The sequence below is a fragment of the Anoxybacillus sp. LAT27 genome, from assembly GCF_022030075.1.
GTDB classification, from domain to species: Bacteria; Bacillota; Bacilli; order Bacillales; family Anoxybacillaceae; genus Anoxybacillus; species Anoxybacillus kestanbolensis.
Window position 1 is genome coordinate 57672 of the sequence record NZ_JAIWYK010000061.1, and the last position, 56881, is coordinate 114552.

Annotated in this window: 68 protein-coding genes (1 of these 68 running past the window's edge); 9 read left to right on the forward strand and 59 right to left on the reverse strand. The window is 42.8% G+C overall.

Features of this window, described 5'->3' with window-relative positions:
- The 3 genes from LD028_RS02775 to LD028_RS02785 all read left to right on the forward strand — a co-directional run.
- Positions 1-129, forward strand: the final stretch of a protein-coding gene (locus tag LD028_RS02775) for a hypothetical protein (protein WP_237810866.1). The gene continues 132 nt to the left of window position 1, outside the view; the window shows 129 of its 261 coding nt (coding positions 133-261); its start codon lies off the left edge, out of view; its stop codon occupies positions 127-129.
- A 73-nt stretch (positions 130-202) separates the two neighbouring features.
- A complete protein-coding gene (locus LD028_RS02780) occupies positions 203-628 on the forward strand; it encodes an Hsp20/alpha crystallin family protein (RefSeq protein WP_006319540.1) in 426 nt (141 codons plus the stop codon).
- Positions 629-701: 73 nt separating this feature from the next.
- Positions 702-1490, forward strand: coding sequence for an EcsC family protein (locus LD028_RS02785; protein WP_237810948.1), 789 nt, complete (start codon positions 702-704; stop codon positions 1488-1490).
- A gap of 2 nt (positions 1491-1492) precedes the next feature.
- Here LD028_RS02785 and LD028_RS02790 read toward each other — a convergent pair whose 3' ends face one another.
- Both LD028_RS02790 and LD028_RS02795 read right to left on the reverse strand, forming a co-directional pair.
- On the reverse strand, positions 1493-3139 hold the full coding sequence (locus LD028_RS02790; protein WP_275125270.1) for a glycerol-3-phosphate dehydrogenase/oxidase: 1647 nt from the start codon (positions 3137-3139) through the stop codon (positions 1493-1495).
- A gap of 114 nt (positions 3140-3253) precedes the next feature.
- The gene (locus LD028_RS02795) at positions 3254-3406 is read right to left on the reverse strand and encodes a hypothetical protein (protein WP_237810868.1); all 153 of its coding nucleotides are present in this window, start codon (positions 3404-3406) and stop codon (positions 3254-3256) included.
- Positions 3407-3528: 122 nt separating this feature from the next.
- Between LD028_RS02795 and LD028_RS02800 the strand changes: the two genes are divergently transcribed.
- Positions 3529-3951: an Hsp20/alpha crystallin family protein gene (locus tag LD028_RS02800; protein WP_237810869.1), complete on the forward strand. Its 423-nt coding sequence runs from the start codon at positions 3529-3531 to the stop codon at positions 3949-3951.
- 21 nt (positions 3952-3972) lie between these two features.
- Here the strand turns inward: LD028_RS02800 and LD028_RS02805 are convergent, their stop codons facing one another.
- Positions 3973-4308, reverse strand: coding sequence for a YppG family protein (locus tag LD028_RS02805; protein WP_035019824.1), 336 nt, complete (start codon positions 4306-4308; stop codon positions 3973-3975).
- A gap of 153 nt (positions 4309-4461) precedes the next feature.
- Here LD028_RS02805 and LD028_RS02810 point away from each other — a divergent pair, with 153 nt between their 5' ends.
- Together LD028_RS02810 and LD028_RS02815 are read left to right on the forward strand one after the other, a co-directional pair.
- Entirely contained in the window at positions 4462-4674 is a 213-nt protein-coding gene (locus tag LD028_RS02810; RefSeq protein ID WP_012574773.1) for a YppF family protein, read from the forward strand.
- 60 nt (positions 4675-4734) lie between these two features.
- Positions 4735-4902, forward strand: coding sequence for a hypothetical protein (locus LD028_RS02815; protein WP_171700327.1), 168 nt, complete (start codon positions 4735-4737; stop codon positions 4900-4902).
- Between the two features lie 24 nt (positions 4903-4926).
- Here LD028_RS02815 and LD028_RS02820 read toward each other — a convergent pair whose 3' ends face one another.
- Positions 4927-5130, reverse strand: a complete 204-nt coding sequence (locus LD028_RS02820) for a hypothetical protein (RefSeq protein ID WP_006319523.1) — start codon at positions 5128-5130, stop codon at positions 4927-4929.
- 384 nt (positions 5131-5514) lie between these two features.
- Here LD028_RS02820 and recU point away from each other — a divergent pair, with 384 nt between their 5' ends.
- Positions 5515-6114, forward strand: coding sequence for a Holliday junction resolvase RecU (gene recU, locus LD028_RS02830; protein WP_035019820.1), 600 nt, complete (start codon positions 5515-5517; stop codon positions 6112-6114).
- A gap of 15 nt (positions 6115-6129) precedes the next feature.
- Entirely contained in the window at positions 6130-8733 is a 2604-nt protein-coding gene (locus LD028_RS02835) for a PBP1A family penicillin-binding protein (protein WP_237810871.1), read from the forward strand.
- Positions 8734-8758: 25 nt separating this feature from the next.
- Here LD028_RS02835 and LD028_RS02840 read toward each other — a convergent pair whose 3' ends face one another.
- The 19 genes from LD028_RS02840 to LD028_RS02930 all read right to left on the reverse strand — a co-directional run bounded on the left by LD028_RS02840 (position 8759) and on the right by LD028_RS02930 (position 25398).
- On the reverse strand, positions 8759-9250 hold the full coding sequence (locus LD028_RS02840) for a YpoC family protein (RefSeq protein WP_237810872.1): 492 nt from the start codon (positions 9248-9250) through the stop codon (positions 8759-8761).
- Complete coding sequence (nth, locus tag LD028_RS02845; protein ID WP_237810873.1) at positions 9251-9901, reverse strand: endonuclease III; 651 nt, start codon at positions 9899-9901, stop codon at positions 9251-9253. It lies immediately after the preceding gene.
- 13 nt (positions 9902-9914) lie between these two features.
- Positions 9915-10586 carry a DnaD domain-containing protein gene (locus LD028_RS02850; protein WP_237810874.1) on the reverse strand — a complete coding sequence of 224 codons (672 nt, stop codon included), beginning with the start codon at positions 10584-10586 and terminating at the stop codon, positions 9915-9917.
- 67 nt (positions 10587-10653) lie between these two features.
- A complete protein-coding gene (gene asnS / locus LD028_RS02855) occupies positions 10654-11946 on the reverse strand; it encodes an asparagine--tRNA ligase (protein WP_237810875.1) in 1293 nt (430 codons plus the stop codon).
- Between the two features lie 114 nt (positions 11947-12060).
- Complete coding sequence (locus LD028_RS02860) at positions 12061-13248, reverse strand: pyridoxal phosphate-dependent aminotransferase (protein WP_237810876.1); 1188 nt, start codon at positions 13246-13248, stop codon at positions 12061-12063.
- Positions 13245-13733, reverse strand: coding sequence for a cell wall elongation regulator TseB-like domain-containing protein (locus LD028_RS02865; RefSeq protein ID WP_481736486.1), 489 nt, complete (start codon positions 13731-13733; stop codon positions 13245-13247). Before LD028_RS02865 ends, LD028_RS02860 begins: the two co-directional genes overlap by 4 nt.
- A 6-nt stretch (positions 13734-13739) precedes the next feature.
- The gene (locus tag LD028_RS02870) at positions 13740-13910 is read right to left on the reverse strand and encodes a YpmA family protein (RefSeq protein ID WP_006319505.1); all 171 of its coding nucleotides are present in this window, start codon (positions 13908-13910) and stop codon (positions 13740-13742) included.
- A gap of 184 nt (positions 13911-14094) precedes the next feature.
- Positions 14095-14853, reverse strand: a complete 759-nt coding sequence (locus LD028_RS02875; RefSeq protein WP_309240411.1) for a ComEC/Rec2 family competence protein — start codon at positions 14851-14853, stop codon at positions 14095-14097.
- Between the two features lie 34 nt (positions 14854-14887).
- A complete protein-coding gene (dinG, locus tag LD028_RS02880; protein ID WP_237810879.1) occupies positions 14888-17530 on the reverse strand; it encodes an ATP-dependent DNA helicase DinG in 2643 nt (880 codons plus the stop codon).
- Positions 17531-17584: 54 nt separating this feature from the next.
- Positions 17585-17968 (reverse strand): aspartate 1-decarboxylase, encoded by a 384-nt coding sequence (gene panD / locus LD028_RS02885; RefSeq protein ID WP_012574757.1) that lies wholly within the window; start codon positions 17966-17968, stop codon positions 17585-17587.
- Between the two features lie 12 nt (positions 17969-17980).
- Entirely contained in the window at positions 17981-18829 is an 849-nt protein-coding gene (gene panC, locus LD028_RS02890) for a pantoate--beta-alanine ligase (RefSeq protein ID WP_237810880.1), read from the reverse strand.
- 2 nt (positions 18830-18831) lie between these two features.
- Positions 18832-19662, reverse strand: a complete 831-nt coding sequence (gene panB / locus LD028_RS02895) for a 3-methyl-2-oxobutanoate hydroxymethyltransferase (RefSeq protein WP_237810881.1) — start codon at positions 19660-19662, stop codon at positions 18832-18834.
- Positions 19663-19891: 229 nt separating this feature from the next.
- A complete protein-coding gene (locus LD028_RS02900) occupies positions 19892-20872 on the reverse strand; it encodes a biotin--[acetyl-CoA-carboxylase] ligase (protein ID WP_164970118.1) in 981 nt (326 codons plus the stop codon).
- Entirely contained in the window at positions 20842-22035 is a 1194-nt protein-coding gene (locus LD028_RS02905) for a CCA tRNA nucleotidyltransferase (protein WP_237810882.1), read from the reverse strand. Before LD028_RS02905 ends, LD028_RS02900 begins: the two co-directional genes overlap by 31 nt.
- Positions 22032-23165 carry an N-acetyl-alpha-D-glucosaminyl L-malate synthase BshA gene (gene bshA / locus LD028_RS02910; protein WP_237810883.1) on the reverse strand — a complete coding sequence of 378 codons (1134 nt, stop codon included), beginning with the start codon at positions 23163-23165 and terminating at the stop codon, positions 22032-22034. Before bshA ends, LD028_RS02905 begins: the two co-directional genes overlap by 4 nt.
- On the reverse strand, positions 23162-23854 hold the full coding sequence (bshB1, locus tag LD028_RS02915; protein WP_006319483.1) for a bacillithiol biosynthesis deacetylase BshB1: 693 nt from the start codon (positions 23852-23854) through the stop codon (positions 23162-23164). The genes bshA and bshB1 overlap by 4 nt, the downstream gene beginning before the upstream one ends.
- A complete protein-coding gene (gene mgsA / locus LD028_RS02920) occupies positions 23854-24261 on the reverse strand; it encodes a methylglyoxal synthase (RefSeq protein WP_006319482.1) in 408 nt (135 codons plus the stop codon). The genes bshB1 and mgsA overlap by 1 nt, the downstream gene beginning before the upstream one ends.
- A gap of 13 nt (positions 24262-24274) precedes the next feature.
- Positions 24275-25069: a 4-hydroxy-tetrahydrodipicolinate reductase gene (gene dapB, locus LD028_RS02925; protein WP_237810884.1), complete on the reverse strand. Its 795-nt coding sequence runs from the start codon at positions 25067-25069 to the stop codon at positions 24275-24277.
- Positions 25066-25398, reverse strand: coding sequence for a nucleotide pyrophosphohydrolase (locus LD028_RS02930; RefSeq protein WP_026011653.1), 333 nt, complete (start codon positions 25396-25398; stop codon positions 25066-25068). Before LD028_RS02930 ends, dapB begins: the two co-directional genes overlap by 4 nt.
- A 118-nt stretch (positions 25399-25516) precedes the next feature.
- Between LD028_RS02930 and LD028_RS02935 the strand changes: the two genes are divergently transcribed.
- Positions 25517-26377, forward strand: a complete 861-nt coding sequence (locus LD028_RS02935; RefSeq protein WP_035018584.1) for a YitT family protein — start codon at positions 25517-25519, stop codon at positions 26375-26377.
- A gap of 22 nt (positions 26378-26399) precedes the next feature.
- Here LD028_RS02935 and ypjB read toward each other — a convergent pair whose 3' ends face one another.
- The 36 genes from ypjB to LD028_RS03115 form a co-directional block, all read right to left on the reverse strand.
- Positions 26400-27173 (reverse strand): sporulation protein YpjB, encoded by a 774-nt coding sequence (gene ypjB / locus LD028_RS02940; RefSeq protein ID WP_237810886.1) that lies wholly within the window; start codon positions 27171-27173, stop codon positions 26400-26402.
- 66 nt (positions 27174-27239) lie between these two features.
- Complete coding sequence (lhaT, locus tag LD028_RS02945; protein ID WP_237810887.1) at positions 27240-27809, reverse strand: lipoprotein heptaprenylglyceryl N-acetyltransferase LhaT; 570 nt, start codon at positions 27807-27809, stop codon at positions 27240-27242.
- 57 nt (positions 27810-27866) lie between these two features.
- On the reverse strand, positions 27867-28634 hold the full coding sequence (locus tag LD028_RS02950; RefSeq protein WP_237810888.1) for a menaquinol-cytochrome c reductase cytochrome b/c subunit: 768 nt from the start codon (positions 28632-28634) through the stop codon (positions 27867-27869).
- Between the two features lie 25 nt (positions 28635-28659).
- The gene (qcrB, locus tag LD028_RS02955; protein WP_237810889.1) at positions 28660-29334 is read right to left on the reverse strand and encodes a menaquinol-cytochrome c reductase cytochrome b subunit; all 675 of its coding nucleotides are present in this window, start codon (positions 29332-29334) and stop codon (positions 28660-28662) included.
- A 3-nt stretch (positions 29335-29337) separates the two neighbouring features.
- Positions 29338-29847 carry a Rieske (2Fe-2S) protein gene (locus tag LD028_RS02960; RefSeq protein ID WP_003394568.1) on the reverse strand — a complete coding sequence of 170 codons (510 nt, stop codon included), beginning with the start codon at positions 29845-29847 and terminating at the stop codon, positions 29338-29340.
- Between the two features lie 129 nt (positions 29848-29976).
- Positions 29977-30411 carry a YpiF family protein gene (locus LD028_RS02965; RefSeq protein ID WP_237810890.1) on the reverse strand — a complete coding sequence of 145 codons (435 nt, stop codon included), beginning with the start codon at positions 30409-30411 and terminating at the stop codon, positions 29977-29979.
- Positions 30412-30516: 105 nt separating this feature from the next.
- Positions 30517-31041, reverse strand: coding sequence for a ReoY family proteolytic degradation factor (locus tag LD028_RS02970; protein ID WP_004889884.1), 525 nt, complete (start codon positions 31039-31041; stop codon positions 30517-30519).
- A 31-nt stretch (positions 31042-31072) separates the two neighbouring features.
- The gene (locus LD028_RS02975; RefSeq protein WP_237810891.1) at positions 31073-32326 is read right to left on the reverse strand and encodes a tetratricopeptide repeat protein; all 1254 of its coding nucleotides are present in this window, start codon (positions 32324-32326) and stop codon (positions 31073-31075) included.
- 89 nt (positions 32327-32415) lie between these two features.
- Positions 32416-33702, reverse strand: a complete 1287-nt coding sequence (gene aroA, locus LD028_RS02980) for a 3-phosphoshikimate 1-carboxyvinyltransferase (protein WP_237810892.1) — start codon at positions 33700-33702, stop codon at positions 32416-32418.
- Positions 33703-33716: 14 nt separating this feature from the next.
- Complete coding sequence (locus LD028_RS02985; RefSeq protein WP_006319460.1) at positions 33717-34820, reverse strand: prephenate dehydrogenase; 1104 nt, start codon at positions 34818-34820, stop codon at positions 33717-33719.
- Positions 34802-35917, reverse strand: a complete 1116-nt coding sequence (gene hisC / locus LD028_RS02990; protein ID WP_237810893.1) for a histidinol-phosphate transaminase — start codon at positions 35915-35917, stop codon at positions 34802-34804. Before hisC ends, LD028_RS02985 begins: the two co-directional genes overlap by 19 nt.
- The gene (gene trpA, locus LD028_RS02995) at positions 35859-36698 is read right to left on the reverse strand and encodes a tryptophan synthase subunit alpha (RefSeq protein ID WP_006319458.1); all 840 of its coding nucleotides are present in this window, start codon (positions 36696-36698) and stop codon (positions 35859-35861) included. The genes hisC and trpA overlap by 59 nt, the downstream gene beginning before the upstream one ends.
- Entirely contained in the window at positions 36695-37891 is a 1197-nt protein-coding gene (gene trpB / locus LD028_RS03000; protein ID WP_237810894.1) for a tryptophan synthase subunit beta, read from the reverse strand. Before trpB ends, trpA begins: the two co-directional genes overlap by 4 nt.
- A complete protein-coding gene (locus LD028_RS03005) occupies positions 37885-38520 on the reverse strand; it encodes a phosphoribosylanthranilate isomerase (protein ID WP_237810895.1) in 636 nt (211 codons plus the stop codon). The genes trpB and LD028_RS03005 overlap by 7 nt, the downstream gene beginning before the upstream one ends.
- Complete coding sequence (gene trpC / locus LD028_RS03010) at positions 38517-39278, reverse strand: indole-3-glycerol phosphate synthase TrpC (protein ID WP_237810896.1); 762 nt, start codon at positions 39276-39278, stop codon at positions 38517-38519. The genes LD028_RS03005 and trpC overlap by 4 nt, the downstream gene beginning before the upstream one ends.
- Positions 39271-40281 (reverse strand): anthranilate phosphoribosyltransferase, encoded by a 1011-nt coding sequence (trpD, locus tag LD028_RS03015; protein ID WP_237810897.1) that lies wholly within the window; start codon positions 40279-40281, stop codon positions 39271-39273. The genes trpC and trpD overlap by 8 nt, the downstream gene beginning before the upstream one ends.
- Positions 40274-41779 carry an anthranilate synthase component I gene (gene trpE / locus LD028_RS03020; RefSeq protein WP_237810898.1) on the reverse strand — a complete coding sequence of 502 codons (1506 nt, stop codon included), beginning with the start codon at positions 41777-41779 and terminating at the stop codon, positions 40274-40276. Before trpE ends, trpD begins: the two co-directional genes overlap by 8 nt.
- 169 nt (positions 41780-41948) lie before the next feature.
- A complete protein-coding gene (aroH, locus tag LD028_RS03025; RefSeq protein ID WP_004889854.1) occupies positions 41949-42329 on the reverse strand; it encodes a chorismate mutase in 381 nt (126 codons plus the stop codon).
- Entirely contained in the window at positions 42292-43428 is a 1137-nt protein-coding gene (gene aroB / locus LD028_RS03030; protein ID WP_006319446.1) for a 3-dehydroquinate synthase, read from the reverse strand. The genes aroH and aroB overlap by 38 nt, the downstream gene beginning before the upstream one ends.
- Positions 43428-44597, reverse strand: coding sequence for a chorismate synthase (gene aroC, locus LD028_RS03035; RefSeq protein WP_237810899.1), 1170 nt, complete (start codon positions 44595-44597; stop codon positions 43428-43430). Before aroC ends, aroB begins: the two co-directional genes overlap by 1 nt.
- A gap of 108 nt (positions 44598-44705) precedes the next feature.
- Positions 44706-45476: a CheR family methyltransferase gene (locus LD028_RS03040; protein ID WP_035019801.1), complete on the reverse strand. Its 771-nt coding sequence runs from the start codon at positions 45474-45476 to the stop codon at positions 44706-44708.
- A 97-nt stretch (positions 45477-45573) separates the two neighbouring features.
- Positions 45574-46020, reverse strand: a complete 447-nt coding sequence (gene ndk / locus LD028_RS03045) for a nucleoside-diphosphate kinase (RefSeq protein ID WP_004889845.1) — start codon at positions 46018-46020, stop codon at positions 45574-45576.
- A gap of 107 nt (positions 46021-46127) precedes the next feature.
- A complete protein-coding gene (gene hepT, locus LD028_RS03050; protein ID WP_237810901.1) occupies positions 46128-47090 on the reverse strand; it encodes a heptaprenyl diphosphate synthase component II in 963 nt (320 codons plus the stop codon).
- Positions 47091-47101: 11 nt separating this feature from the next.
- On the reverse strand, positions 47102-47815 hold the full coding sequence (locus LD028_RS03055) for a demethylmenaquinone methyltransferase (protein WP_077428615.1): 714 nt from the start codon (positions 47813-47815) through the stop codon (positions 47102-47104).
- 24 nt (positions 47816-47839) lie between these two features.
- Positions 47840-48487, reverse strand: a complete 648-nt coding sequence (locus LD028_RS03060) for a heptaprenyl diphosphate synthase component 1 (RefSeq protein ID WP_237810902.1) — start codon at positions 48485-48487, stop codon at positions 47840-47842.
- Positions 48488-48547: 60 nt separating this feature from the next.
- Entirely contained in the window at positions 48548-48775 is a 228-nt protein-coding gene (mtrB, locus tag LD028_RS03065) for a trp RNA-binding attenuation protein MtrB (RefSeq protein ID WP_004889838.1), read from the reverse strand.
- A gap of 10 nt (positions 48776-48785) precedes the next feature.
- Positions 48786-49349, reverse strand: coding sequence for a GTP cyclohydrolase I FolE (gene folE, locus LD028_RS03070; protein ID WP_237810903.1), 564 nt, complete (start codon positions 49347-49349; stop codon positions 48786-48788).
- Positions 49350-49460: 111 nt separating this feature from the next.
- A complete protein-coding gene (locus LD028_RS03075) occupies positions 49461-49733 on the reverse strand; it encodes an HU family DNA-binding protein (protein ID WP_003394524.1) in 273 nt (90 codons plus the stop codon).
- Positions 49734-49992: 259 nt separating this feature from the next.
- The gene (gene spoIVA / locus LD028_RS03080) at positions 49993-51471 is read right to left on the reverse strand and encodes a stage IV sporulation protein A (protein ID WP_006319427.1); all 1479 of its coding nucleotides are present in this window, start codon (positions 51469-51471) and stop codon (positions 49993-49995) included.
- 124 nt (positions 51472-51595) lie between these two features.
- The gene (locus LD028_RS03085) at positions 51596-52318 is read right to left on the reverse strand and encodes a hypothetical protein (RefSeq protein WP_237810904.1); all 723 of its coding nucleotides are present in this window, start codon (positions 52316-52318) and stop codon (positions 51596-51598) included.
- Between the two features lie 15 nt (positions 52319-52333).
- The gene (locus LD028_RS03090) at positions 52334-52537 is read right to left on the reverse strand and encodes a DUF2768 domain-containing protein (protein ID WP_004889822.1); all 204 of its coding nucleotides are present in this window, start codon (positions 52535-52537) and stop codon (positions 52334-52336) included.
- 178 nt (positions 52538-52715) lie between these two features.
- Complete coding sequence (locus tag LD028_RS03095; protein WP_237810905.1) at positions 52716-53735, reverse strand: NAD(P)H-dependent glycerol-3-phosphate dehydrogenase; 1020 nt, start codon at positions 53733-53735, stop codon at positions 52716-52718.
- 12 nt (positions 53736-53747) lie between these two features.
- Positions 53748-55058, reverse strand: coding sequence for a ribosome biogenesis GTPase Der (der, locus tag LD028_RS03100; protein WP_006319424.1), 1311 nt, complete (start codon positions 55056-55058; stop codon positions 53748-53750).
- 90 nt (positions 55059-55148) lie between these two features.
- Positions 55149-55331 carry a capping complex subunit for YIEGIA gene (locus tag LD028_RS03105; RefSeq protein WP_004889819.1) on the reverse strand — a complete coding sequence of 61 codons (183 nt, stop codon included), beginning with the start codon at positions 55329-55331 and terminating at the stop codon, positions 55149-55151.
- Positions 55328-56224 carry a YIEGIA family protein gene (locus LD028_RS03110; protein ID WP_237810906.1) on the reverse strand — a complete coding sequence of 299 codons (897 nt, stop codon included), beginning with the start codon at positions 56222-56224 and terminating at the stop codon, positions 55328-55330. Before LD028_RS03110 ends, LD028_RS03105 begins: the two co-directional genes overlap by 4 nt.
- On the reverse strand, positions 56221-56820 hold the full coding sequence (locus tag LD028_RS03115; RefSeq protein ID WP_432264437.1) for a YphA family membrane protein: 600 nt from the start codon (positions 56818-56820) through the stop codon (positions 56221-56223). Before LD028_RS03115 ends, LD028_RS03110 begins: the two co-directional genes overlap by 4 nt.
- Positions 56821-56881: the final 61 nt, after the last annotated feature.

Sequence of the window (56881 nt, forward strand, 5' to 3'; positions counted from 1 at the left end):
CGAAAATCGCCTTATGAAAAATTTTCATTGGCGCTCAAGCGCATTGCGTCATCATCGCTCGATGCGAAACAACAATACGAACTCGTCCGTTTATACGTACAACAGCTTGAAAACTTGCCTTCCCGCTAAGGCAAGTTTTTTTGTATAACATCTCGTCATTTGCACAAAATACGTAGCGAATATAATACGAGGAGGTTTTTCGATGGATCCGTTTCGTTCATTAGATGTGATGCGACGAGATGTAGAACGTATGTTTTCTAGCTTTCCTTCCCTTTTTTCGCACGTAGATGATGTGTTTCGTATGCCTCGCGTCGATGTGCATGAAAACGAAAAAGAAATGATTGTGACGTGCGACATTCCGGGGCTAGAGCGAAAAGAAGACGTCGATATTCATATTGATCATCAAACGTTATCGATTAGCGGACACGTGCGCCGACAACACGACGTACACGATGAACATATGCATCGGCAAGAGCGGTTTTATGGGCGGTTTCATCGTACCATTCCTCTTCCCTCCCCTGCCGCACATGAACATGTGCAAGCATCATATAAAAATGGTGTACTTGAAATTCGTATTCCGAAAGCGCAGGCTGATGGAAAAAAACGAATTGACGTACAATTTCATTGACACCGGCACGATCGCCGGTGTTTTTTTGAAACTTTTATGCGGTTCACACGTATGTATGCATGAGGTGGAAGAAATGGATGACAAATCGTTTTTAATCGAGCAACTTCATCTTATTGAACAATGGGAAAAAGAACAAAAGCGCATTTGGTTTTGGGAAAAAATAAGCCGTTTGCCTTTTGTTTTACTTGATCGATTGACCCCGGCGTGGATACATAAAAAAATGGCGCAATTGCTTGATGAGCTTGGCCAATATATTCAAACAGGTGGACAATATTTAGTAAATAAAGAAGCCGTTTTATCAACGTTTTATGGAGTGCCAACGCTACACACTGTTCGTTCGATTCCTTTACAACGGATGAATGAAGCGTGTGAAACATTAATTGCGAAACGTAAAACGTTTGCGATGTATCAAGGGGCAACGACAGGATTAGGTGGGGCGTTTACGTTGCTTCTCGATGTTGCTGTCGTTTTAGGCACCGCTTTAAAAACGTTGCAAGAAATTGCGATCGTATACGGATTTGATCCACATGAGAAAGAAGAACGATTGTTTATCGTCAAATGTTTACAATTTGCGCTTGCTGACGTCGTTGGCAAGCAAGCGATATTAAATGAATGGACAGCAAAAAATGAACGACAAACGATGTCACAATTACAAGGATGGCGCGAAATCGTTTGGGCGTTTCGCGACCAGTACGGTTGGAAAAAGTTGTTTCAATCCGTTCCGATTGTAGGAATGTTATTTGGAGCATGGACAAATCAAATGATGATTCACGACATTGCTGAAGCAGGTGCAATGTTTTATCGTAAACGACGCATTATAGAAAGGTTGGAAGAAATAGAAAAGGCGGGAGCCCCCGCCTAACGTTACGCTTCATCGCAAGGAATGACGGCATCATGAAGCGCCATGTTTACTTGTTGTTCATATCGGTTTCGTTCTTCTTCTGTCCAATGAAAATATGCCTGCATAAGTGCAATGACGGCATCTTTTATTTCGCGAACCGTATGAATGCCAAAAAAGAGCGCCCCGGTACGTCGAATGAAAAAGTCAAGCGGCGTAACGGTCATTTCGTGTTCGAGCGCATAGACGCACATCACATACCAATCGAGCGGTAGCGATACGTTATTAGGATCATACGTACGAGCTAATGCAAATAAACGATCGGCATTCGTACCGTATCGCTGCACGAGCTGTTTTGCTTCTTTTTCTGTAAAACCGTAAGCAAGCCCTTCAGCTACTTTTTCGGATAGAAACGTATGCCATCGGCTCGCACCACCGACGTCTCCACCAGAGATCGGTAAATGTTTCGTTTGGCAAGGCGGATACGCCCCATCTAACTGTTTAGCAATAAGGTCAACAACCGTTTCCGCCATTTTGCGATAGCCAGTTAACTTTCCTCCCGCAATCGTAATGAGACCAGTCGGGGATTGCCAAACTTCGTCTTTGCGGGAAATTTCAGACGGATCTTTCCCTTCTTCATAAATGAGCGGACGAATCCCAGCCCAGCTTGATTCAATTTGTTGTTCCGTCAAATGAACGGACGGAAACATGTAATGAATGGCACGTAATAAATAGTCGCGATCTTCACGCGTCATTTTCGGATGAGCGCGGTCTCCTTCGTAAAACGTATCTGTTGTTCCCACGTACGTTTTTCCTTCACGCGGAATGGCAAATACCATCCGACCGTCAGGCGTATCAAAATATACCGCTTGCTTAAGCGGAAAATGTGCTTGGTCGATGACGATGTGTACGCCTTTTGTTAAACGCAATTTTTTTCCGACATGTGAGCCGTCTTTTTCACGCAGTACATCGACCCATGGACCTGCTGCATTCACTATTTTTTTCGCATAGATCGTAAATGTTTTTCCTGTCGTTTGCTCGCGACACATCACGCCATGGATGCACCCGTTTTTATCGTACAAAAACGACTCCGCCTTCACGTAGTTGACAGCATGCGCCCCGCATTCTACTGCTTTTTTAATAACTTCAATCGTCAAACGTGCATCATCTGTGCGATACTCAACATAATACCCGCCACCGAGCAGTCCATCTTGTTTAATTAATGGTTCTTTTTGTAACGTTTCATGCGCCGATAACGTCGTTCGCCGCTCTTCTTTTTTAACGCGTGCTAAATGATCATATACCCATAATCCAATCGACGTGCTCCATTTCCCGAACGTGCCGCCGCGATGAATCGGCAATAACATCCATTCCGGCGTCGTCACATGAGGGCCGTTTTCATATACGATGGCTCGCTCTTTCCCGACTTCTGCAACCATTTTCACTTCAAACTGTTTTAAGTAACGTAAGCCCCCGTGAACGAGCTTCGTTGAACGACTCGATGTTCCAGCGGCGAAATCTTGCATCTCAATCAATGCTGTTTTCATGCCGCGCGTCGCTGCATCGAGCGCAATGCCACAGCCGGTAATTCCCCCGCCAATAATCAGCACATCGTACGTCGTTTGGCTCATTTCTTCTATCATTTGCAGTCGTCTTTTTGCTGAAAACATCATCATTCCCCCTTGTAAAAACAAAAAGAGACCAAAACAAGCACAATAAGTTTTACTTATTATGCATGTATGGTCTCTCTTCGTCTCTTGACATGTATGAACTTTAGTTTCATTGTATCATATGTGTGGAAAAAGGCAACTGTTTTGCACAAAAATCCATTTGATGGCTGAACGCGGTTTACATAAGCTAATATTCATTCCTCTTTCTTTATATTTGTTGACGATTTTTTTCACATTTGGTCGTTCATTTTTCTCTCGTTTTCTTTGCACACGCTCTCTTCCTTTCTCATCTCTTTTACATATTTACGAACCACAACATAAAAGGTTTCGCGAACAATTTATTTTTTCCTGCATATATTACGAACAAACGTATGTCATAAGGAGTGATATTGATGAAAAAAGATTTGTCTCATATACTTGATTCATTTTTTGATGATCGGTCATTAAAAAAACTGTTATACACGCTTGATGAATATGTGCATCGTACATTTTCACCGATCTATATCCCGATCGATGTACGTGAAACGAATGAAGAATACGTCATTATCGCCCATCTTCCGAATGCGACACGCGATAGCGTCCATCTGCAGTTTATAGACAATACACGTCTATTGTTGTCGGTTATTTATGATGAGCAAATAGAAACGATTGATGACGAAAAGAAATTCGTTCAGCGCAAACGCACGTATGAACGAGCGACAAAATCGATTTTTCTTCCTTATCCTGTAAGTGAATCAGACATTCAAGCATCATTTCAAGACGGCAAACTGATCATTCGTCTTCCGCAACGAAAAACATTTATTCCCATCGAATAAATGCAAGAAAAAACGCAAACGTTACAGTTTAAACGTTTGCGTTAATCCTTTTACAAGACCGCTCATCTGGTTCATCACTTGCACCGCCTGCCCCATCGTATTCATCATTTTTGTGATGTCATACGTTCCCTCTTTTGTTTTAAACTGCTCAAGCAAGCTTGGCGGTTTCGGGGCAGGAATGAATGGAGACATCGGCGGTACAAAAGGAGAAGCCGCTGGCGGAGCGAATGGAGACATCGATGGTGCAACAGGCGGAACGACTGGCTGAGCTGGAAACGACACCGGTTGAGAATAGTATGGATAATAGTTCACTGGTGGAATATGTGGCATTTGCATCGTAGGCCACGATTGATACATATGTTTTCATCTCCTTTCATTACATCGTATTCGCTTGAAGTAAAATGGTTCGTGACTAATCATGTCAATCGATGTCGGAATTCTCAATTTTTTGAATTTAACATGTCGTCTTTTTTTATGTTATGATAAGTGGAAAAGGGGGAGGGAATAATTATGACAATAATTGAATTAAAAAACAAATTTATTGCGACAAAGCAATATGAACCGATCGATGCGAACGAACTGCTTGATTTTGCGCGTCAACTTTACTTGCGCAACGAATTGCCGCTCGGCGCATACCGCCATCTTGTTCGCGATTTAGAGGCGCTTGGGGCATACAAACCCGATGACGAACGAGTCGAGCAATATTCAGGAAGCATTGAATGATTAGTTCCCTTTTGTGCCATGCTAAGTAAGACGTTAGCATGACAAAGGAGGCATCTGAAAATGGGTCGAGGTGTTCATTTTCATCATAAGAAAAAAGGGCATGAAAGCGAGAAGCCAAAACATGGCGAATCGGCACCATCGAAGCAACGTGAAGTAGTCGACTATGCCATTGACACCGTAGGAAATGGAGAGCATCGTCCAGTTACAATTGAGCGTGTGAAAGAATAAAGGTGGCACAATTTGCCACCTCTTTTATATTGCCGGAGCGAACGTATACGTTTCTTTTTTTTCAATTTGCTGTTCGATGTTGTCGAGTTGGCGTTCGATATGTTGTAAACGATCTTGTTGCATATCGTAATGCGTAGCCATTTGTTCTGCCGTACGCTCTTTTAATTTATTTTCTAACTGTTCAATTTCATCAAACAACTGTTGTAGTTGCATTTGAATATGTTCCATCCTCCAACTCCCCTTTCGTCCTTTGCCATACACATTCTCCATCCACTAGCTCTTCCCTTCTCACTTGACAAAACTAGAAGAAATTCGGCAAACAAAGTGTTGTGTGTACAAAATTCGACAAATCGATGCGCATGTTTTTGACATGAGCGGTCAAAATAAAAGAGCGAAAGGAGGCATGGCGATGGCGAAAAAAGAGAAAAAGAAAAAGCAAAAACCGAAGCAAGAAGAAACGACAGGCTTCGGCGACAAAAAGCTAGAAGGTCCGGACCGTCCTTCTACATAAGGAAAAGAAGCGAGCGAATATGCTCGCTTTTTCTAATTTTCATGAAAATGACGAACGGACGAAACATATGGTATAATGTTGAACATTCAAGGGGGGATGATATGTTTAAATATCCGAATGGGCGAGCGTATGAAAAAAAAGAAAATGAACAGACGTTGCGCGCCTCTGCTTCTGATACGTATGGGAATCGCGGAATGACGCTAGAGGCGGATTTAAATGAAACAAACGCCTACTACTTAGCTCAAGGTATTGCCGTCATTCATAAAAAGCCAACGCCAATACAAATTGTACGCGTCGATTATCCGAAACGGAGCGCTGCTGTCATTAAAGAAGCGTACTTTAAACAACCGTCCACGACAGACTATAATGGCATATACCGTGGGAAATACATTGATTTTGAAGCGAAGGAAACACGAAATCGTACATCGTTTCCGCTTCAAAATTTTCATGAACATCAAATCGAACATATGAAACAAGTGTTAGCCCACGGAGCGATTTGCTTCGTGATTTTGCGTTTCACGACATTCGATGAAACATATTTGTTCGATGCACATCACCTTCTTGAATATTGGGAGCGCAAGCAACAAGGGGGGCGCAAGTCGATGACAAAAGCAGAAGTGGAACGACATGGGCATCTCATTCCGCTTGGCTATCACCCACGAATCGATTATATTCAAATTGTAGACAAACTATATTTTTAGAATAGGAGGAACGATATGGCGAATTATCGTTCACGAACAGAACGAAAACAAGCGGAACAAAAGAAACAACGTCCGCGTGAACGAGGGCGTTCGATGATGAAAAAAATTGTGCTCATTATGTTGCTCATAATGACAATCGGAATGTTTTCAGGCGTCGTTACATTTGCATGGATGATTAAAGATGCACCACCACTTGATGAAACGTTGTTGCGAGATCCTTTGGCTTCGATTGTTTACGACGTCAACGGGCAAAAAGTAGTAGAACTTGGTCAACAAAAGCGCATTTATATATCGTATAACGATATTCCAAAAGTGCTCGAGGAAGCGGTGCTTGCAACAGAAGACGCCCGCTTTTATGAACATCACGGGTTTGATGTTGTGCGCTTTTTCGGTGCAGTGTTAGCGAACATTCGTGAAGGATTTGGCGCTGAAGGTGGAAGTACAATTACGCAACAAGTTGTCAAACTTTCCTTTTTAACACCTGAAAAAACGTTAAAACGGAAAGTACAAGAATTATGGCTTGCGATTCGGTTAGAGCAAAAATATTCAAAGCATGAAATTTTAGAAATGTATTTAAATAAAATTTATTACTCAAATCGGGCATACGGTGTTGCAAAAGCGGCAGAAACGTACTTTGGGAAAAGCGATTTATCGCAATTGACGCTGCCAGAAGCGGCATTGCTCGCTGGCATTCCGCAAAGCCCGAACAATTATAACCCGTTTACGCATCCAGAAGCGGCAGAAAAACGTCGCAATACGGTGCTATCGCTAATGGCGAAACATGGGTTTATTTCGAAAGAAGAAGCAGAAGAAGCAAAAAAAGTGCCTGTACAATCGCTATTAACAGAAAATAAACAACAAAGCGATATTCCGTATGACTCTTTTATTGATCAAGTGATCGATGAAGTAACCGAAAAAACAGGGCTTGATGTGTTTACGGCTGGATTGCACATTTATACAACGTTAGATCCGAACGCCCAGTCGTATGTTGAGGAATTGCTCAATTCTGACGAAGTCATTCGCACAAACAAGACCGATTTCCAAGCTGGCATTGCGGTTTTAGATACGAAAACAGGCGAAATTCGGGCGCTTGGCGGCGGTCGGAAAAAAGAAGAAGGTGTCACGTTCGGATTTAACTATGCGACAGATACACGAAAACAGCCCGGTTCGACAATTAAACCAATTGTTGACTACGGTCCTGCAATCGAATATTTAAAATGGTCGACGTATCATCAACTAAAAGATGAACCGTATCAATATTCTGATGGAACACCGATTAAAAACTGGGACGGCAAATATGAAGGACAAATGTCGATGCGCACAGCGCTTGCTCGTTCTCGCAACATTCCAGCGTTAAAAGCGCTTCAAGAAGTCGGCTTAGAGCGGGCAAAACAATTTGCGAACAAGCTTGGCATGGGCTTTGAAGAAATGCATGAAGCATATGCGGTTGGTGGCGTCGGCAAAGGCGTCTCTCCACTCCAAATGGCCGGTGCATATAGCGCATTCGGAAACGGTGGCATTTACATTGAACCACATGCCGTAAAAAAAGTTGTGTTTCCAGACGGAACGGAGATGGATCTTCGTCCAGAGCCAAAGGTGGCGATGAAAGATTATACAGCGTTTATGATTACCGATATGTTAAAAACGGTCGTTCAATCTGGAACAGGAACAGCAGCGAACGTACCAGGGCTTCATATTGCCGGAAAAACAGGAACAACGAACTACGATGAAAAAGACCGACGCAAGTATGGTCTACAAAGAGGCGCTGTACCTGATAGCTGGTTTGTTGGCTATACGCCAAACTATACGGCTGCCATTTGGACAGGATTTAGTAAAAAAAGTAGCGAAGCATATTTATCTAGACCTGAACAACAATATGCGAAGCAGTTGTTTAAACGCGTCATTTCCCACGTCGATGACGGCAGTGGCGGTGATTTTAAACAACCGAAAAGCGTCGTGAAACTGGCGGTGAAAAAAGGAACGAATCCGCCGAAACTAGCAAATGAATATACGCCAGAAAATGAAATTACGTACGAATATTTCGTGCGCGGTTATGAAGAACCGACAGAAGTAGCTGAAGATAAGCCAGAAGTCGTCGAACCGGTAAAAGACTTACGAGCACAATACGATCCAGCAACACAAACGATTTCGTTATCGTGGTCATACACGATCGATCCTGAAAAAGATGTGTCGTTTGAAGTAAGGCAGACAGTAGATGGTCGTAAACCGACCGTTATTGCAACAACAAAAGATTCACAACTAACCGTTGAGGCAAAAGAAGGTTCGGTGTACTTATTTGAAGTATACGTCGTCACAGCAGATGGCACACAAAGCGCACCTGCTACAGCACTTGTGCAAATTCCGAAAGAAGAACCGGAACAACCGAGTGAAAATGAATCACCGGAACAACCGGGAAACGGAGAAAGCCCGGAGACGCCAACAAACCCGAGCGAGCCAAACCCAAGCAATCCAGAGACGCCAACAAATCCGAGCGATCCGGGAACACCAACAAGCCCGACAAATCCAACAAATCCGAATAACAATTCATCAACAAACTCGTCGGGAACGAACAATCAACAACGAAATGGAAATAGCGGTGGAACAACGAATAATCAATAAGTAAGAAAAGAGACTGAGAACACGCTCAGTCTCTTTTTTGTTGAGCCAGTTGTTTATAAAATAGCTTCATAAGCTCGGTAAATAGTTCATCTAATTGGACGAAAGAATGGTGAAGAGTAGGACGGACGAAAATAAACGAAAGCCGATCCACAACATTTAACGGACGAAGCGGGAGCGACTGAACTTCCTTTTCCCATTCGTATACGTTGCTTACTGCTCGTTCATTGAGCCAATGTAACGCACATAAAAAGTAGCTTATTCCCCGAACGATCCCCTCTTTTGCTTCGTTCGCTTGACGCGCTGCAAACAATGGGGCAAGTTCACGCTTTTCTTCTTCCCAAAGTTGAAATATGGCAGGAAGCGACTGCTCTTTTTGTTGCCAAGGCTCTTCTTTTTGCGTTATATCGTAATAAAATGGCACATGCTTCATCATCATCGGGAACGGTTGAAACGTATGGGTATCAATGAAATCGGCCGAAAAAAAGAGCGGATGTTGAAACGTTTTTGGAACGATCATTTACCTCTTCCCTTTCATCCGTTTTTTTCCTTCGCGACAAAGATGAAGCAATGGACAAACGTCACATTTTGGTGATTGCGCTTTACAATGATAGCGCCCAAAAAAAATAAGGCGATGATGGGTCACCGACCATTCTTCTTTCGGAATTTTTTTCATTAGCGTTTCTTCTACTTCTAGCACAGAATCTTTCCAACGACAAATGCCAAGTCGTTTGCTGACACGTTCGACATGCGTATCAACAGCAATCGCAGGAACACCGAATGCAACAGATACGACGACGTTCGCTGTTTTCCGTCCGACACCCGGAAGCTTCATTAATTCATCGCGATTTTTTGGCACTTCTCCGTTATATTGCTCTAGTAGTATACGACATAGTTGCTGAATGTTTTTTGCTTTATTGCGATATAGTCCGATCGAACGTATGTCTTGTTGAAGCTCTTCTAACGGAACAGACACGTAATCTTCTGGTGTTTTATATTTTTCAAATAGTTGCTTCGTCACTTTATTGACGAGCGCATCGGTACATTGTGCCGATAAAACAACAGCAATTAATAGCTCAAACGGATTGCGGTGAACGAGCTCACAATGCGCGTTTGGGAACATGTTTGCAATCTCATCTAAACAGTAGCGAATTTGTTGCTTCGTTAACATGTAACCATCCTTTCTACGACTGTTCAAGCCAATTATAAATCGGAACGGTTGGTTTATACGGTTGATCTTGTTTCACCTGGTTTTTTCGAAACTTTTTCGCATGTTGTTGCGCTTGCTCGATCGTTTTAATTCCGTTCTTTTTCCATTCGAATAAAATGCGATCAATGTAACGGAAATTTAGTTTTCCTGATAGTACAGCTTCACGTAACGCCGCTTTAATGATGATCGGATCGTGTTCATCTTGATCCATCCACATCGCTAACGTCTCGCATTCCATCGGGGAAAGCGGACGGCCAAATTCATGTTCAAAAACGGTGTACAATTGTTCTTCTTGCTCTTCTTCTTGTTTTTGTTCTTGAAAAACAGCACGAATAAGTTTTTCCCAAAGCGGATCGAGTGAATAGCATTCACCACGAATGTTATCATCCATTCGTTCTTCAATGGCTAAAAATCCTTTTTGCACAAGCTTTCGCAATTGTTGCATGCACATTTCAGATGAAATGGTCATTCGAGCCGCAATTTCATCTGGGGTTGGAAATGAAATGCCTTGTTCAAGAAACGAATGAATGTGTAACAGTAACATAAACTCTGTTTCATTTAACCCAAGCGTTTTATAGCTCGTTAACAATAACCTTGGAATTGCCACACTTCCTTCACGAAAAAAACGAATCATTTCATTATCCATGTCAAACACCTCACGCCCTATTATATCATAAAACAAATCCCCCATGTGAGCACGGGGGATTTCATCATTATGGGTATAAACGATTGAGTAAACGCGGAAACGGAATCGTTTCACGAACATGTTCAACGCCACAAATCCAAGCAATTGTTCGTTCAAGTCCTAGTCCGAAACCTGAATGTGGCACAGAGCCGTATTGACGAAGTTCTAAATACCATTTATATGCATCGAGCGATAACTGATGTTCTTCTAACCGTTGTTTTAATAAATCATAGTCGTGAATACGCTCTGAACCGCCAATAATTTCTCCGTATCCTTCTGGAGCGATTAAATCCGCGCAAAGAACAACTTCTGGACGGTTTGGATCCGGCTGCATATAAAACGGCTTTAATGTCGTTGGATAATGGGTAATAAATACTGGTTTGTCAAAGCTTTCCGCAATGGCTGTTTCATGTGGCGCACCGAAGTCATCGCCCCATTGAATGTCGTCAAATCCTTTCTCATGAAGAAGTTGGATCGCCTCATCGTATGTGATGCGCGCAAATGGCGGTTTTACGTTTTCTAATTTAGACGTATCGCGTCCGAGCGTTTTCAGCTCGAGCTGACAATTTTTTAATACCGATTGCACAATATGGGATACGTATTGTTCTTGGACTTGTAAGTTATCTTCAAATTGATAAAACGCCATTTCCGGCTCGATCATCCAAAACTCGATTAAGTGACGGCGCGTTTTTGACTTTTCAGCACGAAACGTTGGACCGAATGAAAATACTTTCCCGAGCGCCATCGCTGCCGCTTCCATATATAGCTGGCCGCTTTGAGAAAGGTATGCATCTTCATCAAAATATTTTGTATGGAATAATTCCGTCGTTCCTTCTGGCGCACTTCCTGTTAAAATTGGTGGATCGACTTTGACAAAGCCGTTTTCATTGAAAAATTCATACGTCGCGCGAATGACTTCGTTGCGGATTTTCATAATCGCATGCTGGCGCTTCGAACGCAACCATAAATGACGATGATCCATTAAAAATTCAACGCCATGTTCTTTTGGTGTAATCGGATAGTCAACAGCCATATGAATGAGTTCAATGTTTGTGACAGATAGCTCGTATCCAAACGGTGAACGTGCATCTTCACGCACAACGCCCGTGACATAGAGCGAACTTTCTTGCGTTATGCTTTTTGCCGCTTGAAAGACGTCTTCGCTCACTTGCGCCTTTTCAACAACGCCTTGAATAAAGCCTGTGCCATCGCGCAATTGTAAAAAGGCAATTTTTCCGCTTGACCGTTTGTTCGCAAGCCAAGCGCCAATCGTTACTTCTTGTCCTACATATTTATGTACTTCTGCAATCGTCGTTTTCACAAAAATTCCCTCCAAAGACGTTCAACTATTATGTACATCATCAATATTATACATTTCGACAAAAAAACGCAAGACGATCGTTTTCGTCATGAAAGAAAAGGCTAGCCATATCGACTAGCCACGCGTTTTTTCATTTATAAATGTTTCGATACGATCGAGCGCCTCATGAAGTAAATCAAGCGATGTTGCATAGGATAAACGCACATTGTTTGGCGCACCAAATCCTGAACCTGGAACGAGTGCCACTTTCGCTTCTTCAAGCAACGCTTCGACAAACGCATCAACGTTTTCGTATCCAGTCATTGTTGCCGCTTCTTTTGCATTTGGGAACAAATAAAACGCACCTTGTGGTTTCACGCATGAAAACCCTGGAATTTGAATTAAACGCTCGTAAATAATATTTAAACGCTGTTCAAACGCTTGACGCATTTGTTCAACTGGCTCTTGCGGCCCGCTATATGCGGCAATCGCTGCATATTGAGCAATCGATGTTGGATTCGATGTGCTATGGCTTGCCAAATCGGTCATAGCGCCAATAATCTCGGCATCTCCTGCTGCGTAACCAATGCGCCATCCCGTCATCGAATGCGATTTCGACACGCCGTTAATAATGATCGTTTGTTTTTTCAATTCCGGTGAAAGTTGGGCAATCGAAACGTGCTCATGTCCGCCATAAACGAGCTTTTCATAAATTTCATCAGAAACGATAAGAACATCGTGGGCTACACATACTTCACCGAGCGCCTGCAACTCTTCTTTCGTATAAATGACGCCCGTCGGATTGCTTGGTGAGTTAATAATGACCGCTTTCGTTCGATTTGTAATCGCCTGTTTTAATTGCTCCGGCGTGATTTTGAATTCGTTTTCTTCGAGCCCTTCCACGTAAACAGGGATGCCACCTGCTAGTTTTACTTGTTCAGGATAACTCACCCAATATGGCGTTGGGATAATGACTTCATCACCTTCGTCTAAAATGACTTGAAATAGCGTATAAAGCGCATGTTTCGCTCCGACACATACAATAATTTCTGACGGTTTATAGTCGAGTTGCTGGTCTTGTTGAAATTTTTTAATAATTTCTTGCTTGAGTGTCGCTAATCCACCAGATGGCGTATATTTCGTATGCCCATCATACATCGCTTTCACAGCCGCTTCCATAATATGTTGCGGCGTATTAAAATCTGGTTCGCCAGCGCCAAGCCCGATGACATCGTACCCTGCTGCTTTTAATTCTTTCGCTTTCGCTGTAATGGCAAGCGTTGATGATGGCGTTAATGATGCGACGCGCTTCGCTAACTTCATGAATCCTTCCCCCTCGCAAAATGATATCTTTTCAAAAAGGCCCCGTCTTCAAAACGAACGTAATAAAACGAATAACGGTCTCGTTCGTCAATATATGTAATTTCCCATAGCGGGATCCCTTTTTCCATTCCTAATTTCACTGATACGACTTCTTTCGGATGATACGTTTTAATGGACGATTGCGCTTGTTGTTTCGTAATACCTTCCGAAGCCTTTCGAACATCGACAACTTCCCCTTTTTCTGTCACCCACGCAATCATTTGTTCACCTTCGTCATTTTTTCCTATGACGATCACGTATACATCGCTACCTCGGTACGTATATACGTCATCGATATGGATGATCCCTTGTTTCTCTGCCTGTTTCATCGCACGTTGTTCACTTTCGTTTTTAGATGATACCGCATCACTATATGCGTCGATATATAGAAATAACGCCGTAAACAACAAGCATACGAAGGCAATCAAAACCTTCTTCATTTTCATCCCTTCTTACGTTCGATAAATCGTAAATACAGCCTTTTCTTTATTTTCTTCATCAAGCGCTAGTCCAAACATTAAGTCTTTTTCTTTTAACGTCCGGTTTAAACAATCAACAATTTTATATAAGTCTGATGAGTATTCAACTTTTACAGTTGCTAATACTTCGATTTTACTTTCCACGACCCGATCCTCCATGTGCACAAATTTTGTTACTTATATCGTTTATTGCGAACGGAAACAATACAATTACACACCAATTTCGGTGTATAAACATCTTCATTGTAGCAACGATTTCCTACATTGGTCAATTTGAATTAAAAAAATTCCTATCGTACACACCGCGGGCCGAACGTTGGCCCCTTTTTTAAAATGTCATGACGTCGTATTCTTCTAAGTTGCATTTCACTACAATGACACCAAAACGATTTGTCTCATAACAATCAATCCAGGCAGCGTACAGCCGCTCAAGCAACCGTTCATTCGGCCAGCTGCCATGTTTCTTAAAAATGATTGCTACTTGTGGATCGACATGTTTTAAAAACGATGTACGCGGGTAGTCATTAACGCCGAAATGGGCAATTTTTAATATGTTTACATCACTAAGCGGCATCGTCATCAACTTTTGTTCCACATCGTCGCTCGCATGCGCCATATATAAAAGGCGAAGACGCCCGTACTGAATCGACATTGTTACATCTCCATTGTCAATATAGAGCGGCTGCATCCGAAAATGGGGAAACGGTTCATACACCTTTTGTTCTTTCCATTCGCTCACCACTTTCGGACCGTACGTTTGTTCAATCCATTTCACATTGCCGATATATTCCCGATCATCGCTCGTTAACAAAAGTTCATCGATTTCGGTAATACGGAAATGTTCAAACCATCTTTTTAGTTCGCGTTCTGTATGCGGCGCCCCTGTATTTAACAATACCGTTTTTCCGCTTGCGTGTTTGAATAACGTCGCTTCCCCATCGCTAAGCGGCAAAAAAATAATCGCCATTTCTTCTTCTTCGAGCATCATATCAATTTTTTGAATATGCTCCGCTGATGTTGAAGGATGCATTAAACTATTGCATATCAAAAATAATAACACCCATTGCAAAACGTCCACTCCCTTCATCTACATCTTTTATCTTTTACCGATGAAGGGAATTTTATAGCCATTCGTTTACATGTTGTAAAAGCTCCGAAAGCGGCGCATGATATACATGAATAGGTGGCAACGACTGTAAAAAATATTTGCTATATGATGCTGTTAACAATCGTTGGTCGAAGACGAAAATAATTCCACGATCTTCTTTTGTCCGAATTAATCGTCCAAATCCTTGCTTAAAGCGTAAAATTGCTTGCGGCAACGATAAATCGTAAAATGGATTGCCTCCTTTTGCGCGAATATAATCGCTTTTCGCTTCCATGACCGGATCATCTGGCGGCGCAAATGGCAATCGAACAATGACAACGCATGTCACTTCGCTTCCTGGAAGATCGATTCCTTCCCAAAAACTACTTGTGCCAAATAAAATCGCTTGCTCAAACTGTTGAAAATGGCGTGTTAATTTTGCTGCATTGCCTCCGCTCACTCCTTGAGCAAGCAATACAAACTGATCATCGTTAAATTGTTTCGCATACGCATACGTTTGTTTTAACAATTCATACGATGTGAATAATACGAGCATTCGTCCCTTTGTATGTCGGGCGATGCGTATCACTTGTTGGGCTACATGCTCCGCATATTGCTCAACTGTAACCGAAGGAAACGTCGGTAAGTCTGTTGGCACCATAAGGGCAGCTTGTTTTTCATACGAAAACGGAGACGGAATGATGCGTGTGAATGGATAAAAATCGTCAAGACCAAGACGCGAAATGATAAATGAAAAACGAGCATTTGTCGTTAACGTAGCCGAAGTTAAAATGACGCTCCGCTTCCGTGAAAATAATTGATCAGCAAAAAAATGAGCTAAATCGAGCGGTTGTGAAATAACTGTGACTGCATTCACTGCGGCTTTTGCATCTACTTCGAGCCAACGAACAATATCATCATCATCACTCGTTAATAAATGTTGCAACGTACATAAAGTATCAATAAACGTCGTAAAAGGCTTCACATCTTCTTTTGGAATATCGTTTATCATTTGTGATAACTGTTGCACGTCATTCATTATGCGCATAAGCAACTCGATCGTTCCGCTCCACTCTTTTCCGTATTCTTTCCACGGGACGAAACGGTAACGCATACGTCCATCTCCTTTTTGACGACGCAACACATAATGACGCAGAGATTGAAATAGTTGATTGAGTTCGTATTCAAGATCTCCTAAAAGCGAGCGAAGCGCCCCCATTTTGTGTATCATAGCGATGTCGTTCATTCGTGTCCACAATAAACGAATGTATTCGTATGAAACGTGCCTTCCGAAAAAGTGGGCAGCTACATCTTCTAAATGATGCGCTTCATCAATAATGAGTTGTTCATACGGTGGCAAAAATTTTTCATCCGCTGTTAAATCGTGCATAACAAATGAATGGTTTGTAATAATGACATGTGCATGTTTCGCTTTTTCTTTCGCGCGAACGAAAAAATCGTATTCTTCATTCGTATCATCGCTATGTACATCTTCCCAAAATAGCGCGCCACCTGCCGTTAAGTTTAGTTCATCAACGTCTCCTGTCTCTGTTTCTGTTAACCAGACGAGCAACTGACATTTTGTTAAAGCGATATCGTAGTTTGTATCGATATGTTTTAACGTGCGAGCGAATTTTCGCACGCTCATATAGTTTCGCTTCCCTTTTAAAACAGCGGTCGTAAATGGGAAAGGGACGAGCTGTGCAACGCGCGGCAACTCTTTTTCAATCATTTGTTTTTGTAGCTGGAGCGTATAGGTGCTAACGACGATTGGTTGCTGTTGCTTCACCGCATAAAAGACGGCCGGAAGCAAGTACGCCATCGTCTTTCCGACGCCCGTTCCCGCTTCAATTAACGCATGCTGGCACGTTTGTAGCGCATAGTTAACGTCGTCCATCATTTGTTTTTGTCCTTCTCGATATTCAAACGGCGCAACAAATGGACTTGTTGCAAGCCATTGTAAAAAAGATGGAAGATGCTCATGACGATCAACTCGTTTTGGCGAATCCCATGCTTTTAAAGCAATGCCTTCATATTCAAGGACGGATTCATTCGTTTGAAGCGAGCGTTCTTTTTTGGCAATGAATTGATCTAATAGAGCGGTCAAATCGCTTTTTAACGGTTGACTATGGCGGCGTAATTGTTTTAATGTCACAAGCGGTAAACGAGATAGCTTGTGCAGTAAAAAAAGAAGCAGTTGTGCCGTTGCTTCTGCGTCGTGATCTGCTTGGTGCGGGCGATCATGCGCAAGCGACAACGCTTCGGCTAAGTGATTCAGTTTATAGCTTGATTGTGTCGGCATAAGAAAACGAGCGAGTTCTACCGTATCTAAAAGCCGACATGTCGGTGGTTGTATTCCGCTACGAATAAATTCCTCTTGTAAAAATGCCCAGTCGAACTGAACGTTATGCGCGACAAAATAAGCTCCTTCCCATTGTTCAACAAGCATCGCAGCAATATGTTGGAACGGCGGCGCATCATGAACCATTGTATGATCAATGCCTGTTAGTTGTTGAATAAATGGCGGAATATCCCGCTCTGGCTGAACAAATGTTGAAAAACGTTCTTTAACTTTGTCGCCCTCGATGACGACAAAACCGATTTGGATGATGCGATCTTCTTTTTTCGGGGCATTTCCTGTCGTTTCAATATCGACGACGACAAAGCGATCATTCATCTATTTTCCACCTCGCATGTATGTGACAAATAAAAAGAGGCGGCATGGCGCCCGTTATAAAACGGTCGCCGCCGGCTCTTGGACAATGAGTTCTTTAATGCGGTTATGCTCGTCCATAATCGCAATTTTCGGACGGTGTGATGTTAATTTTTCTTCTGGTACGAGTACGTATGAAATGACGATGATAATATCATCTTTTTGCACGAGACGGGCTGCTGCTCCGTTTAAACAAAACACACCGCTTCCTCTTTCACCAGGAATAATATACGTTTCAAATCGTGCTCCATTGTTATTATTTACAATTTGTACTTTCTCATTTGGAACCATGCCGACTGCATCTAAAATATCTTCATCGATCGTAATGCTACCGACATAATTTAAATTCGCTTCCGTCACGCGAGCACGATGAATTTTAGCGTTCATTAATGTGCGAAACATCATGTTTCCCCCTTATTGTACGTTCATAACGATATTATCAATCAAACGCGCATTTGTAAACCGCACAGCGAGCGCAAGGATGATCTTTCCTTGTAACGTCTCGAGTGGCTTTAACTCTGGATACGAATAAACTTCAACGTAATCGATGACACCGGTTGTATGTTGCTCAATATGGTGCACAATCGCTTTTCGTACGGTCTCCACGTCACGTTCTCCTGCTTCAACAAGCGCTTTTCCTTTTTGTAAAGCAGCATATAACGCCGGAGCTTCTTGCCGTTCTTGCTCGCTTAAATACACGTTGCGTGAGCTTTTTGCAAGGCCATCGTCTTCACGTACTGTCGGAACAGCAACGAGTTCGATCGGAAAATGGAAATCGCGGATAAGTCCGTCGATGACCGCCACTTGTTGCGCATCTTTCAGCCCGAAATATGCGCGATGTGGCATGACGATATGAAACAGCTTCGTCACAACCGTTGCGACACCGTCAAAATGACCAGGGCGGGACTTTCCACAAAGCACATCCACTCGTTCATGCACTTTCACTGTGACCGACGGTTCATGCGGATACATTTCTGGCACAGAAGGGTAAAATATAATGTCCACACCTGCTCGTTCAGCTATTTTATAATCGCGCTCAAAATCACGTGGATAACGATCGAAATCTTCGTTTGGTCCAAATTGAAGCGGGTTAACAAAAATGCTTAAAACAACGATGTCATTTTCCTTGCGTGCCCGTTCCAACAACGCCACATGACCTTCATGCAAGTATCCCATCGTTGGCACAAAACCGATCGTTTTTCCTTTTTGACGCTCAGCCATTATACAAGCTTGCATCTGTTCGATTTTTTCGATTGTAATCACAATTACTTCCCTCCGTATAACGCTAGCCATTGTTGTTCGTTCATCGTAAATGATTGCTCATCGCTTGGGAATTGACGTGTTTTGACGTCAGCTACATACTCGGCTAGCGCTTGCTGCATCGTTCGCTGAACGTTCGCATATTGTTTAACAAATTTCGGTACACGTTCTACACCATATCCGAGTACATCGTGATAAACAAGCACTTGCCCATCCGTACCAACTCCCGCTCCAATACCAATTGTCGGGATGGCTAGTTGTTTCGTAATCGCTTCGCCAAGTTGCTTCGGCACACATTCTAAAACGAGCGCGATCGCCCCCGCTTGCTCGCACGCTTTTGCTTCCTCTAGAAGACGTCGAGCACTTTCAGCATCTTTTCCTTGTACTTTATATCCACCTAACACCCCGACCGATTGTGGCGTTAAGCCGAGGTGAGCAACAACAGGTACACCTGATTGTGTTAAAGAAGAAATGACTTGCAATACAGAACCTGCTCCTTCAACTTTGACAGCGTTAGCCCCTGATTGTTGCATGATCGCTTTTGCATGTTGTAACGCATCGTTCACCGTACTGTAAGACATAAAAGGCATATCTGTCACGATAAACGTATGTGGCGCGCCACGGCGAACGGCTTTCGTATGATGAATCATATCTGCAACCGTCACAGGAATCGTTGAGTCGTATCCTAATACGACCATGCCGAGTGAATCGCCAACTAAAATCATGTCAACACCGGCCGCCTCAGCTAGTTTTGCTGACGGGTAATCGTAGGCTGTCAGCATAACGATTGGCTCACGATTTTTTTTCATGTTGAGAAAATCTAATTTTGTTTTCATTAATATCCTCCTCTCATATGCAGAGGAAATGGATAAAAAAAGCCTTCTTTCTGCCAAAATGAGAAAGAAGGACTTTTGTTCTACTCCATCCCTCTGTCCCCGTCCGTTTCATCGGATCAAGGCAGAAATGATCATAAATACGTTGTATGCGTGCGCGCGTGGTGCAGTTCTTACAAAGATACTGCCCAATATCAACCGCTTTCATTTTAACAAATATTTCGGAATTTTCCTACTGTTTTTTTATTTCAATATCTGCAGAATAAATGTAATGAACGGCTCCGTCTTCTGTTTGCACTTTTAACGTGCCCGAATCTGTAATGCCAAGTGCTACACCACGAATGGCTCCGTTTAATGTACGCGCTACAATTTGTTGACCGATCGTTACCGAATAGCCTTCCCACAACAGTTTAATCGGTAAAAAACCATGTTGTAAATATTGTTCGTATAACTGTTCTAATTTTTGCAATAACGTTTGAACAATTTTCGGCCGATGGAACGTTCGTCCCGTTTCAATCGCGAGTGATGTCGCAATTGGAGCAATATCGTTTGGAAACTGTTTTTGATTGACGTTCATGCCGATGCCGACGATGACTGCTCGCACTTGATCGGGATCGGCTTGTAATTCCGTTAAAATGCCAACGACTTTTTTACCATTGATTAATATATCGTTTGGCCATTTAATGTCCGGTACGATATTTGTTATTTCTTGGATTGTTTGAGCGACCGCAACAGCCACTAAAAGAGTTAATTGAGGAGCTTGCTGTAGCGGAATGGACGGACGTAAAATGATGCTCATCCAAATTCCTGTTCCTTTCGGTGAATGCCATGACCGATTTAAACGGCCTCTTCCTGCCGTTTGTTCTTCGGCAATGACAACCGTCCCTTCTTCAGCACCTTCATGGGCAAGTTGATGAGCCAATTGTTGTGTTGACGGCACGCTTTCTTGATCGTATACACTCCAGCCAAAACGTTTCGTTTTTAATCCGAGTTGTAGTTCATTAGCGTTTAGTTTATCTGGCATTTTTTTTAAGCGATAGCCGAGCTTGCGAACCGCTTCAACTTCAAATCCTTCTTTTCTTAAGTCTTCGATATGTTTCCAAATAGCTGTTCGTGAGCAACCGAGCTGCTCGCTAATTTTTTGCCCGGACAAAAATGTTTCGCCTGCTTCTGTAAATAGTTTTAACAATTGTTTTCTCGTTTCTGATTGCACATCGCCCACTCCTTTAACTTCTCTTTCTCATTTTCTACTTGACGATGCAATACGGCACGCTCGATGTTTTCAATCATTTCCGATAACCAAGGACCGCCTTTTTTCTTAAATAAAACGAGCAAATCATGACCGTTGATCGCCAACTCTTTTCGATTGCGAATTGGCAGCATTTCCCATTGTTTCAATAACGAGTGAACAGACGGTTTGTCGTCATAAACAGCTGCACGTATACGTTCAATGTGCGGAATGTACGGTCCATACTCGTATAATGCATCGATTGTCCAGTCCGTAAGTGAGCGAATATGTTCAAGCGCCTTTAAACAAATCAAAATGTCACGAATGAGATGATTCGACAATTTCCAATTTTTTAATTGTTCACGATGAAAGTGAACGACAAATGCAAATCGTGCCCACGCTTCAATGCGATCGACTGGTACTAAAGAATAACTACTTAGCTTGATCAGCTCCTGTTTTTTTGTTGCAAGCTCAGGCAAGTAAGCAAATAAATTCGTTTCAACGAGAAGTGCGATCGCTTTCGATACAAATGGACCGAGTAGCAATTTCTCAAATTCAACAGCAATGCGCTCAACGGCGATATGCTGTAATAAATGGCCGTATTGTATGATCGCTTGTTTCGTCTTTGGTGATAAAGAAAAACCGAGTTGACTGACAAATCGAAGCGCTCGCATCATCCGCAACGCATCTTCGTTAAAGCGTTCAGCAGCATCTCCAACTGTTTCAATGATGCGCTGCTTTAATGCTTCCACTCCTCCAAACGGATCGATGATCTCGCCGTACTCGTTCATTGCGATCGCATTCATCGTAAAATCGCGCCGTTGCAAATCTTCGTTAAGAGAACGAACGAACGTGACATCTTTCGGTCTTCGGTAATCTTCATACCGCCCTTCTTTTCGAAATGTCGTCACTTCATAAGAAATGCCACGTTCAATGACCATTACTGTGCCATGCGCAATGCCAACAGGAACCGTTCTAGGAAAAATGGCCATCACTTCTTGCGGGTGGGCCGATGTCGCAATATCAATGTCTCCAATCGGTCTTTGTAACAAATAGTCGCGAACCGCACCACCGACAAAATACGCTTCATGTCCATGGCGTTTTAACGTTTCAATGACAGAGAGCGCCTGCCGAAACTGTTCGTTCATCGTTCTTCCCCTTTAAGTTGAAAATAAATATGTTCATATTGTGCCACAATTCGCTCAGAATAAAATTTTTCGTATACCGTTTCATATGCGTTTTTCCCCATTGTCTCGCGAAGTGTTTCATCCGTCAGTAAACAAAGCGTTTGACGCGCCGCATCGTTTATATCACCGAGCGCACATAAAAAGCCGTTTTTGCCATCTTCAATTACTTCAGGAATGCCACCGATCGCTGTTCCGACGCATGGAACTCGACACGCCATCGCTTCCAGTAAAACGAGACCGAAACTTTCTTTTTCTGACAATAATAATTTCACGTCACTAATGGAATACAATTCCGCTAAATTTTCTTGCTTTCCTAGAAAACGAACGTGATCGCATAAATTTAATTCTTTTACAAGGCGACAAACGACCGTCATTTCTGGCCCATCACCGACAAGAAGCAATTTTGCAGGTACTTGTTTGACGACGAGCGCAAACGTACGAACGACATCGCATACCCGCTTCACTTTCCGAAAGTTCGACACGTGAATAACTACTTTTTCGTGCGGTGCGATACCGTATTGACGACGGAGCTCATCATTTCGTCGTCTGCTGTATATACGTTCATCAACAAAGTTGTATACCGTTTGAATCGGCTTTTGCACGTCAAGCAATTCATATGTTTGAACCGCTAACGCATTCGATACTGCTGTGACGACATCGGATTGCTCGATGCCAAATTTAATTAAATCGCTTAATGACGGGTCGTATCCGAGGACGGTAATGTCTGTACCGTGCAACGTCGTCACAATTTTCAAATGGTCACCAACCATTTGTTTCGCTAAAAAGGCGCAAAGAGCGTGCGGAACAGCATAGTGCGCATGAATGATGTCGAGCTCTTCTCGCTTCGCAACTTCTGCAATTTTACTCGCCAACGCTAAGTCGTATGGCGGATATTGAAATACAGAATACGGGTTGACCGTTACCTCATGATAGTAAATATTTGGATATACTTTGTTTAGTCGAAATGGAATGCTTGACGAAATAAAATGAATGTCATGCCCGCGTTCAGCAAGCATTTTCCCTAATTCCGTCGCAACCACTCCAGATCCGCCAACTGACGGATAGCAAACGATTCCTATTTTTAGTTTCATCTTTCTTCCCCTAACAAATCATGTGCAAGTATCACTGGTTTTTTTGATATAAATCCTTCCGCAAACGAAACACCGACTTCTTTTCCGAACAATCGCTCGCGGCTTTCAACGGTTTCAATATATCCGTTCGTTAACGGCGTGTCAACTGAACCGCTCGTTCGCTCGAATTGACTTTCGTACGCCCGCAAACTTGCTAATTTTTTATCGATCGTATCGCTAATGTCAACGACAAAATGAGGGCGATGAAAACCGTTGATCATATAAAAATAAACGGCATGTACGCGATGAGGAGGGAGTTCTCCGTAACGGCGAATGGCAGCGGAAAATACCGCTTCTTCCACTAATCTCGCGCATTGCCCATGATCCGGATGGCGATCTTCCCAGTACGGTGCAAATACAATTTTCGGTCGATATGTTCGAATGACTGTCACGATCGGATCAATATGCTCTTTTTGTACGACAAGTCCACGATCAGGAAGTTTGAGCTGTATGCGTGTGCGAACACCGAGAATGTCAGCTGCCCGCTTCGCTTCCTGTTGTCGAGTATGTACCGTTCCGTTTGATGATAATTCTGCTAACGTCAAATCGCATATGCCGATGTCGTACCCTTGTTGCGCGTATTTCGCAATCGTTCCGCCCATGCCAATTTCGACATCATCTGGATGAGCCCCAAATGCTAATATATGCATCATTCTTTTCCTCGCTTCACAATATTTCGCCATGCAAAATCGCCACGTTCTAAACCGTGTATAAGCACTTCAGCTGTTCCCATGTTTGTCGCTAACGGAATGGCATATACGTCACAAAGACGAATAAGGGCACTAACATCCGGCTCGTGTGGTTGAGCGGTTAATGGATCTCGGAAAAAAATGACCATATCCATATCGTTATTTGCGATCATCGCACCAATTTGTTGATCGCCTCCAAGTGGACCAGATTGAAAACGGTGCACAGAAAGACCGGTTGCCTCTTGAATGCGCAATCCTGTCGTCCCTGTTGCATATAGTTCGTGTTCAGCTAAAATATGTTGATAAGCTGTAACAAACTGAACCATATCTTCCTTCTTTTTATCGTGTGCAATTAATGCAATTTTCAAATTTCTCGCCCCCTTATTCAATTAAATGTTCTAATCCGTATACGAGCGTTTCTAACTTCATCACCGTTTCAACAGAAAAGCGAACACCGGACATAAATGATGCACGGTTAAACGAATCGTGCCGAATCGTCAATGTTTGTCCATCGCCACCAAAAATGACTTCTTGATGCGCGACAAGCCCCGGCAGTCGAACGCTATGAATGCGCATGCCGTCATATAATGCCCCACGTGCCCCTTCCATCGTTTCTTTTTCAGCTTCATGCCCTTGGGTAAAGGAAGGGCGCACTTGTTGAATGAGCTGAGCTGTTTTTAACGCTGTACCAGACGGCGCATCAAGCTTTTGATCGTGATGAAGCTCAATGATTTCTACATGTGGAAAATATTTAGCCGCCATTTGCGCAAATTTCATCATTAAAATGGCACCAATCGCAAAGTTCGGTGCAATAATCGCACCAATTTTTTTCTCTTCCGCTATTTGTGTTAAACGTGCCAAATCGTCTTCTGTAAATCCTGTCGTACCAACGACCGGTCGAACACCGTATTGCAACGCAATCTCTGTATGCCGTTTTCCAACTTCTGGCGTTGTTAAATCGATCAATACGTCCGCTTGGACTGTTTGCAAGCAACGCTCCAAATCTGTAAAAATTGGAGCTTCAATGGCTGGAAAACCATCGAGTTCCGCCAACGTTTTTCCTTCGTTCATTCGGTCGACGACAGCTACAAGCTCAAAATGTTTTGTTTGATGAACGAGGGAAACAGCTTCTCGTCCCATTCTTCCACGTGGTCCTGCAATGACAATTCGAATCATCGTTCCTCTTCCTTTCTCGTCCAACGATCACGATCTCGTGTTTGAAATTTATGCATGACTGCATCATGCGCTTCTTGTAAATCGATATGTAACGAATTCGCCATACATATAAGCACAAATAATAAATCGCCTAATTCTTCTTGAATCGTTTTTTCTTGTTCCGTTTTCTTTTTCGGTTTTTCACCATAATAATGATTTACTTCACGAGCGAGCTCACCTAATTCTTCTGTTAAACGGGCCAGCATGGCAAGCGGACTGAAATATCCTTCCTTAAACTGCCCGATGTATTCGTCGACTTCTTGTTGCAGTTGCCGCATCGTTTTTTCCATGACTTTCACCTCTTACATTCATGTTAGCTAAAAGTGGGGCGTTTGACAAATGTTTTTGACGGGTATGATGACGTTCCTCTATAATAAAAAACGCAGTCATACTCAAGGGGTGAAGACGATGAAACTTAAAAATGTCGCATTTATTTTACTAGGATCGGCAATTTTTGCGTTTGGACTTGTCCATTTTAATATGGAAAATAAACTCGCAGAAGGCGGTTTTACGGGGATTACACTTCTTTTATACTTTTTGTTCGGTATCGATCCTTCTATTTCAAACTTAGTACTGAACATTCCGCTCTTTTTTATCGGCTGGAAGTTGCTCGGGCGGACGACGTTTGTTTATACGATTGTCGGGACGGTTAGTTTATCTATATTTCTTTGGATTTTTCAACGGTACGGGTTTCACATTCCGCTCAATAACGATCTTACGTTAGCTGCTTTGTTTGCCGGCGTTTTCATCGGGGTCGGCCTCGGTATTATTTTCCGTTACGGCGGAACGACGGGCGGTGTCGATATTATTGCGCGGCTTGTATATAAATATAAAGGTATTAGTATGGGAAAAACGATGTTTCTGTTTGACTCATGCGTTATTGTTCTTTCGTTGTTGACGTATTTACCGTACCGTGAAGGGATGTATACACTCGTCGCCGTATTCGTCGGGGCACGCGTCATCGACTTTTTACAAGAAGGGGCATATGCAGCAAAAGGAGCAACCATTATTTCTGAAAAAAGTGATTTAATTTCCGAGAAAATTATGACGGAAATGGAACGTGGGGTTACGATTTTAAAAGGAATAGGGTCATATACGAAACGCGAACGAGATGTTTTATATTGCGTCGTTGCCAAAAACGAATTGTCACGGTTAAAATCAATCATCACGTCTGTTGATCCACATGCGTTTGTTGCGATTAGCGATGTGCACGATGTGCATGGAGAAGGATTTACGTTAGACGAAAATAAACAACCGTTACATGAGTAAAAGCGTCCGACGATGGACGCTTTTATTGTTTATCTCTCACCATTTTCCCCTCTTTTTCCCCACGATATTTTCGCCATCCAACGTACGTTAACGTCATAATAATCATGCCACCAATGGACGTCATAACCCACCATAGTGACGGAAGCGTTGTCTCTTTTTTTCCGTCAGCAAACAACGCTTGTAAATCTTCTTCCATTTGCCGCAACTCTTTCATCCGCTCTGTTGCATGCAATTGGCGAAAAGCAGGAGCTTCTAAAAGCGAAATATGGGCAGATACACGTTGCACTTGTTCACGATCAGCGTTAATTTTTACGCTCGGTTCAATAAGTTCATACCGTTGTAAAAATTGATGAAACGCTTGTTGAAACGATTGTTCGTCTTCTTGCTCCATCGCTTGTTTCATCTTTTCAAACGCTGACATGACAGCGTATTTCATTTCTTTCCAAAGCGGTTGATGTTTCGTATGAACGGCATCAACAGCAAGTCGAAATTGCGTTAATTGATTAATTCGTTGTTCCATCGGTACACTCGATGTCGTGACCGCTTTTAATGCTTCTTCATGCGTAGCCGTTAATACATATATGACATCCATCGAATGAATATCTTCACGAAATAACGCGAATTGTTTCTCAAAATATTCCAATAACTGTTTTGCTTCTTGTAAGCGATCATTTTTTGTTAACTGAAGCGCTTCGTCAGAAATTTGATCGAGTTTGTCCCACTCATGTCCGTTTGCATATACTGTATACGGAAATAAACAAATCATGATAAACATCGCGATGAGTCGAATGCGCATCTCCTTGTCCCTCCTTACGATCTTACTATTGAATATATGACCGCAAAAAGAGACATAGACCTCGATTTATCGCCGACGTGAAAAAATGTATGCCACCGCAATCGAAGCAATGCTTAACCAAAATGTAAAATAGCCGATTTGTGGCGTATATTGCGCCAACATTCGATATTGTGGCATCATCCCAAACACATAATCAATAACATCGTTATGCAACGTCCAAATGGCTGCCACAACAACATGAATGAAGGACATCCGATAATAAGGAGCATACAACAACGCTTGCACGGCCATCGCTCCGTGCGATATCACAAGCATCCACCCTGCAAAGCCGAGCTGTCCTGTGACGACCAACACGAGCATATTCATGACAACAGCCCAAATGCCGTATTTCACAAGTGTAACAACCGCCAACGCTTCGATAAACGGCCAATTTGTATGACGAAGCCATGCGATTAAAACAAAAACAAAAAATAAGCTCGCGGTTGGACTATCCGGCACGAACGGAAGAAAAATGGGCGGCGTTTCGGATAGTTGTGGTCCATACCATATGTATCCGTAAATTGTCCCAATGACATTGACGATCAATAATAGTATAAGAAAAGAGCGGTGCATCAACCAATCACGTATGTGTAACATATATTGACCTCCCATATGTACAAAAAAGCTGACTGATGTTCAGTCAGCTTTTACAAATTATTCTGCTTTTAAACCTGCAACGAACTCTGCAAGTTTTTGCAATTCTTCATCTGTACCTTTGAAAATGCCTCCTGGCATGCCACCTTTACCATTTTTCGCGATGTCAGCAACTTCTTCAGGAGATAATCCCGTGCCGACAAGCGATGGTGCAGCTGGACCACCTTGCAAGTTTTCACCGTGACATGTTAAACATGTGTTTGCTTCTAAAATTTTATATCCTTCCGCGTTTTTATCAATTTCTACTTCCGCGCGAATTTTTCCTTGCTCAGCCGCTGCTTCCCAGTCGTGCGTGACGACAGATTCCCATGTTAAGAAAATGATTGCAGCAAGCGTAAGCAACATCATACCGACAGCAACCGGACGTTTCGATGGACGACGCTCCGGACCACGATCTAAAAACGGTGCAAGCAACAACGCCCCAAACGCAAGTCCAGGAATAATGATCGCTCCAACAACTGTATACGGACCAGATGCAAATGAGTACTTCAATAACTGGTATAAGAATAAGAAGTACCAGTCTGGAAGCGGAATATAACTTGTATCTGTCGGATCCGCAATTCGCTCAAGCGGCGACGGATGCGCAACGGTTAAACATAAAAAGCCGATTAAAAAGACGGAGCCGACCATCCATTCTTTTAATAAAAAGTTCGGCCAAAACGCCTCGGTTTTCCCCGGATATTCGGAATAGTCTTTCGGAATGTTCGGCTTGCGCATTGCAGGTACGCGCGAGTCGCCGACAAATTTCATCCCTTTTCCGCGATGCATATCGTTCCCTCCCTTATACTAAATTTTACAGCGGACCAGAAATACCTTGTTTTCGAATCATTAAGAAATGGGCAGCCATTAATCCTAATAACGCTCCCGGTAAGAAGAAGACGTGAATCGCAAAGAAGCGCGTCAACGTTTGAGCACCAACGATTTCATGATGACCTGCCAACAACGTTTTAATCGCCGGGCCGATGAGCGGTGTCGCTTCAGCAATTTGCAATCCTACTTTTGTCGCGAAGAGCGCTTTCATGTCCCAAGGTAATAAGTAGCCTGTGAAACCGAGACCCATCATGACCATAAAAATAAGTACACCGACGATCCAGTTTAATTCACGAGGCTTTTTGTAAGCACCTTGGAAAAATACGCGCAACGTATGTAAAAACATCATCACGATGACAAGGCTTGCTCCCCAGTGATGCATGCCGCGCACAATTTGTCCAAACGCTACTTCGTTTTGTAAATAATACACAGATTCCCAAGCGTTTTTAATGTCTGGTACGTAATACATCGTCAAAAACATACCAGATAAAATTTGAATGACTGTTACAAAAAATGTTAATCCACCAAAGCAATAAACAAACGCTGAAAAGTGGTGCGCAGGGTTTACGTGCTCTGGCACTTCATGATCTGCGATATCGCGCCACAAAGGCGTAATATCTAGCCGCTCGTCAACCCAATCGTAAATCTTGTTAAGCATGTATTACGCCTCCCCTCGTGGTTTCGCTTTACCTAAATACAACGTGCCATCTTTTACTTCGTACTCATAACGGTCTAATGGAGCCGGTGGTGGCGTGTTTGGCACGTTCGTTCCGTCCTTTTCATATAATCCATAGTGGCAAGGACAGAAGAAACGGTTTGGATTGCTTTTTTCACCGTTCCAGTTCACCGTACAGCCAAGATGTTTACAGATCGGTGATAGCGCAACGATATCCCCATTTTCATCTTTAAATACCCACGCTGATCTTGGCTCTTCTGATTCGTACCACGCGTCTTTTACTTTTACTTTAAAGTCAAAACGCTGTGGCTCTGTTGTAATGTCTTTCACTTGAGCAACCGCAACCATATCTTGCCCAGCTTCTTCTTTTAAGATCGGATCTAAGGCAAAGCGCACCATCGGTGATAAAATGCCCGCTGCCATAAATCCGCCTACACCTGTTAACGTGTAGTTTAAAAATTGCCGTCTTGACACGCGATGCTTTTTCTCGCTCATCTTTTTCCCCCCTCTATACGAAGTTAAGTCCATCCGGACGAATTGTTATAACACATATATAAAACTAGGACAACCTAATGATATATCATGTTTCCACCAAGGTCAATATAATGATAGTGTAAACGCTATCTAATTTTTTAACGTCCATTTTGCCACTAACGCATCCATCACTTGCTCGACTTGTTGGCGCACGACTTTTTGCTTATATGTGTCATCTGCATGTTCAAGCGGAAGCGCTGGCACATAAACAAACGTTTCATCTGCGATATCCGCATGGGAAGTGATGAAACATACGTGTTGAAACCCTGCTTGTTTCAACATGTTTGTCCATTCTTGCACACGCGCTTGTATTTGCTCTTGTACGAAATATGTCAATGGTGGAAATAACATCACCCTTCCTTTAAATTGTCGCTCCACTTCGTTTGTAATGAGCAACGTATGCTCGCTCATTTCAGCAAACGCTTTCATATTTGTGCTCCCGATCGGTATGCACGGAACAAGCGCTGTGTCAACATACTCTTTCGCTTGTTGATACATGTCCACATCTTTTGCTGTCCATTTCATTCAAATCACTCCTTATGTTTCCATCTTACACGAAACTTATATGTATTTTTTTGAACATTTTGTGACAAATATATACACCGTAAAAAGCGTTGCGAAACCACAGGGTTAACGCAACGCTTTTAATTGTTCGGTCAGCTCGCGAAATTTTTGTTCATCTTGCTGATCTAGCGCCTCATCAATTAACCGCATAATTTTTTGGCGTTGAAAATGTTGAATCGATTGATGAACGATTGTTTCAACGAGTTGTTCATCTTGCTTGTTCGTTCTTTTTGGCATATATGGATTTTCTTCGAGTACCGCCACATATTGTGGCGAATGGAAAGCACCGCGAAAATTCAGCTGAATGTAAATATCTTCATCACGATTTAAACGAATGTCGTGAAACGATTTTTCTGCATCTGTCGTAACGACGTTTTGCTTATAAAATCGAAATGGCACATCGTCGACACAATGTGTTGACATCATCATGCCGCGCGGACAATATTCTGCATGTTCAACAAAGTGCACTTTTTCCATGAGCGTATCATGACTAAGTAAGTAGTTTAAAATCCACACACATTCGCGACGTTTTAATTGATAATTGTTTAAAAACCAACGAACAAACTCTTTCTTCTCCCGAACGGAAACCATTCCCTTCCCCCCTTGCATCCGAATGACAGCTTCATTCAAACTGCAACATCATATGGGCAACCTCTTCGTTTGTCGGATCGATACGCAATAGTTGTTCAAATATATCTTTTGCTTTCTCTCTTCTTCCCTCCTCAAATAAAAAATAGCCAAAATCATACAAAAAGTTTGGATCATCTTTAAAAAAAGTATATGCCTCTTCATAATGATTTAATGCCTGATCATATATTTCAAGCTTTTGCTTCGCCTTCGCAAGCTCCCACTCAAATTGAGGGTCGTATTCACCTTGGGCGATCGCTTGTTGAATGACATGTACAACGTCTTCGTACCGCTCCTCATGAAATAGTAAACTCGTCTGTATAAACAACGCTTCTAAATAACCTGGATCAATGTCAAGCGCTTTTTCAATGTACGTTAGCGCTTCCTCTCGTTTTCCGATTTTTAATGCAATTTTTCCCGCATATACAAGCAATTGTTTATTCCATTCATCTATTGTTAATCCTTCTTTTGCTATTTCGTAACTTTGTTGTATATCTCCTTCTTGTTCATACGATTTCGCTAAAAATAAATAAAGAGGTACATACTCACGATCAAGCGCCTTTAACTCGCTTAATTTTGCAATAGCTGTTTTATACGCTTCGGCTTGATAGGCAGTAAATCCGTATTGAAATAACGTATGCGCATCGAAACGTTCATTTAATGCTTGCTCATAGTACGATAGCGCCTGTTCAAATTCACCAAGCAAGCTGTACGCTTCCGCTATGCGCTGGGCGATGACAGTACCCGCAATCGTTTTCGTTTTCGTGATGATTTGTTCATAATATAGCAAACTTTTTTCATATTGACCGTTCGTAAAATATAACTCCGCTAACGCAAATTGAACAAGCGGTTCGTTCGGCATTTTTTCATACGCTTTTAATAGTTTTTGTTCACTTACTTCTTCTAATCCTTGCATTTGATAAAGGTCGGCCATTAACAAACATGCGCGCACATAATACGGATCATCTTCTTCTATATCGATCAACAACTCGAGCGCTTCTTCCTCTTTATCCATTTCTGTATATATTTCTGCTAAAAAAAGTTGTAGTTCACGTTCGTCTGGATAACGTGTAAGCAACATACGAACGAGCGATTCCGCTTCTTCTAACAATCCCCACGAAAATAGTTGGTCAGCTAACGTATATCGCTCTTCATCGCTTCCGTTTTGTTTTATTTGTTCCGCAAGCGCTAATGCGCGCTCCACCTCTCCTTGTTCAACGAGTTGCACGATTTGATCTAATTTTCCCATCAATCTCACCCTCATCATTCGTATCGTCACGCTTTATCATACCATCGAACAAATAAGCATGCAAAAAAAGAAGCTGATCCGTCATGGAATCAGCTTTGTAACATGCGAAGATGATCAAAAAACGTCGGATATGATACTGCAATTGCTTCGGGATGCCGAAGGGTGACACTTCCTTTTGTGATGCACGCTGCGATCGCTAACATCATGCCGATGCGATGATCACCGTAGCTATCGACAACCGTATTTTCTGCATAAAGCGGTGTTTTTCCATGAATAATCATTCCGTCTTCTGTCGCTTCGATATCGGCGCCAAGCTTCCGCAATTCGGACACAACTGTTGCGATGCGGTCCGTCTCTTTGACTTTCAATTCGCTTGCGTCTGTAATGATTGTTGTCCCTTCGGCTTGCGTCGCTAAAAGAGCAATAATCGGAATTTCATCAATTAATCGTGGGATGATATCGCCACCGATGTGCGTCGCCTTCAATGTCGATGTACGAACAGTAATATCCGCAACAGGTTCACTTTCTTCATGGCGAACATTTTTAATCGAAATATTTGCCCCCATGTGCTTTAATACATCAATAATACCTGTACGCGTCGGATTGATTCCGACATGTTTTAACGTAATTTCGCTGTTCGGGACGATCGCACCAGCGACTAAAAAGAAAGCAGCAGAAGAAATATCGCCCGGCACTTCTATATCAATCGCCTGAAGCGTTTGTCTCCCTGTAACAGAAACACTTAATCCATCAACGCGCACGTCTGCACCAAATGCCCGCAACATACGCTCGGTATGATCGCGCGATTGATGTGGTTCAATAACCGTTGTTGTCCCTTCCGCATGCAAACCAGCAAGCAAAATGGCTGATTTGACTTGCGCACTTGCAACAGGGGAATGATATGTGATTGGCTGGAGTTGTCCGCCTCGAATCGCTAACGGCGTGTAGCGTCCTTCCTCTCTCCCGTCAATGTGCGCCCCCATTTGTTTAAGCGGTTTTGTCACGCGATCCATTGGCCGTTTTGCGATCGAATCATCCCCGATTAAACAAGCATGAAACGGGCAAGCGGCTAAAATACCTAACAATAAACGTGTCGTCGTACCTGAGTTGCCGACGTTTAATATATGTGTAGGCTCTATTAATCCATCAATCCCTTTTCCTTCAACGATGACTTCATTGCCTTGTTGTGTGATGACTACACCCATTTTGCGAAAACAATCAATTGTACTTAAACAGTCTTCACCTGTTAAAAAATTTGTTATTCGCGTCGTTCCGTTCGCTAATGCACCAAACATCACGGCGCGATGAGAAATCGATTTATCTCCCGGAACAGCAATTTCTCCCCGCAATGCGTGGATATTTGTTTTTAACTCCATTATTCCACCCTCTTTTACACAACGTACGTTTCATAGTTCGTATTCGCTTCAATGCAACGTTTCGCTCGTTGACGGTCATCTTCTGTTTGAAAACTTAAACGAAGCACACCGTAAATATCTTCGCGCGTTTCGATAATGCGAATATTTGTAATGCTAATGCGCTCTTTTGCTAAATAACCTGTAATTTCTGAAATAACCCCCGGGTAGTCTGGCACATCGACGTATAAATCGTAAAAGGAAGGGATCGCCCCTTTCGTTCGAACAGGCAACCCGTCACGAAACTGTTTTGCTTCATGAAAATAGTGATAAATGCGCTCACTATCCCCATCAGCAACATACGTACGAATTTTTTTCATTTCCTCGATCCAGCGATCAAACAGTTGCAACAATTCCTCTTTATTATGTATAAAAATATCGCGCCACATTTCCGGATTGCTTGAAGCGATGCGCGTAATATCACGAAAGCCACCCGCGGCTAATCGGCTTACCAGTTCATCTTCTCGCTCATATTGTTGTGCCTGATGAACGAGGCTTGCGGCAATGATATGCGGAAAGTGGCTAATAACACCGGCGATGCGGTCGTGCTCCCTCGGCGTTAACATAACAAAGTGGGCTTTCGTTCCTTCAAGCCAATGTTTTAGTCGTATGACATCTTCTTCTTTCACATGTTCTGTTGGTGTTAAAATGTAAAAAGCATTTTCAAATAAATGGGCACGCGCAGCAACAACACCGCTTTTATGCGAGCCAGCCATCGGATGTCCACCGATAAACGCTACCCCTTTTTCTAATAGTGGCAACGCTTGTTCGACAATGCGCTCTTTTGTGCTTCCAACATCGGTTACAATGACGTGCGATCGTAACGGAAGATGAGCTAATTCTCGAAGCAATTGCTCTGTTTGAACAACAGGTACAGCAAGCACAATGACATCCGCTTCACATGCCCCATGAGCAAACGACGGTACCGCTTCGTCAATGACACCGAGCGAACGCGCTAGGCGCATCGATTCATCTGATACGTCATATCCAATGATTGTCGCGTCCGAATGCGCTCGCTTGATCGCAAGCGCAATTGAACCGCCAATTAAGCCGAGACCGGCAACTAAAACGTTTCCTTGCAAAATGAGTCCCTTCTTTCTTTCAACATGTTTGTTAACGCACGAATGATTGTTTCGTTTTGTTCTGCCGATCCGACTGTAATGCGCACAGCTGTCGGAAAGCCGAGGGCGCATCCTGAACGAACGATGATCCCGCGCTGGAGTAAATACGTAAATACTTCGTCACCACTAAAGCCGAAATCAATTAAAATAAAATTCCCTTCCGACTTGTAATAGCGCAAACTATGCTCCTCACAAAATGAGTAAAATTGCTCTAAACCTTGTTTATTTTTTTGTGCACATTGTTGAATAAATGTTTGGTCCTTTAACGCCGCTAACGCAGCGGCTTGAGCAAGACGGGACGTATTGAACGGTTCACGCGCTGGCTCAATCGCTTGCAGAAGATGTTCATGTGCAATGCCATATCCGATACGAAGCGCGGCTAACCCGTACGCTTTAGAAAACGTGCGTAAAATCATCATATTTTCATATTGTTGAAGCAAAGAAACCGTATTCGGATAATCTTCCGCTTGCACATACTCATAATACGCCTCATCGACAACAACGAGCACATGTTGTGGCACTTTGTTTAAAAAAGCGCGTAAAGATGCGTCATTAACATACGTCCCTGTCGGGTTGTTTGGACTGCAAATCCAAACAACGCGCGTATTATCATCGATCGCTTCAAGCATCGCTTCTAAATCATGATGTCCGTCTTGAAGCGGAATTTCGCGCACTTCCGCGCCTTCGATGATCGCATTATGACGATATTGCGGAAACGTCGGCGTAGCCATTACCGTGTTCGTTCCTTTTTGTAAAAATGCCCGACAAATGATTTGAACGACTTCATCGGAGCCATTTCCGAAAATAAGTTGTTTTTCACTAATACCAATGTGCGCTGCGAGCGCCTCGCGCAACGTGCGACTGTATCCATCAGGATACAACGCTAAATCATCGAGCTCTTTCATCACAGCTTGTCGAACAAGCGGTGAACATCCGTACGGATTTTCGTTTGATGCAAGTTTCATTACCTTTTCTAACTGATATTCGCGTTTTACTTCTTCAATCGGTTTGCCCGGTTGATACGGTTTTAGTTGTTTCAGTTGTTGTTTCACTTTCATTTTTCCTCACCCTTTTCAATGGTTCAATGAGCGAAGCGACATATTGGGAAAAAGCGATGAGCGCATTTGAGCGCGTATGCGCATCGTTCAATTCGTCTTGAAGCTGTTCAATCTTTTTTACGATGGCGCTACCGATAACGACACCATCACATATATGTTGAAGTCGCTCTACTTGTTCAGCCGTAGAAATACCAAATCCAACGACGATAGGAACACGGCTATATGATTTTACTTGTTGCAAAAATTCGTGCAATTGCTTCGGCAATGAATCCCGAATGCCCGTCACACCTAATGATGACACGCAATATAAAAACGATTGGGCTTGCGATGCAATCATCGCGATGCGCTCATGAGACGTTGGAGCGACAAGTGAAATATAAGGAATGTCATATGTGTCGCCTAATGTTCTCATATGCTCGCTTTCTTCAAACGGTAAATCTGGAATGAGTACGCCGCTCGCACCATTTTGTTGCGCTAAAGCAAAAAAGCGTTCTTCTCCTAATTGTAACACAGGATTGTAATACGTAAAGACAATAATCGGAATTTTTACACCTTTTTTTCTCATTCGCCCGATGAGTTCAAGCGCTCTTGTTAAGGTCATTCCATTTTTTAGAGCTCGACTCGCTGCCCGTTGAATAATCGGTCCATCTGCAAGCGGATCGGAGTACGGTACACCGAGTTCTAATATCGTTGCACCTGCCTGTTCAAGAGCAATAGCTAAATCGATCGTCACCTCTTCACACGGATCGCCCGCCACGATAAATGGAATAAAATGTTTCATTTCTGTTCATCCCCTTCCAAATAGTTCATCACCGTTTGTACATCTTTATCGCCTCTTCCTGATAAACAAACGAGAATCGTTTCATGTTTTGAACGAAGGGGGGCGATTTGAAACGCTTTGGCGAGCGCATGCGCAGATTCGATTGCTGGAATGATTCCCTCTGTTTCTGCAGTCATTTGAAGTGCTGCAATCGCTTCCTCGTCCGTTACACTCTCATAACGAACGCGTCCAATATGTGCTAAATATGCATGCTCTGGTCCAACACCTGGATAATCTAAACCAGCCGAAATCGAATACGGCTCCGCAATTTGACCGTGCTCATCTTGCAATACGTATGTGAGGGAACCATGAATGACACCTTTTGTTCCTTTTGTTATCGTTGCGGCATGCTCCGTCGTATGCACACCTTTTCCAGCTGCCTCAACGCCAATACATTCAACATCATCATCTAAAAATGGATGGAACATTCCGATCGCATTACTTCCACCGCCAACACAAGCAATGATTGTGTTCGGCAGTTTTCCTTCTGCTTTTAACATTTGTTCGCGCGCTTCTTCGCCGATAATACGTTGAAATTCACGCACCATCATTGGATATGGATGCGGGCCAACGACGGAACCAATCATGTAAAAATGATCGTCACAATGCTCCACCCAATAACGAATCGCTTCATTTGTTGCGTCTTTTAATGTACGATTGCCGCTTGTTACTGGAATGACTTGTGCACCAAGTAGTTTCATACGAAATACGTTTAATGATTGCCGTTTCACATCTTCCTCACCCATAAATACTTTGCATTCCATCCCAAAACGAGCGGCGACGGTCGCTGCGGCTACGCCGTGCTGTCCTGCACCTGTTTCAGCGATAATTTTTCGTTTTCCCATTCGCTTTGCTAACAACACTTGCCCGATCGCATTGTTTATTTTATGGGCACCTGTATGGTTTAAGTCTTCACGTTTAAAGTACATTTTCGCCCCGCCTAATCGTTCTGTCAAGTTTTTTGCAAATGTTAAGGCGGTCGGACGACCTGAATATTCATACAAATGATGCATATATTCCGCATGGAACGAAGGATCGGCCAATGCTTCATGCAATTGGCGCTCTATATCAGCTAACGGACGCATTAATGTTTCTGGAACAAACTTTCCACCAAACATACCAAAGCGACCACGTTCATTTGGCAATGTCAACATATTTTCACCTTCTGTTCAATTTGTTTTATTTTTTGTTCACTTTTATGCTCGTTTTCTTCAATTCCGCTACTAATGTCTATACCAAACGGTTTATAGACTAACAATTGCTCAACATTGTTCGGCGTAATGCCTCCAGCAATGAAGCATGGAACACCTTGGCGAGTCGCTTCTTCCATGTAATACGGAACAACGCTCCAATCAAACGAGATGCCTGTTCCGCCCCACGCTCCTTTCCGACCGCTATCAATAACAAAACCGTCCGCGATTCCTTTCCAAGCGCGCATATATGTCCACGCCTCTGGGGCATGATGAATGACTTTCCAAACAGGAAGTTGAAACGTTTCTTTTAGTTGCTTTACCGTTTGCATCGTCTCCATTCCATGACATTGAATGATCGATAAAGGAACGTGTTCAACAACAGACGCGACAGACACGATCGTTGGATGAACGAAAACGCCAACGATTTTTTTTTCGCCAAGTTCAACGCCAGATAGCCATCGTCTCACATTTTCCGGTTCGACTTTCCGCTTGCTTTCAGCAAAAACAAATCCGATATAATTTGCTTGGCTTTTAGCAACACGTTGCACGTCTTGTAACGAACGATTGCCGCAATATTTTAAAACGGTCATATTTCACGCTCCCCAAACAATTCATAAATGGCTACATCGACAGCTGGCTTCCGCATCAATGCTTCGCCAACAAGCATCGCGTGCGCACCAGCTTGCCGTACCGTCTGCATGTCATCGTATGTGTGAATACCACTTTCACTCACAATGATGCACGGAGGCAAAAGCGGAACAATTTGTTTTGTGACATGAAGCGATGTGTGAAACGTCGTTAAATCACGGTTGTTAATACCAATCACTTTCGGTGTGAAACGTTTTAAAATCGCTTCAACTGTTTTTGGAGCGTGCACTTCTACTAAACATTGCAATCCCATTTCGTGCGCTTCTTCATATAGTTCATGCAAAAAACTCGGATCAAGCGCTTCACCAATGAGTAAAATCGCATCTGCCCCAATACGCACACTTTCGATAAGTTGTTTGCGATCAATAATAAAGTCTTTACGTAAAATTGGGATTTGCACGTGTCGTTTCACTTGCGTCACATACGAACGATGGCCAGCAAAATATCGTTCATCTGTTAAAACAGACACGGCATCCGCACCTGCCTGTTCGTATGCGCGGGCAATATCAACAACATTCATATGTTGGCGAATGATTCCTTTCGATGGTGATGCTTTTTTCACCTCTGCAATGAGACCCAAAACACGATGCGGTTTTGCTAAAGCATCGTAAAACGAACGGCGTGGAAGTTGTTCGTACATTTCAGGCAATTGTAACGATGCCACTTCTTCTCTCTTTGTTTGCAAAATTGCCTCAAGCATACATCACACCTCGCAATCGTTGTAAATACGCATAAGCACGACCGGTTTCAATGGCTCGCTTCGCCATATTGACTCCATCAGCAATATCCGATGCTGCACCAGCAACGTATAAAGCAACGCCGGCATTTAGTAAAACGATATTTGTCGCACTTTCATTTGAATGTTGAGCAAATACACGTTCAATAAGGTCGGCGCTCTCGCTTACGCTATGAACGCATGTGTCAGATAAACAGCCGCGCGGTAATCCTACGTCTTCTGGCGTGATGATGTGTTGAGTCATATGACCGTCTTTTAGTTCAATCAATTGCGTTTCTGCGGCGATGCTACATTCATCTAACCCATCACTACTTGTGACAAACACCGTATGTTCTGTTCCGATTTGTTGTAGCGCTTCCGCCATTTTTTTTGCATCTTTTGCATTAGGTACGCCAATAATTTGCCTTTTTGGGAGAGCTGGGTTGACAAGCGGACCGAGCAAATTAAATACTGTGCGCATTTTTAAGCTTTGGCGAACAGGTGCAACATGTTTCATCGCCTCGTGATAAAAGGGAGCGAATAAAAAAACGAGCCGATGTGTACGCAATGCTTGCTTTGCTTCTTCTTCTGTCTTTGGCATCGGAATAAGGAAATGCTCGATCACATTGGCGCTTCCGCTTGTCGATGAGACGGCACGATTGCCATGCTTCGCAACAGGAATATCGAGCGATGCGACAAGCAAGGCCACCGCTGTCGAAATATTGAACGTCCCTTTTCCGTCTCCACCTGTTCCACACGTATCAATGACCGGTTCGTCGAACGAAACCGTTCGCATTCGTTCACGCATCGCCCGAATAAAGCCAACAAGCTCATCGACCGTTTCACCGCGAAAACGCAACAAAACTAAAAAAGCAGCTACTTGTTTTTCGTCCACTTCCCCGCTCATCATCGCATGCATCGCCTCATACGCTTCTTGTTCCGTTAACGTTTGTCGGGCGGCACATTTATGCAAAAATCGTTCAAACACGTTGTTCCCCTCCTTTAAATACGCGTTCTGCAAGCTGAATGGCATGAATTAAGGCGCTCGCCTTATTTCTCGTTTCTTTCCACTCCAGTGCAGGCGATGAATCGGCAACAACTCCAGCACCAGCCTGCACGTATGCCACTTTATTTTTTAATACTGCTGTGCGAATTGCTATGCACGAATCAATGTTGCCATCGAAGCCGATATATGCAATCGTTCCCGCATATACGTTGCGGGCGGTCGGCTCTAACTCTTGAATAATTTGCATCGCCCGAATTTTCGGTGCTCCGCTCACCGTCCCGGCAGGAAAAGCCGCAAGGAGCGCGTCAAGCGGGTGAACGTCATCGCGAAGCGTTCCCGTTACTTTTGAAATTAAATGCATAACGTGCGAAAACTTCCCGATTTGCATCAATTGTGGGGTGCGCACCGTTCCATATTTTGCAACGCGACCGATGTCGTTGCGAGCTAAGTCGACAAGCATGTAATGTTCCGCTCGCTCTTTTGGGTCATGAAGTAACTCGTTCATGAGCGCCGCATCTTCGTGCTCATTTTTACCGCGACGCCGCGTCCCTGCAATTGGATCAATTTCAAGCTCTCTGTTTCGTACTTGGATCAGTTTTTCTGGGGAACTGCCAACAATATGTTCTTCACTAAGTTTTAAATAAAATAAATATGGCGATGGATTTAATAGACGCAACAAACGATATAGCTCGATTCCATCAATGGGCGTTTCGATCGCAAATCGTTGCGACAAAACAGCTTGAAAAACGTCTCCACTTGCAATGTACGTTTGAATGTTTTGAACCGCTTTATAAAACATTTGTTTGTCCATATTTGAATACACACGCTCAAACGAAACCGGTATATTCGGATCAACCATCATGTGCGCTTGCTCATCATAACCGTGAACGATTTTGCGTGCCAACTCATCTATTTTTCGACAAGCAGCCTCGTATTTTTCGGCTTGTTTTGCTTCATCATCCATTTCTGTTAAACGAACGTAATGAATGAGTAATAGCTCTTTTTTTACATGATCGAAGGCGAAAAGTGATTCACAAACGACAAAATGGACCATTTTCATTTGCAAATCGTTATACGCATGATATGGGACTTTCTCAATGGAAGAAATAAAATCGTAGCTAATATAACCGACAGCTCCTCCACGAAATGGGACGTCTAATGATAACAGTTGAACGTTTAAATGATGTTGCATCATTGCAAATGCTTCTTGTATTGTTGCTGTACACGCGAGCACTTGCTGTTGTTCTTTCACAAAAAATTGTTTGCCGTCATCGCTTTCAATCGATACAAACGGGCGAATGCCGATGAATGAATAGCGCGACCAAGGGGACATATCGTCTTTGCTTTCAAGCAAAAACGCTGCCTCATCACGTAACGCCATCAATAGCTGAATCGGTTGAAACGTATCTGCAAAAAAACGGCGTACAATCGGAATCGTTCGAAACTGGGAAGCTGTTTGTAAAAATGTAGCTATATCCATGATCGTTCTCCTTTCTTGGAGAATGAACATGAGGGGAAACGAAGAGGGAAACAAAAAAGCCTAAAGACGGGCAGTCTTTAGGCGTACGTATCCTAATGATCCTCTGCTCCGCTCTCACTCATTCTCTACTCAACTCTTACTCTACTCAACTAGCTTATAAACCATCATATTATATGTCTGACTTTTTTGTCAACTGTAAGTCTGGCCGAAGTTGGACGGCATCACGTAAATATATGTGGTGAATATCTTGCTGTGAGCGCTTCGTATGTACAGTCATCATGACGCGAATACATTTCGGCAATGCATGAGGAACGTTAATTTCTCGCATACACATAACAGGAACATACGTCCAACCATCGAAATGACGCAATGCCTTAGCTGGAAACGTGGCGTTTAAATCATCTGTCATTGAAATAAGAATGGATACAACATCTTCTGCATGTACATCGTTTTGACGAATCATTTCTGTCAGCAATCGCTTCGTCTCGTCTATAATTTCTCGTTCATCGTTATCATTTACCGTCGTTGCCCCGCGAATCGCTCGAATCACACTTTCCTCTCCCTTCTTCGGCAAACGCGTATAACCATCGCAATAGTTGTTCATCGCTTATTTGTTCGACACATACGGTTCCGATCTCTTTCATTAGCACCATACGCACCGTTTGATCTTTCGCTTTTTTATCTTTTTTCATTTTGTCGAGCAAACGTTCAGGCGATACGTGCGACGGAAGGGATGTCGGAAAACCGTAACGATGGAATAACGTCCGAAATGACGAATAAAAAAGCGGCTGATTGTAAAAACGCTCGCTCACAAAAATAGCAAATAACATGCCGAGGGCAACCGCATCTCCGTGCGTCATTACCCCATAGCCGAGTTCACTTTCTAAAGCATGACCGAGCGTATGACCAAAGTTTAAATAGGCGCGAACCCCTTGCTCTTTTTCATCTTTGGCGACAATAGCTGCTTTAATTTCAATCCCTCTTTGAATCGCATATTGCAAACGATCGCCACGTAAATCATCTAGCTGTTGCACGTTCGCTTGTAACCAACCGAAAAAAGCGCGATCATAAATTAAGGAGTGTTTCATAATTTCTGCGAAACCTGATCTCATTTCTCGTTCAGGAAGCGTATGAAGTAAGGAAATATCGTAAAAAACGAGTTCAGGCTGGTAAAAAGCTCCGATCATGTTTTTTCCAAGCGGATGATTGATGGCCGTTTTTCCTCCAACAGCACTATCGTGCGCAAGTAGCGTTGTCGGTACTTGAATGAAACGAATGCCGCGCATATATGTCGCTGCAACAAAACCGGCTAAATCTCCGACGACCCCTCCGCCGAGCGCAACAATTAACGAATGACGATCGAGATGATTTGTTAACGCTGCCGTATGACATGCATAAAATTGTTCAAATGACTTCGCTTCTTCTCCACTCGGAATAATATGCGTGTACACACGATCATACGTTTGATGGAGCGTTTTCTTCACGTCATCTAAGTAAAGCGAAGCAACGGTTTCATCTGTAATAATGAGCACAGCTGTTACATGCGGACAAACACGATCGATCACGCGATCGATCATATGCAGCAATTCATTCCCAATGACGACTTCGTACCGTTTTGATGGCGTATCAATGTGGATGCGTTTCATCATTAAAACTCCTTTGCGTATCGGCGCATCGCTTTGACATTTTCGATGATCAAATCGATGCGATCTTGTCCAAATTGTTCGACAATAGCATTCGCAATTTCCCATGCTACAACGGCTTCAGCCACGACGCTTGCTGCTGGGACTGCGCAACTATCAGAGCGTTCGATGCTTGCCGCAAACGGTTCTTTTGTCTCAATATCGACACTCATAAGCGGCTTATATAACGTCGGAATCGGCTTCATCACTCCGCGTACAACGATCGGCATACCCGTCGTCATCCCGCCTTCAAATCCGCCAAGTCGGTTCGTTTTGCGCGTATATCCCGTTTCTTCGTTCCATATAATTTCGTCGTGCACTTCGCTTCCAAAGCGACGTGCCGCTTCAAATCCGATACCGAACTCAACGCCTTTAAATGCGTTAATGCTCACGATCGCCGCGGCAATTTTTGCATCTAACTTTCGGTCGTAATGCACATAGCTCCCGACACCAACTGGAACACCTTCAACAATGACTTCGACAATTCCACCAATCGAATCGCCTTTTTCTTTCGCTTCATCAATGGCCGCCATCATCTTTTTTTCCGCTTCTGCATCAAAACAGCGAACAGGAGATTGTTCTGTCACTTGTTGTAATTCCTCAAGCGATGTATATGCGGTATGTTCCGCCTTTATCCCACCAATTTCAACGACGTGACTGGCGATACGAATACCTAATTCTGCTAAAATGCGCTTCGCTACCGCTCCTGCTGCCACCCGCACCGTTGTCTCACGTGCAGAAGAGCGCTCTAACACATTGCGCATATCGCGATGACCATACTTTATTGCTCCATTTAAGTCCGCATGTCCCGGACGCGGGCGTGTTACTTTTCGTTTCACTTCTTCTGTATCATCAGTAAGCGGTTCGATACCCATAATGTTCGTCCAATGTTTCCAATCGCGATTTTCAACAACGAGTGTAATCGGAGAACCGAGCGTTTTTCCATGACGGACACCGCTTAAAATTTTTACTTCGTCTTTTTCAATTTGCATGCGTCGCCCGCGACCATATCCTTTTTGTCGGCGCGCCAAATCTTCGTTAATATGTTCCGCTAAAAGCGTCAATCCTGCAGGGACGCCTTCAATAATGGTTGTTAACTGTGGACCATGTGATTCACCAGCTGTTAAGTACCGCAATTCTCTCTCTCCCTTCATCTCTTTAAAGCGATTATGTATGAATATAGCACATTTTTCCCGCGGACGTAACCCCTTAATTGCACAGAAAGCGACCGAATTCGGCCGCAACTACATTTTTCGATAAAAAAACGTATCTTCTACTTCAAAACCGTATGCCGTCGGATTAAAAATTTGTTCCGTACTACCAACGAAAAAAATTCCCCCAGGGCGAAGAGCGCGATTAAACTTTAAGTACAATTCATGTTTTGCTTCTTCTGTAAAGTAAATGAGCACGTTGCGGCAAACGATTAAGTCAAAATTTGTATCGAATGGATCGGCAAGCAAATTATGTTTTTTAAATGTCACTGTTCGTTTAATGTCATCGATAATTTTATAGTGGGATCCTTCTTTGACAAAAAATTTTTTCTTCACGTCCTCTGGCACTTCTTGAAGGGAACGCTCCATATAAATACCAAGCTTCGCACGAGCCATGGCGTTATCATCAATGTCAGTAGCTAATACAGATACTTGCGATAATGGCATAAACTTAGATAAAATAATGGCCAATGTATACGGTTCTTCTCCAGTTGAGCAGGCAGCGCTCCATACTTTTAACCGTTTGTTTTTTTCAAGAAGTTTCGGAATAATTTTTTTCTCCAACACTTCCCATCGTTTTGCATTGCGGAAAAATTCAGATACGTTAATCGTCATGCGGTCTAAAAACTCATGATACAACGCTTGATCATGATTCATCGCCCGAAAAAATTCATCAAAATTTTTAAATCCTTTCTTTTCATAGAGAGAAGTTAATCGCCGTTTCATTTGCGCTTCTTTATATAGAGCTAAATCGATGCCTGTTTTTCGTTTCACGTTTGCAATAAATTGTTGATAATCACTCATACAAAAAACTCCTCTTCCTTTTCTTTCATACATACAGTATAACGAAAATGTGAAAAAACAGAAATAAAAAATAAAGATAGGCATGTGCCTACCTTTTTTAATATACCCACTCGTTCATTAGCTTGCTGTAGGAAACGAGTTCTTCTTCTTTGAAAAATAGTTGAATTTCACGCGCTGCACTTTCTTTCGAGTCAGAGCCGTGAATAATATTTTTTCCGACTGTTAAGCCGAAATCACCGCGAATTGTGCCTGGCAACGCTTCTTGTGGGTTCGTTTTCCCCATCATTTGCCGAGCTGTTGCGATCACATTTTCGCCTTCCCATACCATCGCAAATACTGGGCCGGACGTAATAAATTCGACGAGCTCACCGAAAAACGGACGCTCTTTATGCTCCGCATAATGTTGTTCAGCAAGTTCACGCGATACTTGCATCAACTTTGCACCAACAAGCTGAAAACCTTTGCGCTCAAAACGAGCAACGATGTCACCGATAACACCGCGTTGTACCCCATCTGGTTTGACCATTAGAAATGTTCTTTCCATGACGAATTCTCCACCCCTGATACGTTATGTATTGGAACTGACTCCCTTGCAATTATATCATTTCGTACGCAAATTAGCAATATTCGCCATGAAAACGATTTAATTTTTTAATATTTTCGCTTACCAATATACTTTGCAATGTTATAAAGCGCAGTCCAAGCACGGTTGCGTGGCAGTTTTTGTAACGTATCGAGTGCTTTTTGCAAATAGCGATCCCCAAGCTCATACGATTTTTCAATCGCATTTGTTCGCTTAATCCCATCAATGACATCCGCCATTTCACGATTTGTCGTATGTTCGTTTACTTTCATAATTTGTTCTTTTACCGTCCGCTCTTTCATCGCATATAAAACAGGGAGCGTCACATTCCCTTGCGATAAGTCGCTTCCTGCCGGTTTACCGAGTTGTTTTTCTGTTCCAATGAAATCAAGAATGTCGTCTGTAATTTGAAACGACATACCGACGTAATAACCAAACCAATACAATGTTTTATGCACAGCTTCTGGCGCTCCTGCTACGACCGCGCCAAGTTGACAACTTGCCGCAATGAGCAACGCCGTTTTTCGTTTAATTCGTTGCAAATAGCGACGTAAATTTTGATCGAATCGATATTTATCACTAATTTGCTCAATTTCCCCTCGACATACTTCCACAATGGTGTTAGCTAAAATGCGGTGGGCAACTGGATCATCAATTTCGCACATTTGCTCAAGCGCCCGAGCGAACAAATAGTCACCAACATACATCGCGAACCGATCGCCCCATTTCGCTTGAATCGTCTCTTTTCCGCGTCGTAACATCGCCCCGTCAATCACATCGTCATGGACAAGAGATGCCATATGAATGAGCTCGAGCGCGACAGCCACTCGCTTCATTTTCTCAAAATGATATGTACCAAATTGTCCACCGAGCAAAACAAACACCGGTCGAATGCGCTTTCCACCCGCCTCAAGCAAATGTAACGATGCTTCATTGACGAGCGGATCAGACGCTTGCACGGTCAACTTTAATTGTTCTTCAATTTTGTTTAAATCCCCGTTCAAAAACGAATACATCGCTTTTAGCTTCATTATAATTCACCTTAACGTCCATCAGGTTTATGTCCGAGATGCATCGCTGCCACTCCAAACGTATACGGTTTCACTTGTACGTTTACAAAACCAGCCTGCCGAAACATATCCGCTAGCTCGTCCATTCCTGGAAATTCACGTGCTGACTCTTGTAACCACGAGTATTCTTCGTAACTTTTCGCGAAAATTTTCCCAAAAAAAGGCATGATATAACGAAAATACGCATAGTACAGCTGTCGAAAACCGATAAGCGTCGGTTGTGATGTTTCTAAACAAACAACTTTTCCGCCTGGTTTTACGACGCGATACATTTCTTTTAACACTGTCATATAATCAGGAACGTTTCGCAATCCGAAACCGATTGTGACATAATCGAACGTGTTATCAGGGAACGGCAAGCTCATCGCGTTGCCATGTACGAGTGTCACGTGCTGAAAACCGCGTTCTTTTACTTTTTCCTCCCCGACCTTTAGCATATTACGACTAAAATCGAGACCATACACTTCACCGTTAGGTCCAACGGCTTCGGCTAACGCGATCGTCCAATCTGCCGTTCCACAACATACATCGAGCGCTTTCGTTCCTTTTTGTACGTTCATTCGTTTCATCGTATCTTTCCGCCATGCGACATGACGTTTAAAGCTAATAACTGAGTTCATCCGATCGTAATGATCAGAAATTTTTTCGAACACGCGATGCACACGTTCTTCCTTCGATTGTTGCATAAAATCCCCTTCTTTCAACTGAAATCAAACGAGGAGATGAGAGAATTGCTCTTTTACTTCTTTGTGTACATGAAACGGGAGAAGATCTTGTAATTTTCGCTTGCAGTGATCGATGTAATTCAAGGCCTCCAACTTCGCTCTCTCACGATAAACACGTTTTAGCGCAAATAAGTAATACGCCACTTCCCCCCACTCATGAGCATGAACATGTTCTGCAAGCTGCCGAAGCAACGCAGATTCAATGACAGCGATGCAATGAAAACGCTCAAGATCATTCGACGACAATTTCTGCAGGCGAATTTTTTGTATATTGATCTCTTTAATCGCTTCGGCAAAACGACGAATGAGTGAAATGTCGTGTCGTTGCGCTAAAAAGTCGTAGTACAATCCGCTATATAAATCTCCCGCAAGTACAGTCAACTGCTTTTGTTGTGAAATTTGTTGCTCATCTACTTCATCATGGGTGTCAAGGGCGAGTTGAATTAACATCATAGCAAACACATAATCGAGCGCGATGTTTTCTTCCACTTGAGCCGAACGTAACATAGAAAGAGCAAACGATATACGATCCTCATCGATCATGCGTGGTTGTATATAGCGATCTACATACGAATGGGCGATTGCCCGTTGAATGCGCGTTCGTACTTGTTCGATTTGCTGTTGCATATCCATGACTCATCACCCTTGCTTCCCAAAAACTCAAACTTTATTATATCATAAACCTTCTTCACGTTAACGATGATTTTTCGCATCAGATTGGATTTCGCCATGTTGCGTTTGAATAAGTGCTTTTCCGCGCACTTTAATCGCTGATGTATGCTCTGTAAATTGCGCAATGAGCACTTCCCCTTGATCAAGCTTTTCAGAATGATGGAAGCGCGTATCTGAACCACGCGTTAACCCGATGACATTCACTCCGTCTTCTAACGCTTTAATCACCACATAATCACCTTGCATCATACAATCCCTCCTATTTAATCAGCGCTAATATTTCGGCACGAGCTTTGTCATCTGTTGCAAACGTTCCACGTACCGCAGTTGTAACTGTTTTCGCTCCTGGCTTTTTCACACCACGCATCGTCATACACATATGTTCAGCCTCCACAACAACCATCACCCCATGCGGTTCGAGTGTCTCCATAATGGCATCGGCTACCGTTGCTGTAATTCGTTCTTGTAATTGCGGTCGTCGCGCAACAGTTTCAACCGTTCGTGCTAGTTTGCTCAATCCCGTTACTTTTCCGCCACGTGGAATGTATGCGACGTGGGCCACACCAAAAAACGGAACGAGATGATGTTCACACATCGAGTAAAACGGAATGTCTTTGACGAGGACAAGTTCTTCATGGTCTTCACTAAATACCGTTTGCAAGTGCACTTTCGGATCTTCGGTTAAACCAGAAAACACTTCCGCATACATTTTTGCTACCCGCTTCGGTGTATCGAGCAACCCTTCACGATTTGGATCTTCGCCAATCGCTTCTAAAATTAAGCGAACCGCTTGTTCAATTTGTTGTACATTCATTTGTTGCATCCTCCTAGCATTCAACTTCACGTAATCCGATTCTAGCACATAAAGATGAAAAAAGGCAAAAAAGAAGAGGCAGCTCGCAACCGGCTACCTCTTTTGGCTGTATGTAATTTCTTACTTTACAGCATCTTTTAACGCTTTCCCAGGTTTGAAAGCAGGAACTTTGCTTGCAGCAATCTCGATTTCTTCTCCTGTTTGCGGGTTGCGTCCTTTGCGCGCCGCACGCTCACGTACTTCGAAGTTACCAAAACCGATTAATTGCACTTTATCGCCGTTTTTAAGCGCTTCTGTAATTGCGTCAAAAACAGCATCAACCGCTTTAGATGCATCTTTTTTAGAAAGGCCGCTTGCTTCAGCTACCGCGTTGATTAATTCCGTTTTGTTCATGCCATTCACCTCCTCCCAAAGCATATGTATCATACATTACTTTCAGTTGTTTACACTTTCTATTGTTTCTATACATTAACATGCCTTATATTAACTGATTCTTGCTCATAATTCAACATTTTTCGAGTAAAATCATGCAATTTGCCTATTATTCTCCAACGAACCTAACATTTTCTGAATAAAGATTATCATATCGCGCTTTTTTACTGCAAGAGAAAATTTTTGTTTCAAAGCAAAAAAGACCCCAAATGGAGTCTTTTTATAAAATGATCGCGATTAGTCCACCGGAGCCTTCGTTAATGATGCGCTCTAACGTTTCTTTTAATTTATAGCGGGCATTTTCAGGCATAAGTGCTAGTTTCGCTTGAATGCCCTCGCGAACAATGGAGCTGAGCGAGCGACCGAAAATATCAGAGTTCCAAATGGAAAGCGGATCGTCCTCAAAATCTTGCATTAAGTAACGGACGAGCTCTTCGCTTTGTTTTTCTGTTCCGATAATCGGTGCAAATTCCGATTCCACATCCACTTTAATCATATGAATGGACGGTGCCACAGCTTTTAGTCGCACGCCAAAGCGAGATCCTTGACGAATAATTTCTGGTTCATCTAAGCTCATATCAGAAAGCGACGGAGCAGCAATGCCATAACCTGTTTGTTTCACCATGCGAAGCGCATCGGCAATTTGATCGTATTCCGCTTTCGCATAAGCAAAATCTTGCATTAATTGCAACAAATGATCTTTCCCGCGAATTTCAACGCCGACAACTTCTTTTAAAATTTGATCGTACAACTCATCTGGAGCATATAAATCAATTTCGGCAATGCCTTGCCCCATTTCAATGCCAGCTAAACGTGCTTCGTCAATGAAGTCATATTCGCTAAATTGCTGCACAACGCGGTCGACATCGCGCAATCGCTTAATATCTTTCACAGTATCACGCACCGCATCTTGATAGCTCTCACGCAACCAATGGTTTTCGCGCAATACCATGACCCAGTTTGGTAAATTGACGTTCACCTCTAATACTGGAAATTCATATAATGCTTCACGGAGCACTTGATACACATCGGCTTCCCGCATTCCTTCCACACTCAAGGCTAGCACTGGAATGTCGTATTTTTCGCTTAATTGCTGTTTTAGCGTTTCTGTTTCTGGATGTTGTGGACGTACTGTATTGATAATCATAATAAACGGCTTACCAACTTCTTTTAATTCGTTGACGACACGTTCTTCCGCTTCGACATAATTTTCGCGCGGAATTTCTCCAATTGAGCCATCCGTTGTAATGACAACACCAATCGTCGAATGTTCTTGAATAACTTTTCGCGTACCGATTTCTGCCGCTTCTTGAAACGGAATTGGTTCTTCATACCATGGTGTATGAATCATGCGTGGTCCATTTTCATCTTCAAACCCTTTTGCGCCTTGTACAGTATAACCGACACAATCGACAAGACGAATGTTTACTTCAAGTCCATCGTCTACTTTTACTTTCACCGCTTGGTTTGGAACAAATTTCGGTTCTGTCGTCATAATCGTTTTTCCCGCTGCACTTTGTGGCAGTTCGTCTTGCGCCCGAGCTTTATCTGCTTCGTTTTGAATATTCGGAATAACAACAAGTTCCATAAACTTTTTAATAAATGTCGATTTTCCTGTTCGAACAGCACCGACAACTCCTAAATAAATATCTCCGCCTGTTCGTTCAGCAATATCTTTAAAAAGATCGACCTTTTCCAACTGCCTTCCCTCCCTTATATTTAAAACATATGAGGACATTATATGCATATGTTGTTGTCCTATTTGTTTATGACTAAAAAAATCCCTTCTCTAAAATGTATTTATTTAGAGAAGGGATCATGACTTATTTCACAAGAAAAATTGGCTCTTTTTTCTTTTCATCAATCGTATAAGGAAGGGAATATGCAGGCACGAAAAGCGAATGCTTGACAAGCAAATCGCGAATATCGTCCCCGTATCGATAGTTATGCGCCTCTGTCTGCAGTTTTTCGTACAAATCCATGCGGTAGTCGATATAAATTTCTCCTTTGCCGTCAATAATGAGCGGAAGATTTTTTCCTGAATATGGGCTGACGACATGAGGAGGTGCATCTAAACGAAGTTTTTTGTAATCGAGCGTAAATACCCCTTTCGCTAACATCTCTTTAAATGGCGGGTAACCATGAGCGTCTTGATACATACGAATGCGCAATTTTAAATCGCGAATCGCTTCTGCCGCTCTTAAGTCTAGTAATTTTACTGTCGGATTTGTTTCTACATCAACAAGAACATATTGATACACCCCGCCGCTTTCAAATGCGTTTCCTGGCGGTTCAGCCATATATCGCGGCACAAGCAAATTGAAATCAATCGGATATTTTTGATAAATGGGTGTAGACATATCACGTGTTTTAATTGGTAGTAATCCACCTGTTGCCTGTCGATACTCATTTACAGCTTGTTGCACACGATCAACTTGTTCTTTATACGGGATTTCGTTTTGTGCTAATCGTTCTTGCGGATATAAACATCCAGATAATAAGACCGATAAAATAGCAATCATCATAGAATATAGCCACTTTTTCATCTTTCATCCATCCTTTTATTCTTGCACCGGCCCGCTAAATACGACAAATACGATAATGAGGCCAGCGATGATCATACTTATGTATGCAATCGTCGCTAAAATGATTTTGATAATCTTGTTTTTTACCTTATATCGACTAAAATAAATCGAAAATACGGCAACAAACATTAACCCGATTCCTGTTAATGAAATCCACATTTTTAAAAGACCTGGTGACATCGCTCTCCCTCTCTTTCTTTGATCCCGTCGTTACATAAAAAAGCTGAAGTAAAGCGGGGCGTCTTTACTTCAGACGATGACTAAACATGCACCATCCATTCAAGTCTGAGAATGTTTTCATAGCATTGTATGCAATATCTATAACAAAGCGCTCTTCACATGCCTATTTCAAAGAAAATTATAGCGAAATGTTTGCCAAATCTTCAAGTTCTGACGTTTTTCCACGCGCCATCAACGAATCTACTGCACTTTTTACATCTTTTCCGTTAAACAACACATCGTAAAGCGCATTTGTAATTGGCATATCGACGTTCATTTTTTTCGCTAACTGATAGGCAGCTTTAGTCGTTCGCACCCCTTCGACAACCATTCCCATATTCGCTAGCACGTCATCAAGCGCATATCCTTTGCCAAGCAAATTGCCCGCACGCCAGTTGCGCGAATGAACGCTTGTGCACGTCACAATTAAATCACCGATCCCCGTCAATCCTGCAAATGTTAGCGGATTGGCACCGAGACGGCTACCGAGACGAGCCATTTCCGCAAGCCCGCGCGTCATGAGCGCCGCTTTGGCATTATCCCCATAACCAAGCCCATCCGTAATGCCAGCAGCTAGCGCAATAATGTTTTTTAACGCCCCACCAATTTCTACACCAATTAAATCTGGGTTTGTATATACGCGGAAATATTGATGATTCATAAATAAATCTTGAATGCGTTCAGCCGCCTCCATATTTTTCGATGACACCGTCACCGTTGTTGGATGACGTAAACTGACTTCCTCGGCATGACTTGGGCCCGATAAAACGACGACATCTTGCAAATGTTCGCCCATTTCTTCTTCGATAATTTCTGAAATGCGCCTATTTGTGTCTGGCTCAATACCTTTGCTAACCGAAACGATCGTAATGGGCTGTTTCAAGCACGGACGAACGCACTGCAACACTTCACGAATCGCTTTTGTCGGAACAGCTAATACAACCGTTTCAATCCCTTCAAGCGCTTGGGCAAGATCGGTATAACCAACAATCGCCTCAGGAAGATGAATGTTTGGTAAATATTTTTCATTCGTATGTTTTTCGTTAATTTCGTCGATTTGTTCTTGGCGCTGACCCCAAAGCCGAACGTCATGTCCATTATCAGCAAGAACGATCGCTAAAGCTGTGCCCCAACTACCTGCACCTAATACAGTAACCATGTTATCCCCCCCTTAATTTCGTGGGCGTGCAATGATTTTGATCGGTGTTCCTTCAAATCCGAACGTATCACGAATACGGTTTTCTAAAAAGCGCTCATACGAAAAATGCATGAGTTCAGGATCGTTGACAAATACAACGAACGTCGGTGGTTTTACTGCAACTTGCGTCATATAGTAAATTTTTAATCGTTGACCATTATGTGTCGGTGTCGGATTCATCGCAATCGCATCCATAAGCACTTCATTTAATACATTTGTTTGGACACGCATCGCATGATTTTCGCTTACCATTTGAATAACAGGAAGCAACTTATGCAACCGTTGTTTCGTTTTTGCAGAAACGAATACAATCGGGGCATAATCAAGAAATTGAAAATGGTCACGAATATTTTTCTCAAACTCATTCATCGTCTTTTCGTCTTTTTCGATCGCATCCCACTTGTTCACAACGATCACGACACCACGGCCAGCTTCATGCGCATACCCAGCGATTTTTTTATCTTGCTCAATAATCCCTTCTTCAGCGTTAATGACGACAAGCACCACATCGGAACGCTCGATCGCTTTTAGCGCTCGCAATACACTATATTTTTCGGTGCTTTCATACACTTTTCCTCTTTTGCGCATCCCTGCTGTATCAATAATGACATATTCTTGTCCATCTCTCTTAAACGTCGTATCGATCGCATCGCGCGTCGTTCCTGCGATATCGCTCACAATGACCCGTTCTTCCCCTAAAATAGCGTTAACAAGTGATGATTTTCCAACGTTCGGACGACCGATTAAACAAAACTTTATAACATCCGCATCGTATTCTTTCGTTTCACGCTTAGGAAAATGAGCAACGACCGCATCGAGCAAATCTCCGATGCCTAGTCCGTGCGTGCCAGAAATCGGAATCGGCTCTCCGAATCCGAGCGTATAAAAGTCATAAATGTTTTCACGCATGTCTGGATTGTCAATTTTGTTTACGGCTAGAACGACCGGTTTGTTAGAACGATATAAAATTTTCGCTACTTCTTCGTCTGCTGCTGTGACGCCATCTCGACCGTTTGTCATAAAAATGATGACGTCGGCTTCGTCGATCGCAATTTCTGCCTGTTGACGAATTTGTGTTAATAACGGTTCATCGCCAATATCAATCCCACCTGTATCAATAATGTTAAACGTTGTATTTAACCACTCCGCACTACTATAAATTCGATCGCGCGTTACTCCTGGTACATCTTCTACAATGGAAATACGTTCTCCGACAATGCGATTAAAAATCGTTGACTTCCCGACATTTGGGCGACCAACGATCGCTACAACCGGTTTCGACATATTCTCACACTCCTTCACTAAAATTCGAAACCCGAACAAAAAAGAAGCCCTTCCACTGAAGGGGCTAGCTTTCCCATTTTATCAAAAAAATCAATGTTTCACAATAATGAGCAAATCATCGCTTAATGCATGAGCAATGCCATCTAAAATCGCCTCTAGATTGGCTGCGATGCGCTGCATTTCTTCATCGGTTTCACAAACGAACGTCACCCCGCCCGCCACTTTATGTGGTGACGTCGTAATGACAGCTAAAATCATTTTTTCTACGGTCATTTTAACACCTTCCCTGCTTGATTCGTTTCAGACTTCGTCGGCATGCGAATCGCATTTTCTAACGTCGGTACGTTACGAATGATCGCTTTTGCTTTTTCGATATCTTTTTCTTGCGGTAAAATAAAAATGCCAACTCGACCATCATCTAAATCACGCTTCGCAAGCGGCACAAGCGCTGGCGTGCCCGAGTCGCGATATACGCCTAATGCTGTTGAAATATCATGTAAAATTGCTTGGCGTTGACCAAGATTTGCGATCGTAGAGCGAGCGTTAAAGTTTTTCGGCTTTAAAATAAAGCCCATGCCATACCGTAAAATTTCTTCGCGACGTGCTTCTAACCCGATATTCATGATGTAAATATTATCAACATACAACCCCGCCCCTTTAAAATGTGGTTTTACATATTCCACTTCGACAATATCACCAAGCCGACTGCCGGACATGAATTTGCGAGCAAAAATAAATGAAATGGCTGCCGCAACAATTCCAAGCCATATATTCCAAACTAAATAAGCAAACGTGCTTAAAAATGACGCAAAAATAACTAAATAGTTTCTCCCTTCAAAAACGATCGCAATTCCTTCGATATACGTCTTGCCACGCGGGACAAGCTCGTATTGGTCAAGCTCATTTAACGTATTTCGTTCCATATTGCGCACATCACGAAACTGCGAAGCAGCCAATGCTAAAAATGTAATAGCTGCAAACTCTTTCTCCATAATGGCGGGTACCGCAATCGTTCCAAGTCCAGCAGCGATAAAACCAAGTGCAATATGAATAATTTTCCCATGCAAATACGTCGGATATTGACGATAGTCCGTTTTTAATAAATATAGACGCGTTAACACACCGACCGTTACGCCAAATAAAATCGGGTACGTATATTCGTTCACGTCTTAACCTCCCTTGCTCGTCTTTGAAATCGTGCATCAATGTATATCGGTAACTGTTCAAGCCATTGCCATCCAAATAAACAAGCGCTCGCTAACGCCCATCCATCTAAAAAAGAAAGAGAACCGATCAAATGGGGAAAGGAAAATTGCTTTAACACAAATGCGTATAAGAAATCACCTTGACAACAACCAACCGTTAACACAAGTAAGCGATCATAAAATGACCGATATAACGCAAACGATGCAAATAAAAGTGCTAACGCCAGCAACCATGTTGCTTCAGTAAACACCCAAACCGGATCAAATAACAATAAAAAATGAAATGCGGCATACAACATAGTCAAACTGGCACTAGCGAACGCAAAATAAACGAACGCTTTTCCCCTTTGCCTCATTACAAAAAAATAACTAACAATGAGCATGAGAATGTAAGCAAGTGAAACAGAGAACGAATACACCGTTATCTCATGAATAGATAGCGTAATTAACAATAAAACATATAGACAGATCAATAGACGAGTGCGGTTTTTCGGAGCAAAAAACGTGTAAACAATCCATAAAAACCAAGAAAGCCAATAAAAATAACTTCCTTCCACCATAACACCTCCACTTTCCATTATGTCTTATTTTTAAAAATTTAATCTCTGTATGTGAAAA

What these genes read in the sequence shown, in the direction of transcription:
- LD028_RS02790 (WP_275125270.1), bottom strand. Translation starts at nt 3,139, where the DNA reads ATGATGTTTTCAGCAAAAAGACGACTGCAAATGATAGAAGAAATGAGC.
- hepT (WP_237810901.1), bottom strand. Translation starts at nt 47,090, where the DNA reads ATGAAGCTAAAAGCGATGTATTCGTTTTTGAACGGGGATTTAAACAAA.
- hisC (WP_237810893.1), bottom strand. Translation starts at nt 35,917, where the DNA reads ATGAAAGTGAAACAACAACTGAAACAACTAAAACCGTATCAACCGGGC.
- LD028_RS03060 (WP_237810902.1), bottom strand. Translation starts at nt 48,487, where the DNA reads ATGGATATGCAACAGCAAATCGAACAAGTACGAACGCGCATTCAACGG.
- LD028_RS02840 (WP_237810872.1), bottom strand. Translation starts at nt 9,250, where the DNA reads ATGATCGTTCCAAAAACGTTTCAACATCCGCTCTTTTTTTCGGCCGAT.
- LD028_RS03090 (WP_004889822.1), bottom strand. Translation starts at nt 52,537, where the DNA reads ATGTCACCAGGTCTTTTAAAAATGTGGATTTCATTAACAGGAATCGGG.
- recU (WP_035019820.1), top strand. Translation starts at nt 5,515, where the DNA reads ATGTTTAAATATCCGAATGGGCGAGCGTATGAAAAAAAAGAAAATGAA.
- der (WP_006319424.1), bottom strand. Translation starts at nt 55,058, where the DNA reads ATGTCGAAACCGGTTGTAGCGATCGTTGGTCGCCCAAATGTCGGGAAG.
- dinG (WP_237810879.1), bottom strand. Translation starts at nt 17,530, where the DNA reads ATGAATGATCGCTTTGTCGTCGTCGATATTGAAACGACAGGAAATGCC.
- LD028_RS03005 (WP_237810895.1), bottom strand. Translation starts at nt 38,520, where the DNA reads ATGACCGTTTTAAAATATTGCGGCAATCGTTCGTTACAAGACGTGCAA.
- LD028_RS02970 (WP_004889884.1), bottom strand. Translation starts at nt 31,041, where the DNA reads ATGGTTTCCGTTCGGGAGAAGAAAGAGTTTGTTCGTTGGTTTTTAAAC.
- trpE (WP_237810898.1), bottom strand. Translation starts at nt 41,779, where the DNA reads ATGGATATAGCTACATTTTTACAAACAGCTTCCCAGTTTCGAACGATT.
- LD028_RS03095 (WP_237810905.1), bottom strand. Translation starts at nt 53,735, where the DNA reads ATGGTTACTGTATTAGGTGCAGGTAGTTGGGGCACAGCTTTAGCGATC.
- LD028_RS02960 (WP_003394568.1), bottom strand. Translation starts at nt 29,847, where the DNA reads ATGAGCGAGAAAAAGCATCGCGTGTCAAGACGGCAATTTTTAAACTAC.
- panD (WP_012574757.1), bottom strand. Translation starts at nt 17,968, where the DNA reads ATGTTTCGCACATTAATGAACGCTAAAATTCATCGTGCTCGCGTGACG.
- nth (WP_237810873.1), bottom strand. Translation starts at nt 9,901, where the DNA reads ATGTTAACGAAGCAACAAATTCGCTACTGTTTAGATGAGATTGCAAAC.
- aroB (WP_006319446.1), bottom strand. Translation starts at nt 43,428, where the DNA reads ATGATGAAACGCATCCACATTGATACGCCATCAAAACGGTACGAAGTC.
- LD028_RS02780 (WP_006319540.1), top strand. Translation starts at nt 203, where the DNA reads ATGGATCCGTTTCGTTCATTAGATGTGATGCGACGAGATGTAGAACGT.
- LD028_RS02785 (WP_237810948.1), top strand. Translation starts at nt 702, where the DNA reads ATGGATGACAAATCGTTTTTAATCGAGCAACTTCATCTTATTGAACAA.
- ndk (WP_004889845.1), bottom strand. Translation starts at nt 46,020, where the DNA reads ATGGAAAGAACATTTCTAATGGTCAAACCAGATGGGGTACAACGCGGT.
- LD028_RS02950 (WP_237810888.1), bottom strand. Translation starts at nt 28,634, where the DNA reads ATGCATCGCGGAAAAGGGATGAAATTTGTCGGCGACTCGCGCGTACCT.
- LD028_RS02810 (WP_012574773.1), top strand. Translation starts at nt 4,462, where the DNA reads ATGACAATAATTGAATTAAAAAACAAATTTATTGCGACAAAGCAATAT.
- ypjB (WP_237810886.1), bottom strand. Translation starts at nt 27,173, where the DNA reads ATGCGCATTCGACTCATCGCGATGTTTATCATGATTTGTTTATTTCCG.
- LD028_RS02905 (WP_237810882.1), bottom strand. Translation starts at nt 22,035, where the DNA reads ATGAACGAACAGTTTCGGCAGGCGCTCTCTGTCATTGAAACGTTAAAA.
- LD028_RS02875 (WP_309240411.1), bottom strand. Translation starts at nt 14,853, where the DNA reads ATGAAGGGAGTGGACGTTTTGCAATGGGTGTTATTATTTTTGATATGC.
- folE (WP_237810903.1), bottom strand. Translation starts at nt 49,349, where the DNA reads ATGCAACAAATGAATGTACAACAAATTGAACAAGCGGTTCGCTTAATT.
- LD028_RS03075 (WP_003394524.1), bottom strand. Translation starts at nt 49,733, where the DNA reads ATGAACAAAACGGAATTAATCAACGCGGTAGCTGAAGCAAGCGGCCTT.
- LD028_RS02850 (WP_237810874.1), bottom strand. Translation starts at nt 10,586, where the DNA reads ATGGATAATGAAATGATTCGTTTTTTTCGTGAAGGAAGTGTGGCAATT.
- LD028_RS02865 (WP_481736486.1), bottom strand. Translation starts at nt 13,733, where the DNA reads ATGAAAATGAAGAAGGTTTTGATTGCCTTCGTATGCTTGTTGTTTACG.
- LD028_RS03105 (WP_004889819.1), bottom strand. Translation starts at nt 55,331, where the DNA reads ATGACCGTAGAAAAAATGATTTTAGCTGTCATTACGACGTCACCACAT.
- LD028_RS02820 (WP_006319523.1), bottom strand. Translation starts at nt 5,130, where the DNA reads ATGGAACATATTCAAATGCAACTACAACAGTTGTTTGATGAAATTGAA.
- LD028_RS03055 (WP_077428615.1), bottom strand. Translation starts at nt 47,815, where the DNA reads ATGCAACAATCGAAGGAAGAACGTGTGCATCGCGTGTTCGAAAAAATT.
- dapB (WP_237810884.1), bottom strand. Translation starts at nt 25,069, where the DNA reads ATGATTCGAATTGTCATTGCAGGACCACGTGGAAGAATGGGACGAGAA.
- aroA (WP_237810892.1), bottom strand. Translation starts at nt 33,702, where the DNA reads ATGGAGTTAAAAACAAATATCCACGCATTGCGGGGAGAAATTGCTGTT.
- LD028_RS02975 (WP_237810891.1), bottom strand. Translation starts at nt 32,326, where the DNA reads ATGGGAAAATTAGATCAAATCGTGCAACTCGTTGAACAAGGAGAGGTG.
- mtrB (WP_004889838.1), bottom strand. Translation starts at nt 48,775, where the DNA reads ATGATGCAAGGTGATTATGTGGTGATTAAAGCGTTAGAAGACGGAGTG.
- LD028_RS03040 (WP_035019801.1), bottom strand. Translation starts at nt 45,476, where the DNA reads ATGAGTGATTATCAACAATTTATTGCAAACGTGAAACGAAAAACAGGC.
- trpC (WP_237810896.1), bottom strand. Translation starts at nt 39,278, where the DNA reads ATGCTTGAGGCAATTTTGCAAACAAAGAGAGAAGAAGTGGCATCGTTA.
- LD028_RS02805 (WP_035019824.1), bottom strand. Translation starts at nt 4,308, where the DNA reads ATGTATCAATCGTGGCCTACGATGCAAATGCCACATATTCCACCAGTG.
- LD028_RS03085 (WP_237810904.1), bottom strand. Translation starts at nt 52,318, where the DNA reads ATGAAAAAGTGGCTATATTCTATGATGATTGCTATTTTATCGGTCTTA.
- LD028_RS02835 (WP_237810871.1), top strand. Translation starts at nt 6,130, where the DNA reads ATGGCGAATTATCGTTCACGAACAGAACGAAAACAAGCGGAACAAAAG.
- LD028_RS02965 (WP_237810890.1), bottom strand. Translation starts at nt 30,411, where the DNA reads ATGAAATGGACAGCAAAAGATGTGGACATGTATCAACAAGCGAAAGAG.
- trpA (WP_006319458.1), bottom strand. Translation starts at nt 36,698, where the DNA reads ATGAAACATTTTATTCCATTTATCGTGGCGGGCGATCCGTGTGAAGAG.
- panB (WP_237810881.1), bottom strand. Translation starts at nt 19,662, where the DNA reads ATGAAAACAAAATTAGATTTTCTCAACATGAAAAAAAATCGTGAGCCA.
- LD028_RS02860 (WP_237810876.1), bottom strand. Translation starts at nt 13,248, where the DNA reads ATGAAGTTAGCGAAGCGCGTCGCATCATTAACGCCATCATCAACGCTT.
- bshA (WP_237810883.1), bottom strand. Translation starts at nt 23,165, where the DNA reads ATGAAACTAAAAATAGGAATCGTTTGCTATCCGTCAGTTGGCGGATCT.
- LD028_RS02930 (WP_026011653.1), bottom strand. Translation starts at nt 25,398, where the DNA reads ATGGAAAAAACGATGCGGCAACTGCAACAAGAAGTCGACGAATACATC.
- bshB1 (WP_006319483.1), bottom strand. Translation starts at nt 23,854, where the DNA reads ATGCATATATTAGCATTTGGGGCTCATCCAGATGATGTCGAAATTGGC.
- LD028_RS02815 (WP_171700327.1), top strand. Translation starts at nt 4,735, where the DNA reads ATGGGTCGAGGTGTTCATTTTCATCATAAGAAAAAAGGGCATGAAAGC.
- LD028_RS02935 (WP_035018584.1), top strand. Translation starts at nt 25,517, where the DNA reads ATGAAACTTAAAAATGTCGCATTTATTTTACTAGGATCGGCAATTTTT.
- LD028_RS02800 (WP_237810869.1), top strand. Translation starts at nt 3,529, where the DNA reads ATGAAAAAAGATTTGTCTCATATACTTGATTCATTTTTTGATGATCGG.
- qcrB (WP_237810889.1), bottom strand. Translation starts at nt 29,334, where the DNA reads ATGCTTAACAAGATTTACGATTGGGTTGACGAGCGGCTAGATATTACG.
- trpB (WP_237810894.1), bottom strand. Translation starts at nt 37,891, where the DNA reads ATGTTGACATTGCCAAATGAACGTGGTCGCTTTGGTATGTTTGGTGGA.
- lhaT (WP_237810887.1), bottom strand. Translation starts at nt 27,809, where the DNA reads ATGTTACACATACGTGATTGGTTGATGCACCGCTCTTTTCTTATACTA.